This is a genomic window from Rhodovulum sp. HP10 (assembly GCF_047553435.1).
Lineage (GTDB): Bacteria > Pseudomonadota > Alphaproteobacteria > Rhodobacterales > Rhodobacteraceae > Rhodovulum.
The window spans coordinates 226,220-283,209 of sequence record NZ_CP180201.1; the positions used below are offsets into that span (position 1 = coordinate 226,220).

Here is a 56,990-nt window from a genome sequence, read left to right on the forward strand (position 1 = left end):
ATCGACAGCAGGCGCTCACGGGTGGCGTGGAACTGCCCGTTCGCCGCGCGCAGGATCCAGCCGCCTTCCGTGCAGGCGCCGGAGGCCAGGAACGCGACACCGGGCGCGACGGCCGACGGCTTCAGGTCTTCCGGTTTCCCCTCGACGCCCCACATGCGGGTCTTGGCCACCGGCGAGATCGCGTTGACGGCGATGCCATGCCCGATCCCCTCTTCGGCCAGGACGTTGACGATCCCCACAGCAGCCATCTTGGCAGCGGCATAGGAGGCAAGGCCCTTCTGGACATATTGCGGGTAAAGCGCCCGGCAGGAGGTGGTGAGAACGAGCCTGCCATATCCGGCCTTGCGCATGACGGGCCATGCAGCCTGGGCGAGCCAGAGCGATGCCTTCGCCATGATCGTCATCATGTGGTCGAAGGAGGCCTCCTCGAGGTTCTCGATCCGCTCATAGGCGACCCAGCCGGCATTGTGGATCACCGCATCCAGTCGGCCGCGCATCTCGAGACAGTCGCGGACAAGCGCATGGCAACCGACCGGCCTGTCTATCTCGGTGCCGAAGGGATGGGCGTCGATCCCCTCCGCGCGAAGTGCGGCCGCGGCGGTTTCCGCAACCGTGCCGTCCCGGCCATGGCCATCGGACGTCGCGCCCACGTCATGAAGCAGGACCGTCGCCCCGAGACGGCCGATACTGCGGGCATAGGCCAGCCCCAGGCCTCGGCCCGCGCCGGTGATGAGCACGGCCTGTCCTGTGAAATCCGGTTCGATCATCATGGCATCCTCCATTGCGGGCAAGATGGCCATGGCCATATGATACGTCCAATATGACTTATGTGGCCAATTGATATGTCGGATATATCGAAGGGGGACCCTGCCGCCGGGCGCGGAATGATCGATCTTCGCAAGATGGAGCAGTTCGTCACCCTGGCAGAGGAGCGTCATTTCCACCGGGCCGCCAACCGGCTGGGCATGTCCCAGCCCCCTCTGACGGTCGCGATCCGGAAGCTCGAGGAGGATCTCGGCGTCGCGCTGATCGAACGGGGGCAGAACCGTGTTTTGGGCCTGACCGCGGCCGGGCAGAGCTTTCTTCGCGACGCCCGTGAAACGCTGCGCCAGGCCAATAATGCGATCACGACGGCGCGCGAGGTGGCCGCAGGCCGCACCGGGCTCATCCGGCTTGGATATGTCGGAAGCGCGCTCTATGGGCGGCTGCCCGAAACCATCCGGGCGTTCAGACGGGCGCGGCCAGACGTTCGGCTGGAATTGCGTGAGGCCACGACGGCCACTCAGATCGCGGGGCTGCGGGATGGCTCTCTGGATGCCGGCATCGTCATCCCTCCGATCGCGCAGCTCGCAGGCATCGAGCTCCGGGATTTCGACCGTGACCGGCTCTGCATCGCCCTGCCCTCCGAACATCCTCTGGCCGGGAAGGCCGATCTTTGCCTCTCCGACATCGCAGAGGAGGATTTCGTGCTTTGGCCGATGGCCGAGGGCCGTGGGTTTCACCTCCAGGTCATTCGTCTGTGCGCCGATGCGGGATTCGTGCCTCGGGTGACGCAGGATGCGCATGGAATGCATGCCGTCCTGTCGCTCGTCGCGGTCGGCGCGGGTGTGTCGGTGGTGCCCGAAAGCATGAGGCAATTCCGGCCTGACCAGATCTCCTACCGATCCATTGCCGCAGCCGCCGCGGATTTCCCGCTATGTCTGGCCGTCATCGAGCCAAACCCTGCGGTGGCGGCATGTTTCGGCTTGCGGCGCTGAAGGATCTTCCACGGCCCGTCCCCGCCCGGTTCGCCGCGCGCTGATCTGCGCGATAGCGTCGGGGGAAAGCAGGTGCCGCTTATACCGGTTACCCAGTTTCCGGATACGCCCCTGCCTTTCCCTGCCCCCCTGCCCCCCGCCGGATGGGGTTTCGCGTGAGCCCGATCGAGGCCGGCAAGTCACGACCCGGCCTGAAGGCAGGCGCACCCGGACGGCGGCGTCGCCAATGCGCTGGCCGTGACCGGGACGATGCCGGAAATCTTATGCAAGCGTTGGGCGGCTTCGTTCGCCTTCGCGTCGGCCTGGATATCGGCGGTCAGTTGCGCGATCCTCCTGTGCGTGTCGACCGACGGATCGGCCAGCAGGTTCTGCGCCTTGCACGCCGGAGCCGGCTGGTCGGCCCGGGCGCAGGCTGCAATCGACCTGTCTGCATCATGGAGGCCTTTCGCCACAAAATGCCGATTGCCCCCGGATGCGCCCGGATCGCGCCCACGGTCCGGCTCTGCCGGCGGACAAGGACCTCCCGGGCTTTGGGGGACATCAGGGCCTGCCGCTTCCCGGTTTCCACCGGAACGAAGCCCATGGACGGCCGTGACATCGCCTTGCAGATTGCCTCCGCATCCGCCTTGCCGGTCTTTCCGCGCGTCACTTACCCCTTCACGTCGCCGGGCTGCATCAACAGCAGCTCATGCCCGCGCTTCGTCAAATCCCGCGCCCGGGAATGCGCCCTGACACACACCTCCCTGCCCCACCGGACAGGCCGGCAGGTTCTGAAAGACCTCTGGCATCTGGTCGCGCCGGAGGTGTCGACGCAGGACCGGTCGCCCCTCCGAGTCCGCAGCGCGCAGATGGAAAACGGTCTTCGCAGGATCGACCCAACGTCGTTCGTGTCATCGGGGAAGTCTCACAGCACCCAATCCGGCACATTGCGAGGCCGAGAGCGGGCCCCATCCACTTCATCAGTGGCGAGCAATGGCGCCTCATAGCACCTGGTCGTGCTGATCCCGTCGCAGCGGCAGATCTCGTCGTCCTTCGCCTTCCTTCAGCACGCCGATGCTCTCGGATCCATGCGCTTGCGCAGTCCCACCGGGGCCACGGTCCCATTCCGACTCGGTGAACCGCTTCCGTTTCACGGGCCTTCCTCCTTCATCCGGTCAAAGGTGGAAAACTCCAGCGTGCCATGGCCCGGCTTCCGGGGGGAAGGTCAGTGGAGCGCGGCATCGGTGGTTTCGACGGCAGTCACTCGCGCTCAGGTCGTCACCCTGACGAGCAGTGCCTCGACGTCGTCGAGAAAGCTCAGCCACTCCCGGTGTTCGTCGATCCCGTTCATGTGCATGAGGAAGATCCCCTCCACCGCGAGGAAGGCGACCCTCGCGGCCTGTGCATCGGCCGAGGTTCCGTCAAGCCGGGCGAAGATATCGCGATACCAATCGCGTGTTTCCTGCCGGTTGTCGGGGTTTTCCAGATAGCTGACGAGAAGCCCCGCCATCTTGGCATCCATGACCTCTCCCGACGCGCGGTTCGCCGCGATAAAACGCCGGGCGAAGGTCACCGGATCGGCATCGGGCCCGACCTCCAGCAATGCGTCGAACTGGGCCGTCCATCGCCCGACAAGCGCGCGGACGAGATCGTCCTTGCTGGCGAAGGCATATTGCACGCCGCCTTTCGACACGCCCGCCGCCTGCGCCAGCGCGCCGATGGTCAATGCGCCGGCGCCGCGCCGGCGCACGAGATCTTCGGCAACGTCGAGCAATCCCTCGCGGGTGATCGTCGGTTTTCTGCCCATGAGCCTCCTCGATGCGGCCACCGCAAGATTGCAATCCATACGAACGTATTTATATGGCGGATGCAACGCGATTTCAGGTGATGCATGTCCCTTCCCCGACCCGATCCGAAACGCTGGCTGGTCCTGCTGGCGGTGATGCTGGCCTTTCTGCCAGTGGTGCTGGACATGACGATCCTGCATGTGGCGGTGCCGACGCTCACCCAGGCCTTGGGGGCGAGCAACACCGAGGTTTTGTGGATCATCGACATCTATCCGCTGCTGATGGCGGGGCTGCTGGTGCCGATGGGTACTCTGGCCGATCGCGTGGGCACGAGGCGCATCCTGCTGACGGGGCTGGCCATCTTCGGCCTTGCTTCGGCCCTGGCGAGCGTCTCGCCAACCCCCGGACTGCTCATCGTTGCACGGATGCTGCTGGCGCTTGGTGGAGCGATGATCATGCCCTGCGTGCTCGGCGTCATCCGCCGCACCTTCGACGATCCGGCCGAGCGCGGTCTGGCCCTTGGGCTCTGGGGCACCGTAGGCGCGGCAGGGGCTGCCGTGGGGCCGCTGATCGGCGGCGCGTTGCTGGGGCATTTCTGGTGGGGCTCGGTCTTCCTGATAAACGTGCCGGTCATGCTGCTCGTCCTGCCCGTCTGCTGGCTTCTGTTGCCGCGCCATGAGGTGCTCACCCCCGGCCGTTGGGCCATCGGCCAGGCGGTGCTGCTGATCCTAGGAATGATCGCCACCGTCTATGCGATCAAGGCGGGGTTCGGCGCCAAACAGCCGGTCGCGCTCGTGCTGCCGGTTCTGATCCTCGGCGGGGCGCTTTTGTCGGTCTTTGTCCGCCTGCAGCTGCGCAGCGCGCAGCCGATGCTGGATCTGTCGCTGTTTGCGCGCCCGGCGATCCTGGCCGGGATCATCATGGCGATCGTGGCCAGCGGCTCTCTGGCAGGGGTCGAACTGACGCTGGCGCAGGAGCTGCAATATGTCCTGGACAAGACACCACTGCAGGCCGGGGTTTTCATGATCCCGATCATGGCGGCCGCGGCACTTGGCGGGCCCGTCGCGGGCTGGTTGTCGGAGCGCTTCGGTCTGCGGCCGGTGGCCTGCCTGTCGCTGGCGATCTCGGCCGGAGCGCTTGGCGGCCTTGCCGTCACCGATTTCCACGATCCCGGGCTGATCGTGCCGGTGCTTCTGGTCCTCCTCGGTCTGGCGCTGAGCATCGGGCTTACCGCGTCGTCGGTCGCGATCATGGGCGCGGCGGAGGCCCATGAGGCCGGGGCCGCGGGATCGCTCGAGGCGACGGGATATGAGCTGGGCAGCGGTCTGGGGATCACGCTGTTCGGTGTCTTCATGTCGGTGGTGTTCGGACGCCATCTCGTTCTGCCCGAGGGCGTGCCGGAGGCGCTGGCCGATCAGGCGGCCCTCTCGATCGGCGATGTCTACATCGCCGCCCGGCAGCTGGAAGCCGATCAGGGGGCGGCGGTGATCTCCGCCGGCAAGGCCGCGTTTTCCGCGACCCATTCGGTGCTTCTGACAACTGCGGCCCTGCTGATGGGGCTCTTGGCGGTCCTGGTGTATTTCCTGCTGGCTCAGGGGCGTCGGGCCGTGACCTTCCAGCACTGACCGGGGCGCGCCCGGGGGGGTCACGCGCCGCTCAGAAGCCCGGCATAGACACCGCCTTTCGCCGCCAGCGCCGCATGGGTGCCGGTCTCGACCACCCGCCCGTGCTGCAGGACGACGATCAGGTCCGCCTCGCGGACGGTCGAGAGCCGATGCGCGATGGTGATGGTCGTGCGGCCCCTGGACAGCGCATCGAGGGCCTCGGACATCGCGCGTTCGGTCCGGGTATCGAGCGCGCTTGTCGCCTCGTCCAGCAGCAGGACCGGCGGGTCGCGCAGGATGGTGCGGGCCAGCGCCAGGCGCTGTTTCTCGCCGCCCGAGAAGCGGAAACCGCCCTCGCCGACGAGCGTCGCATAGCCCTCGGGCAGGGCCGCGATATGGTCATGGATCTGGGCCACCCGCGCGGCCGCGATCATCTCGGCCTCGGTCGCCTCGGGGCGGGCGAAGCGCAGGTTCTCGGTCACCGAGGCATGAAGCAGATAGGGCTCCTGCGACACGACCCCCAGCATCTGCGACAGCGTCGCAAGGCTCAGATCGCGCAGATCCACCCCGTCGAAGCGGATCGCGCCGCTCTCGACATCGTAAAGCCGCGCCAGAAGGTAACCCAGCGTGGTCTTGCCCGAGCCGGTCGGGCCGACGATGGCGACATGGCTGCCCGCCGGGATGGTCAGGCTCACATCGTTCAGCGCCGGGCCGCGCCCCTCGGCATAGGCAAAGCGGACATGGTCGAGCTGCACCTCGCCGCGCATGGCGGACCGGGGAATGGTCACCGGATCGGCGCGTTCGCTGATCTCGACCGGCTTGTCCAGATACTCGAAGACGCGGGCAAAGAGGGCGCGGGTCTTGCGTGCGTCGCGGCCGACCTCGAGCAGTTGCTCGAAGGGCCACAGAAGCTGTTCCTGAAGCGCGATCATCGCGACCAGCGTGCCGATGCTGGCCGGATTGGCGCCCTCCATCAACAGCCCGCCCGCCAGCAGCGTCAGGGCAGGCAGGGTGGCGAGTGCAAAGCCGATCAGCGACCACTGCCATTCGCCTGCCGTATGCGAGCGGACCTCGAGCTGCGCCAGATCGCGCGAGATGCGGGCAAAGCGCTGCGTCAGCCAGGGACCGCGCCCCATGGTGCGGGCGAGGATGATGCCGGGCGCCGACAGCGTCTCCTCGACCGCGGCCGACATGTCGGCCGCGCGGGCCTGCTGCTGGAAGGTCAGGGCCTCGCGCAGCCGGGCGACCCGGGCGCTGATCAGCACGGTCAGGGGCACGATCACCAGCACGAAGAGGGCCAGCCGCCAGTCCAGAATGACGATCGCCACCGCCGCCATCGCCACCGCGCTGAGCGAGCGGCCAAGCTCGTTCGCGGTCTCGGTCATCAGCGATTGCAGCCCGGCAATGTCGCCCGCGATCCGGGACTGCACCTCGCCGGTGCGGGTGCCGGTGAAGAACCGCAAGGACAGCGTCTGCAGATGCGCGTAAAGCCGGACCCGCAGATCGTGCAGGATCGCCTGTCCGATGCGCGCACTCAGAACGATCTGAAGCGCGCCGATCCCGGCCGAGACCAGCGCCGCCGCGATCATGCCGCCCGCCAGCCAGACCAGCAGCGAAAGATCCTGTTGCGGCAGGGCGATGTCGATGATCGCGCGCAGCAGGAACGGCCCGGCCAGCCCGATGGCCGAGGCAAGGATCATCAGGGCGACCACCGCCACGATCCGTGCCCGGTAGGGGGCGAAGAGCCGCAGGATGCGCCGCATCGACACATGCCGCGCGGCCAGATCGTCATAGGTCTCGGGATCGTCAGTCATCGGTCTTTCCGGCGGGTTGGGCGCGTTTCGGCAGGCGGAGTTCCACGGTCAGCCCCGGCGGCGGATGCGGGACGATCCGCGCCTCGCCGCCATGGGCGCGGGCAATCGCGCGCAGGATGGGCAGGCCGAGGCCCGAGCCGCCCAGGCTGCGCCCGCGCGAGGCTTCCGCCCGCCAGAACCGCTCGAAGGCACGGGCCTGATCCTCGGCGGACAGGCCCGGCCCGGTATCGGAACAGCGAAAGACCACCTCATCGCCCTCGGTGCGGGTCTCGACATGGACATGGCTCTGCGGCGCATAGCGGCGGCAGTTCTCCAGCACCGTGACGCAGGCCTGGCGCAGCCGGGTCCGGTCGGCCTGGATCCGGGCCGGGGCAAGTGCGCGGGTCAGGGTGATGCCGGCCGCGGCCAGTTCCGCCTCCAGTCCGTTCAGCGCGGCCCCGACCTCCTCGGCCAGATCGAGCGGATCACAGGTCAGCTCCAGCTGTCCCGCGGTGCTGAGCGCCAGCGTGCGCAGCTCCTCGACGATGGCCGAGAGATGATCGACATGCGCGATCAGCCGCGCATAGAGCTCGGGCGTCGGATCGAAGACGCCATCCGACATCCCCTGCAGGCGGCCGCGCAGAATGGTCAGCGGCGTGCGCAGCTCATGCGCGATGGCCGAATTGGAATAGGCAAGCTCGGCCTCGGCGCGTTCCAGACGCTCGGCCATGGTGTTGAAATCCGCCAGCAGGTCCGCCGCTTCGCGGAAGCTGCCGGCCGGCAGCGCGGCCCGTGCCGAGAAATCGCCGGTCGCGATCCGCCGTGCGGCGGCCGCCACCGATTTCAGCGGCTCGACGATCCGCCAGGCCAGCCGCCAGCCGATCCCCGAGGCGGTCAGCAACCCGAAGGCCAGAAGCAGCAGGACCATGACGGTGTCGGCCGTCCGCCAACCGGCAAGCTCGTCGCTTTCGGGATAGATCCAGTCGTAGATGAACAGGAAATAGGCCATCATCCCCAGACAGACGACAAACGCCGCGACCAGCGTCAGCGCGACCATCGTCTTGGTGATCCGTGCGTTCAGATTACCGGACATGCGGCGCGTCCAGACGGTAGCCGACCCCGCGCACGCCCTCGAGCATGCCTTCCGCGCCCGCCGCCGCGAGCTTGCGGCGCAGATTGCTGACATGGCTGTCGACGGTGCGATCGAGCGCGGACCCCTCGGGCAGGCAGGCATCGACCAGATCGGCCCGGCTGAACGCCCGCCCCGGAAAGCGCGCCATATGGGCGAGGATGCGGTACTCGGTCGGGGTCAGCTCCAGCGCGGCGGGCCCCGCATCATTGTCGAGCACGGCGCGATAGGCCTGCGGATCGACCGTCAGGGGCCCCACGCGCAGCAGGTGATCGGGCCCCCGCCCCATCGTCCGGCGCAACACGGCGCGGGCGCGGGCCACCACTTCAAGCGGGTTGAAGGGCTTGACGACATAGTCGTCGGCCCCGATCCGCAGCGCCTGCAACTTGTCCAGATCCTCGGCCAGGGCCGTGACCATGATGACCGGTGTCTCGCCCCGGCGCCGGATCGCGGCCAGCACCTCGTAGCCGTCCTGCCCCGGCAGCTTGATGTCGAGAACCACCAGATCGGGGCGCAGGCGCTGGTGATGAGCGAGGCCCGTCGCGCCATCGCGCGCACAGATCACGCGAAAGCCCTCGCGCGCGAAGTAGCTCTCGAGGATCTCGGCGATCTCGGGCTCGTCCTCGACGATCAGGATCAGGGCATCGGTCATGGCGCGGCCTTTCGCATCGTGTCCTGTGGCGTCCTCCGCGTCAGGCGGCTGACCGTGACATAAAGCACCGGCACGAAGAAAACCGCCAGCACCGTCGCCGAGACCATACCGCCGAAGACGCCCGTGCCGATGGCATTCTGGATCTCCGAACCTGCCCCCTGTGCCAGCATCAGCGGCACGACGCCCAGGATGAAGGCCAGCGAGGTCATCAGGATCGGCCGCAGGCGCAGGCGCGCGGCCTGCAGGATCGCGCGATGCAGCCCCATGCCCTGCTGCTCGCGCAGATGGCGGGCATATTCGACCATCAGGATCGCGTTCTTGGCGGACAATCCGATGATGGTGACAAGGCCCACCTTGAAGAACACGTCATTATCCGCGCCCCGCAGCAGCACCGCGGTCACCGCCCCGAGAAGACCCAGCGGCACGACCAGTATCACCGCAAACGGCACCGACCAGCTTTCGTAAAGGGCTGCCAGCACCAGAAACACCACCAGCATCGAGGCCGCGAGCAATATCGAGGCCTGATCGGCCGATTGCCGTTCCTGCAGCGATTGCCCGGTCCATTCCACCGCAAAGCCCTGCGGCAGCGCCTTTGCCAGCCGCTCCATCTCGACCATGGCCGCGCCGCTCGACACACCGCTTGCCGCCTCGCCCGAGATCCGCGCCGCCGGATAGCCGTTATAGCGATCCAGTTGCAGCGGAGTGTTTTCCCAGACCGGGGTGACCACCTCGGAGAGCGGCACCATGCCGCCGTCGAGATTGCGCATCTCCAGCCGCAACACGTCCTCGACATGCATCCGGGCCGTGGCATCCGCCTGCACGATCACCTGCTGCATGCGCCCCTGGTTGGGGAAGTCGTTCACATAGGTCGACCCGATGGCGGTCGAGATCGTCTCGCTGATCGTGTCGAACCGCAACCCGAATGCCTGGGCCTTCTCCCGGTCGATCTTCAGCACGATGCTCATGCCGTCGGGCAGGCCCTCGCTCATCACCCCCGTCAGCAGAGGGCTGGCCTCGGCCAGGGCGATCAGTTGATCTTCTGCCGCTTTCAACGCGGCCGGGCCCGCATTGGCGCGATCCTCGAGCCGCAACGAAAAGCCCGAGGTGGTGCCGAGGGATTCGATCGCCGGGGGCTTCATGATCATGGCCATCCCTTCGGGGATATCGGCCATGGCGGCCTCGGCGGCGGCGATCTCCTCATCCACGCTGGTCTTGCGCAGGCTCCAGTCCTTCATACTGGTGAAGGCCTGCGCGGCATTCGGGCCCGAGCCCGAGAAGCCGAAGCCGAGGATCACGGTATTCTCGGTGATGTCGGGGCGGGTCGCGGTATGGGCCTCATAGGCGGCGATCACGGCACGGGTGCGCTCGGCCGTGGCGCCTGCGGGAAGCTCGAACATGGCCATGAAGCTGCCCTGATCCTCGTCGGGAACGAACGAGGTAGGAAGTCTCGTGAAGCCCGCCCACATCACTCCGATGAGCACCGCATAGATCACCAGCATCCGCCCGCCGCGCCGCAGGGTCCACCCGACCCAGCCGGTATAGCGCCGGGTCAGCGCGTCGAAGCGGCGGTTGAACCATCCGAAGAAGCCGCGCCCGTTGCCATGCCCTTCCACCGGGCGCAGCAGCGTGGCGCAAAGCGCCGGCGTCAGAGTCAGCGCGAGAAAGGCCGAGAACAGGATCGACACCGCCATCGACAGCGTGAACTGGCGGTAGATCGCGCCGACCGAGCCCCCGGCCAGCCCCATAGGGATGAAGACGGCCGACAGGACCAGCGTGATGCCGACGATCGCGCCCGAGATCTCGCGCATCGCCTGTTGTGTCGCGGCCCGGGGCGAGAGGCCCTGCCGCGCCATGATGCGTTCGACATTCTCGACCACCACGATGGCATCGTCGACGATGATGCCGATGGCGAGAACCATGCCGAACATCGTCAGCACGTTGATCGAATAGCCCGCCAGCCACATCACCGCAAAGGTACCCAGAAGCGCCACAGGCGCGACGATGGTCGGGATCAGCGTATAGCGGACCTTCTGCAGGAACAGCAGGATCACCAGGAAGACCAGAACCATTGCCTCGATCAACGTGTGGATCACCTTGGTGATCGAGACCTTCACGAATGGCGCGGTGTTGTAGGAGATCGAAACCTCGATATCCTCGGGCATGGCGAGGCGCAGCTCGGCCAGCCGCTTTTCGATCGCGGCCGAGGTGCGGACGGCATTGGCGCCGGGGGACATCTGGATGGCGGCAGCGGCGGCCCCCTTGCCATTGCTGCTGACGCTGAAGGCCATGGTCTGCGCGCCCAGCTCCAGCCGCGCGACATCGCCCAGAACGAGGCGCGCGCCGTCGGCATTGGCGCGCAGCGTGATCCCGGCAAAGGCCTCGGGCGTGCTCATCTGGCCCTGGATGGTGAGCGGGGTCGAAACCCGGGTGCCCGGCACCGTCGGTTCATCGCCCACCCGGCCGGGCGTGGCCTGCGCGTTTTCGCGCGCGATCGCCTCGGTCACATCGGCCATGCTCAGGCCATGGGCCGAGAGCTTCGCCGGATCGACCCAGACCCGCATCGCGCGTTCCGAGCCGAATTGCTGCACGCGCCCGACACCGGGGACACGTTTCAGCTCTTCGGCCAGGTTGCGGGACAGGTAATCGCCCAGGCTCAGCTCGTCGGTGGCCCCAGTCCGCGACCTCAGCGTGACGACCATCAGAAAGCCCGACTCCGCCGCCTCGACCCCGAGACCGGCGCGGCGCACGGGGTCGGGCAGCAGCGCCTCGGCATTCTTCAGCCGGTTCTGCACCTCCACCTGGGCCATCTCCGGGTTCGTGCCCGGCTTGAAGGTGACCGAGATGCTCGCGCCGCCGGTCGAATCCACGCTCGATTCGTAATACAGCACGTTCTTGACGCTGGAGAGTTCCTTCTCGATCGGGCTGACCACGCTGTTGCTGACGGTCTGGGCGTCGGCCCCGGCATAGGTGGTGAAGATGCTGACGCTGGGCGGCGCGATATCGGGAAACCGCGCGACCGGCAGTTGCGGGATCGCGACGATCCCGGCCAGCGCGATGAAGATCGCGATGACCCAGGCGAAGACCGGGCGGAGGATGAAGAATTGCGGCATTGCGCCCGTCTCTCAGAATTGGGGATGTGAAGATGGAGCCTCGGCGGGGCTGGCGTCGACCGATACCGCGCGGCCCTCGGGCACGCGGTCCTGCCCGCGGATCGCCACGACCTCGCCGGGCATCAGTCCCGATGTGACGATGAAGCGGGTGCCGACCCGGTCCCCAAGCCCCACGTCGCGGCGCATCGCCTCCCCCTCGGGCGAGACGACGACAAGCTGCGTCCTGCCGCCGCCGGTACGCAGAACGGCCTCCTCGGGCACCAGCAGCGCGTCAGGCAGCCTTCCGCGCGGCAGGCGTGCGCGCACGAACATCCCGGGCAGCAGGGCGAGGTCGGGATTTGCGGCCTCGATGCGGATGGTGACATAGCCGGTCCCCGGATCTACGATCAGATCCGTGAATTTGACCACCCCCGTCACGGGCTCTGCGCCCTCGCGATCCGCCAGGATCCGGACCGGTCCCAGCCCCTCCCTTGCAGCCCTCAGGATGGCATCCAGTTCCCCGGCCGGCAGGCGCATGTCGACAAAGACCTTCCCGAGATCCTGCACCACCGCCAGCGGCTTGTCGGCCCCGGCCGATGCCAGCGCGCCGGCATCGGCCAGATCCGCCGTCACATGGCCGTCGATGGGCGCCCGCAGCGTCGCGAAATCCAGATCCAGCCTCTTGCGCTCGACCAGGGCGCGCGCCTCGGCGACGCCTGCCACAGCAAGCCGCAGATCGTTATGGGCGGTATCGTTCCTTTCCCGGCTGACGGCCTTCCTGGCAAGCAATGCATCCGAGCGCTCGGCCGCGCGGCGGGCATGGGCCTCGGCCGCTTCGGCGCGCGCGAGGGCGGCCTCCGCCATGACGAGATCGGCCTTCAGCGGCGCCGGATCGATGCGGAACAGGATCTGCCCGGCCGAAACCCGGGCGCCTTCTTCCACCAGCCGTTCCAGGATCAGGCCGCCGACCTGCGGCCTGATCTCGACCCGCCGAAACGCCGCGACCCGGCCGGAATGCTCGGCCTCGAGGACGATCGGCTCGGGCCGGATCGTCCGGGTGGTCAACCGGACCGCGGCCCCCACCGCATTTTCCTCAGGAGCCGCATCGGTGCGGTCTCCGAACTGGAACAGGGTCAGCGTCCCGGCCATCAGCCCGAGAAAGCAGAGGATCAGTAGATTTCGGCGCGTCATGTATCGTCCAGTCGATGTCACACTGCGGGCAAATCGCATCGGACGGTGGACGAACCGCCGAGATTTCGTGGAGATATCGTGAAGATCGCATCGCGTAAGGCTGACCGATCCGGACGGAAGCGTTTGCCTGCCCTTTGGAAATTGACGGACCGGTGGGGCGTTGTTGCGCAGGTCGCGCCTCAGACATGACTGCCCTTCACCCGGCTGACCTCATGTCACGCGAAGGATCTCGGCGGCGTCGAAAGCGTTGACGCGGTTCATGAGTGAGATGCTGATCTGGATTTCGGAGATCTGGCGCTCTGGATCTCTGGCCATGATGCGTTTGCCGAAGGATTTCAGGCCGCGCCTTCTCGTCTCGATCCGGCTGCGGGCGTGGGCTCCGGTCTTGCGCGTCCAGAACGCCCGGCCGTAATTTCGGGTGGCACTTCGTGTCTCGTTGTGGGCGCGTGCCGCTGGGCTATCGTCTTTCCAAAGGCGGCCGATTTTGCGGATCGGAATGATCGGCGTGGCCTCAGGCGCGGGGATGGCGGTATGGCAGCGGCGCGTGTCATGGCCACCGCCGGCGGTGCCCAACTTGAAACCGACCACCATCACCCCCAGGGACTATCGTTAGGAACGAGGGACCACCGGGGCGCAGGTCACGGTTTCTGGCAGCCCATGGCATGGCTGCGGCGCTGCTCGATCTCGATCCGACTGTCGGTGTCCGCGCGCCGAAGAGGCGCAAGACCGCCGGACGCCCGCCATGGACGCCCGATGAGATCGACGCCTATCGTGCGCGCTGGCCGGTCGGCACGGTGCCGCGTCCCGCACGCCCGAACAGGCAAGGATCGACATGGCCACCTTGATGGCCGCATAGTGAAACTCAACCCAGTCCGGGATCCGGGGGCCAGCTCACAACTCCCGGGCCGCAGTCGCGCCGCTCTTCGAGACCGAGTAAGTCAGCTGCACCTCCTCGATCCGGAAGGCCGCGAACAGATCGCGGATCTCGGGTCGGTCGTTGATCGACAGCACGAAGGCGCCCTTGATCCGGTCGAGGCGCTCGGCCAGCTCGGCAAACTGGTCGCGGTCGAAGAGGCCCTTGCCGTAATCGTCCTCGCCGCCTCAATAGGGCGGATCGAGATAGAACAGCGCCTGCGGCCCGTCATAGCGGGACAGCTCGTCCTGCCAGGGCAGGTTCTCGAAGACCACGCCGTCGAGCCGGTCATGGGCGGCGGCATTGAGCAGCAGGCAGATCCCAACCGAGCTGAAGCGCGGGTCACAACCGAGCGAACACCGCGGACATTGGCCGCCCGGCCGGTAACGCAATTTCACGCGGAACAGCTCGCAGTCATAGGCAACGGGATCTTTGGCGCTATCTAATGGCTCGAACTCACGCATGGAGCTCGAATGAAACTTTACGCCATCACCGCCGTTCTTTTCCTTTTCATCGATGCCGTCATGTTGACCCTCATGATGAAGCCGCTCTTTACCCGCCATATCGGGGATGCGATGCGCGACAGCCCGATGATGGCCCCGGCAGGCCTGTTCTATCTGGCCTACGTGGCGGGGCTCGTGTTCCTCGTCGCGGCACCTGCATTGCGCGATGCAGTGCCGAAGCGGGCGGCACTGCACGGGGCCGTGCTCGGGGCGATGGCCTATGGCACCTATGAATTCACCTCGATGTCGATCATGAAAGACTGGTCCTGGACGATGGTCGCCACGGACACGATCTGGGGCGCGGTTCTTACGGGCTTTTCCGCTTGGGCTGGCGTGATGATCATGTTGCGCTTGCAGGACTGAGAAACAGGTGGACCGTCGGACAAGCCGTTGCGGCCCTTGAAATGCAAGGAGTTAAGTATGTTGTCCCGCGCCACAAAAGCGATCACCGCCTTTGCCGGCCTCCTGAGCGTCACCGCCTGCTCCATTCTCGGAAGTGCGGCAGCGCCGGAACCCGACTACAGCCTGGCCCTTGCCGAACCACCGTTCGAACTGCGCGATTACGGCGAACTCGTGGTCGTCAGGTCAACAGTCAACGACGGCTCCCGCGCCGCCTTCGGTCGTCTATTCGATTACATCTCGGGCGCCAACAGCGGCGCACGTGAAATCGCCATGACCGCACCCGTCCTGAATACCGACACCGCCAATAGGGCCAAGATTGCCATGACCGTGCCGGTCCTGCAGACTCAGGAAGCTTCGCGCGAGATGGTCTTTATCTTGCCCGACTCGCTGACGCTGGACACCGCGCCCGCGCCGACCGACCCGCGTGTCTCTCTGGCCACGATCCCGCCGCGCAGGGTTGCGGTAGTGCGCTACTCTGGTTCGATGAGCAAAAGAGCTTCTGCCGAAGAAACCCGCCTGCGCAACTGGATTGCGAGCAAGGACCTGACTCCGGCGGGGCCGGCCGAGGTTGCAGGATATAACCCGCCCTGGACGTTGCCCTCCCATCGCCGCAACGAGGTTCTGATCCCTGTAAAAAGGGACTGAGCAAAGGTTGGACGAGATCCTAACCTTCAAGGTCACATTCTGTTTTTCAACCATTCCCTTTCGCCCAGGAACCGGAAAAGCGGCAGGGCATCATGGTCTGCCCACGGAGACCTGGTTCTCTCTGAAGTGGGCTTGCGAGCCGGATGGAGGAATGGAACAGAAGAGTCACAAGCGGGAGGAGATCGTCGCGAAGCCCCGGCGGGTCGACGTGCCGCTATCGCAGGCTCGCCCGGTGGCGGAGGCCCTGCGGTCGACCGGGGTGACGCGGGTCACCTGCTCCCTGTGGCGCAAGGCGTTCGGCGGGTTGAAGACCGGCCAGGTGAAGCCTCTGGACGAGCTCGAGAAGGAGGACGAGCGGCTTCGCAAGGCAGTTTCTGATCTCACGTCCGGAAAACTGATCCTGAGAGAGGCCGCCCCGGGAAACGTCTGAGCCCCGCCAGCCGCCTGGCCTGCGTCGCGCATGTCCGGCAGAATTTCAGCCTGTCGGGTGCCCGGCCGGCATCGGCCCAACCAGGGCAAAGTGGCGCAAGGCCGGGCTGACGACGACGCACTGACTGCAGATATCATCGCGATGGGCGCTACGGCGATCTCCGGATCGCGGCCATGCTGCTGGATGCCGGGAGGCCCGTGAACGTGAAGCGCGTCGAGCGGATCTGGCGGTTTGAGGTGCCGCACAAGCAGCCGAAGACGGGGCGGCTCTGGCCGAGTGACGGATCCTGCATCCGTCTGCGGCCCGAGACCGGGCGCGGAATGACGCGGGTCCAGCAGCGCTTCCGAGCGGTCTGCAACGGGCCGATTGGCGGGTTGGCAGACCGGGGCATGACAGGTATCGCCACCGGGAGATCCTGAAAGACATGGAAGATATAGACCTTCATTCCCGGGAGGATGGAGCACCGGAAGGACATGAGAGACGACAAGCGGCGGGACAAATGCCGGGATCTCATCCCGATCATGTCGGGCCGATGGAAGGATTGGCGCCCTGTTGCCAGCAGATACGATTTGTCAGCCCGAGACGATCGCTGCCCGGAAACCTTTTCTGCGCAATCCTCCTCGCAGCGGCGCTCATCTTCTGGCAATGATGGGGAACGACTCCGGAGCTTAGGTATCTCCCGGTCCTGCCACAGGATTTTCGAATGATCCGCTATGCGCTTACCTGTGCCGAAGGGCACCGCTTCGACAGCTGGTTCCAGTCGGCCTCTGCCTTCGACACGCTCCTGAAGGGTGGCCATGTCGCCTGCAGCCATTGCGGCAGCCGCAACGTCTCGAAGGCGCTGATGGCCCCGAGCGTCGCGACCGACCGGCCCGCAGGCTCCGGCGCGCCGACGCCGGAGGACGGCCCCGGACAGAACACTCCCCCGGCCGAGCGCCCGCTTTCAGCCCCCGCGAGCCCGGCCGAACAGGCGCTGACGGCACTGCGCAAACGGATCGAGGAGACCTCCGAACATGTCGGCCTGCGATTCGCCCAGGAGGCACGCGACATTCATGCCGGGCTCCGCCCCGACCGTCCGATACATGGCGAAGCCCGCCCCGACGAGGCGATCCGGCTGATCGAGGACGGCATCCCCGTCGCCCCCCTGCCCTTCCTGCCCGGTCGCAAGAGAAACTGACGCAAGAGGACCTGAAGACGCGCCGCCCCTGCGGCCCGGATCGCCGACACCAGAGGGAAACCTGGCCTTCATGGCCGAGGCTTCAGGACGGTCGCGGCCCCGGATCGACATCCCCGCATCGCGGAAGGGTCCTGAGCCTCGCAGCGGGCGGCTTCCCCATGGGGCCGCGCGTCGAAGGCGACAGCGATCCCGACGCGACCGGGGCCGCCGAGAGGCAAGCGCCTCCCTATTGAACTTGCCCTCTGCCGCGCCATCCCATAAGGCATCCCCGAAACGAAAGCGCGGGGACGAGACGGGCAAAGATGCCGGTTCTGGTAATGAAATTCGGGGGCACCTCGGTGGCCGATCTGGCGCGCATCTCGAATGCCGCCGAGAAGGTCAGGCGCGAGGTCGAGCGGGGCTATGACGTCATCGTCGTGGTCTCGGCGATGTCCGGCAAGACGAACGAGCTGGTGGGCTGGGTCGAACAGACCTCGCCGCTGTTCGATGCACGCGAATATGACGCCGTGGTCAGCTCGGGCGAGAATGTGACCGCCGGGCTTATGGCGCTGACGCTGCAGGAAATGGGCGTGCCCGCGCGCAGCTGGCAAGGCTGGCAGGTGCCGCTGAAAACCAGCTCGGCGCATTCCGCGGCGCGAATCGTCGATATCCCGCGCGCCAATATCGACCAGAAATTCGGCGAAGGCATGCGCGTCGCCGTGGTCGCGGGTTTCCAGGGCATCAGCCCCGAGGGCCGGATCACCACGCTGGGCCGGGGCGGCTCGGACACCACCGCCGTCGCCTTCGCCGCCGCCTTCGGGGCCGAGCGCTGCGACATCTATACCGATGTGGACGGGGTCTATACCACCGACCCGCGGATCGAGGACAAGGCGCGCAAGCTCGACCGCATCGCCTTCGAGGAGATGCTGGAACTTGCCAGTCTCGGCGCCAAGGTGCTGCAGACCCGTTCGGTCGAGCTGGCGATGCGCTACAAGGTGAAATTGCGGGTCCTGTCGAGTTTCGAAGACACTGACGAGACCTCGGGCACGCTCGTCTGCGACGAGGAGGATATTGTGGAACAGAACGTCGTCTCCGGCGTCGCCTATTCGCGCGACGAAGCCAAGGTCACGCTGATTTCGGTGGCCGACCGACCCGGCATCGCCGCCGCCATCTTCGGGCCGCTGGCCAAGGCCGGGGTCAATGTCGACATGATCGTGCAGAACATCTCGGAAGAGGGTCGCACCGACATGACCTTCTCCTGTCCGGTCAACCAGGTTCCGCGCGCCCGCGAGGCGATGGAAAAGGCCATGGAGGCGGGCGAGGTCAATTTTCGCCAGGTCGTGGCCGATACCGATGTGTCCAAGGTCTCGGTCGTGGGGATCGGCATGCGCAGCCATGCCGGCGTCGCCTCGACCATGTTCGAGGCACTCGCCGCTGAAGGGATCAACATACGCGTCATTACAACTTCCGAGATCAAAATTTCCGTTCTGATCGACCGGAAATATATGGAACTTGCCGTGCAAGCCCTCCATGATGCGTTCGGATTGGAAAACGCAGCCTGATACGGGGGCAAATGCCCGACCCGACTGAGAGTGCAAGCCGCAAGCTGCTTGTCAGCTTGCGCGAGACCCTCGCCGAGCCGGCGGCGGGTCAGGAGCGGCTGGATCGTATCACGACCCTGATCGCCGAGCAGATGGGCACCCATGTCTGCTCGGTCTATCTGTTTCGCGATGCCGATACGCTGGAGCTTTGTGCAACCGAGGGTCTGAACCCGGAATCGGTTCACAAGACCCGGCTGCGGGTCGGCGAGGGGCTGGTCGGTCGCGTCGCCAAGACCGCGCATCCGATCAATTCCGGCAACGCTCCGCAGGAACGCGGCTTCCGCTACATGCCCGAGACCGGCGAAGAGATCTTCTCGGCCTTCCTCGGCGTGCCGATCCAGCGCCTGGGCGAACGGCTGGGCGTGCTGGTCGTGCAGTCCCGGGACGCGCGGCAGTATTCCGATGACGAGCTATACGCGCTCGAGGTCGTGGCCATGGTGCTGGCCGAGATGACCGAGCTTGGCGCCTTTGTCGGCGAAGGCGAGGCGCTGGCCGCGCTGCACCAGCGGCCGGTGATGTTTCAGGGCACTGTCGGCCAGGAAGGGGTGGCGGTCGGCCATGTCTGGCTGCACGAACCGCGCGTGGTCGTGACAAACCCCATCGCCGACGATTACGAGACCGAGATGCAGCGGCTGGGCGAGGCCGTCGACCGGTTGCGCGTCACCGTCGACGAGATGCTGAGCGCAGCGCCGGGCGGCGACAAGGATCAGCTTCAGGTGCTGGAAGCCTACCGGATGTTCGCCAATTCGCGCGGCTGGAAGCGCCGGATGGAAGAGGACATCGCCCGTGGTCTCTCGGCCGAGGCGGCGGTGGAGAAGGAACAATCCGCAGCACGCGCGCGCATGCAGACCGTACCCGACCCCTATCTGCGCGAGCGTCTGCACGATCTCGACGACCTGTCGAACCGGCTGCTGCGCATCCTGACCGGCCAGGGCGAGCATACCGGCGCCGAGCGCCCCTCGGACCCGATCCTGATCGCGCGCAATATCGGCCCCGGAGAGCTTCTGGATTACGGCCGGAGCCTGCGCGGCATCGTGCTCGAGGAAGGCTCGGTCGGCAGCCATGCCGCGGTGGTCGCGCGGGCGCTGGCAATCCCGCTGATCGTCAATGCCCGGCGGATCACGACCGAGGCGCTGAACGGGGACCCGATCCTTGTAGATGCCGAGCAGGGCATCGTGCATCTGCGCCCCGAAGAGACCGTCGCGACCGCCTTCAACGACAAGATCGCGATGCAGGCCAAGGCGCAGCAGCGCTATGCCACGATCCGCAAGGAACCGGCGCTGACGCTTTGCGGCCAGCGGATCGCGCTGCACATGAATGCGGGCCTGATGGCCGACCTGCCCTCGCTGGAAAGCTCGGGCGCCGAGGGCGTGGGCCTGTTTCGCACCGAACTGCAGTTCCTCGTACGCTCCAAGGTGCCGAAACGCAGCGAGGTCGCCGCGCTCTATGCCCGGGTGATGGACGCAGCCGAAGGCCGCCGCGTCGTCTTCCGCACGCTCGATATCGGCTCGGACAAGGTCTTGTCCTACATGAAGCCGCAGGACGAGCCGAACCCCGCCCTCGGCTGGCGCGCGATCCGGGTCGGGCTCGACCGGCCCGGCGTGCTCCGGATGCAGCTTCAGGCGCTGATCCGGGCCGCCAATGGCCGGCCGCTTTCGGTGATGTTCCCATTCGTGGCGCAGCTCGACGAATTCCGCGCCGCGCGCGACCACCTGCTGCGCGAGATCGACCGCGAGGGACGGCTGGGCCGGCCCCTGCCCGAACGGGTCGAGATCGGCGCGATGCTGGAAACCCCCTCGATGGCGTTCTCGCCCCGGCAATTCTACGAGGAAGCCGATTTCATCTCGATCGGCGGCAATGACCTGAAACAGTTCTTCTTCGCCGCGGATCGCGAAAACGAACGCGTCCGGCGGCGCTATGACACGCTGAATGTCAGCTTTCTGAGCTTCCTCGAGCAGATCGTGAAACGCTGCGAGGATACCGGCACGCCGCTGTCCTTTTGCGGCGAGGATGCGGGCCGCCCGGTCGAGGCGCTGTGTTTCGCGGCCATCGGTCTGCGTTGCCTGTCGATGCGCCCGGCCTCGATCGGCCCGGTCAAGCACATGCTCCGCCGCAGCAATCTCGCCGAGGCCCGCGCCGTGATCGACACCGCCCGGGCCAGCGGCGCCCAGTCGGTGCGCCCGGCCATCATCGACTGGCTGCGGCGGCGCGACTGACCCTCCGGCAGCGCCCGGCGCGGCAAGCGATCCGCGGATCCGGCAGCCAGGCAGAAAAACGGGCAGCCCTCCGGACTGCCCGCCTTGGATGTCCGGCCCGGCCTCAGTTCGACAGGGTCCCGTTTTCGTTGCTGATTCCGTCGATCGAAATCGACGCATCCTCGAAGGAGCCGTCGACCTTGCGGCAAGACGCGGTCAGCTCCACCCCATCGATGGACGGGTGAAGCATGATGCTGCCGCAGCTTTTCTGAAAGCTCGCGCTGCCGCCCTCCATGACCAGCGATCCGTCCTTGTTCCCGATACCCGGCATGGCGATCGAGGTCTCTTTCGGCATGCCATCGGCGGTCAGGCAGGTCGCGACGATTTCAGCACCGCCGTCATCGGTATAGTGGAACCAGATATTGGAGCAGGTGTTCTGGAAGCTGCTCGGATCGGCAGCAGATGCGGCCGTCGCGGAAAGAACCAGCGCAGAGGCAACGAGAAAAACCTTCATCAAAACATCCTCCCTGAATTGTGTGAACTAAATCACCCACAACCCATGGTTAACACAGAACATGGACTTTTACCCGGAAAATCTGAATTCGGGCCGTTCTTCAAAGACATAGAAATTCCGGGGGCTGCCCCGGAAAGGCGCCGCCCGCCCGCGATCCGTCCTCTCTCGCCGAATCGCAGGGCTACGATCCCGCCCGGCCTCGCCCAATGCCGCGAGAAAGGACGCTGCGGCGCGCCGGGTGCCAGCATGCCGGAAGAGATGGCCCACTCAGCCGGACGGCGGTTCGTCCCCCTGCCCGCCGGTCTGCCCGCCCGTCTGCGCGTCCGTCTGAGCACGGGTCACCGCACCGCAGATGCCCGCCCAGGCGCCGGGTCGCAGCTCTATCCCCAGCACGCGGTCGGGGTTGGTCGGCGGTGGCATCTCGACGCCGGTCAGCCGCGAGAAACCGAAGCGCGCATAATAGGGCGCATCGCCCACCAGCATCACCCGTTCCACGCCCAGCTCCTCGGCCCGGGCCAGCGAATTTCGGATCAGAAGCCCGCCCAGCCCCTCACCCTGCCGCGTGGGGTGGACGGCGACCGGCCCAAGCAGCAGCGCTTCGGCCTCTCCGACCCGGATCGGCCAGTACCGGATTGCGGCAGCCAGAATGCCCTCGGCATCGCGCGCGGTCAGACAGAGCCCGGCAACCGGCGCCACCCCGTCCCTGAGACGGTAGGAAGACAGCGCAGTGCGGCCCGGCGCAAAGCAGAGATCGTAAAGCGCCTCGACTTCCCACCAATCCCCGGCCGTTTCTTCCGCCACCCGGATCACGCCGCTCTCCCTTCCTGCTGGAACCGCCCCTAGCACGAGGTTATGTCGGGGGAAATGGCAGAAAGGAATGTCATGTTCTATCGTCCCGAAGAGGGCCACGGCCTGCCGCATGACCCGTTCGGCGCCATCGTCGCGCCGCGGCCGATCGGCTGGATCTCGACCCGCGACGGCGAGGGCCGGGACAACCTTGCCCCCTATTCCTTCTTCAATGCCGTGGCCTACGAGCCGCCGCAGGTGATGTTCGCCTCGACCTCGGTCAAGCCCGACCGCGACGGCACCAAGGACAGCGTCGCCAATATCCGTGAAACCGGCGTCTTCTGCGTCAACATCGTCGAGGAGGCCGCGACCGATGCCATGAACGCGACCTCGGTCCCCGCCCCGCGCGGCGAGGACGAATTTACCCTGGCCGGGATCGGCCGCACCCGCTGCGAGACCATCGCCTGTTCGCGGGTCGCCGATGCCCCGGCCGCGCTCGAATGCCGGCTAAGCCAGATCGTCGTGCTGCCGGGTGCGGCCAATCTCGTGGTCTTCGGCGAGGTCACCGGCATCCATCTGCGCGAGGACTGTCTGGTCGACGGGCGCTTCGACGTGACCCGCTTCCGGCCGCTCGCCCGGCTGGGCTATCGCGATTACGCCGCGATCCGCGACATCTTCGCGCTGCAGCGGCCGTAAAACCGGGCCCGGCAGCGGCATTTTTTGCCCCCCTGCGCGCCCAGGCGCCGTTTCCATTCCCCGACGAGGCGCCTAAAAGGAGCGCCGGCATGCCAGAACCAACAAGAGGGACGGATGACATGGAACGAATGATCGCGGTGATCGGCGGCTCGGGCGTCTACGACATTGACGGGCTGGAAGACGCGCGCTGGCAGGCAGTGGAAACGCCCTGGGGCAAGCCCTCGGACGAGATCCTGACCGGCACGCTCGACGGGATGAAGATGGCCTTCCTGCCGCGCCATGGCCGCGGACATGTGCATTCGCCGACCACCGTGCCCTACCGCGCCAATATCGACGCGCTGAAGCGGATCGGCGCCACCGATGTCGTCTCGGTCTCGGCCTGCGGCTCGTTCCGCGAGGATTTCGCGCCCGGTGAATTCGTGGTGGTCGACCAGTTCATCGACCGCACCTTCGCCCGCGAGAAGAGCTTCTTCGGCGAGGGCTGCGTGGCGCATGTGAGCATGGCGCATCCGACCTGCGCCCAGCTGTCGGCCGCCTGCCTGCAGGCCGCGCGCGACGAGGGCATCACCGTGCATGACGGCGGCACCTATCTGGCGATGGAGGGGCCGCAATTCTCGACGCTCGCCGAGTCGAAGCTCTATCGCGAGAACTGGGGCTGCGACGTGATCGGGATGACCAACATGCCCGAGGCCAAGCTCGCCCGCGAGGCCGAGCTCTGCTATGCCTCGATCGCCATGGTCACCGATTACGACTGCTGGCATCCCGACCACGATGCGGTCGAGGTGGCCGATATCGTCCGGACCCTGATCGGCAATGCCGAAAAGGCGCGCGGCATGGTCAGCCGCCTGCCCCGGCTTCTGGGCGCCCACAAACCCTGCGACAAGGGCTGCGACACCGCGCTGGATCACGCGCTGATCACCGCCCCCGAAAAACGCGACCCGGCCCTGATCGCCCGGCTCGACGCGGTTGCGGGTCGCGTGCTCGACCGCTGAGCGGACACTGAAAGCACGGATCCGGCCCGGACGGCCGGGTCCGCCGGTCCGCCCTTGCGGTCGGCTCCGGCGGTCGCGATCCGCCCGACCGGTTTCCGGAGCGTCCGCCCGGCCCGGCAACGGCAGCGCGCAGAGGCCCGGTCGCGCTCTGGGACAGTTCGGGACATCCCCGCCACCCTCTGCCCATAGAATCCGGGCTGGATGACGCCCCGGCGCCAGGTTCGCGTGACCTCGGCGTCTTCCTATTTCTTCTTTCCGCTCCCGGCCTCGCCGCCATGCTGCTTGACGAAGCTGCGGATGAAGGCCCGGATCTCGCGCGCGGCACTGGTATCGAGCGTCTTGCAGAGCGCCACGAACTCGTCGCGCTGCTCCTTGTCGAGCCGAAGCACCAGCTGGCTGTCCTTCTTTCCGCCCTTCTTGCCCATGCCCTGCGCGTCCCACCGTTGCCTTTTGCCTATGCGATGTATATACATATGCATTAACCTCAACCCGGGACGGGTCCACAAGAAAAAAAAGAAAGGGAGTTCGAAAATGAATCTTCACGTCGCACAATGCCTGCTGAGACGGGACCGGATGGACTGGCGCAAGCCGCATCTCTCCTGGATTTCCGAACGGTTCTACCGCGCCTTCATGACCTCGCGCGGCTGAACGCCCCCCCCTTGCGTCAAACCACGCCCTTGCGGGGGGCAAAGCCTTGCGCCAGAAGCGGGCCCCGAAGGATCTGAAGCAGAGGGCCCCCGGGATGATCGCCAGCAGCAGCGTCAAGGACTACATCCGCACTATCGTCGACTTCCCCCATGAGGGGATCATGTTCCGCGACGTGACCACGCTTTTCGCCGATCCGCGCGGTTTCCGGATGGCGATCGACCAGCTGCTGAACCCCTATGCCGGGGCGCAGATCGACAAGGTCGTGGGCCTCGAGGCCCGCGGCTTCATCCTGGGCGGCGCCATCGCCCACCAGCTCTCGAAGGGCTTCGTTCCGATCCGCAAGAAGGGCAAGCTGCCCGCCGCGACCATCGCCGAGGAATACAAGCTCGAATATGGCGAGGCCGTGGTCGAGATCCATGACGATGCGCTCGCCCCGGGCGAGAAGGTGCTGATCGTCGACGACCTTCTGGCCACCGGCGGCACATGCGAGGCGGGCATCAGGCTGTGCGAACGGCTCGGCGCAGAGGTGATCGGCTGCGCCTTCATCGTCGATCTGCCCGAACTCGGCGGCCGCAAGCGGCTGGAAGAGATGGGCATGGACGTGCACACGCTCTGCGAATACGCGGGCGCCTGAAGACAGCGCCGGGGGCTCTGCCCCCGGACCCCCGGGGTATTTCTGCCAAGAAGAAGGGAACAGCGGCGTCTTCCTGGCGGAAATATCCACGACACAACCGCGCCATCCGTGCCCTCGGTCAGGATCAGGCCCGCAGCACCGCGCCGGGATTCATGATGCCGACAGGATCGAGCGCGGCCTTGATCGCCCGCATCGCCGCCAGCCGCGCCGGGTCGCCATAATGCGCGAGCTCTGCCACCTTGAGCCGTCCGATCCCGTGCTCGGCACTGATCGAGCCTTCGAACCGGGCCACCAGATCGTGAACGCATCTGGTGATGGCCTCCCGCCGCGCCTCGTGATCGGCACGGGTTTCTCCGGGCAACGGGAAGACGTTGTAATGCAGGTTGCCATCGCCGAGATGGCCGAAGCAGTTGATCCGGAAGCGCCCGATCCGGGCCAGCGCCGGCCCGGCCGTGGCGATGAAATCGGGGATCGCCGAGAGCGGCAGCGCGATATCATGCGAGGCGATGGCCCCGATCCGCCGATTGGCCAGCGGGATCGCCTCGCGCATTGCCCAGAAATCCTGGCGCTGCGCCTCGGATCGGGCGACCAGCCCGTCCGGGACCAGCCCGGCCTCGAAGGCCGCGGCAAAGAGATCTTCCAGCGCCGCGCCCGGGTCCTGCCCCGCGCCGAGCCCGAGCTCGATCAGCACCATCCACTCGGGCGGATCGGCGAAGGGGCGGCGCAGATCGGGCAGGGTCTCGGCGAGAAAGTCCAGACCCGCTCGGTGGATCAGTTCGAAGGCCGAGACCCCCTCGGCGACCCGGTCCCGCGCCATGGCCAGAAGCGTCAGCGCCGCCGCCGGATCGCGCACCGCCAGCAACGCGGCCCCCGTGGCTGCGGGCCGCGGCACGAGCTTCAGGGCCGCCGCGGTGATCAGCCCCAGCGTGCCCTCGGCCCCGATCAGCAGATGCCGCAGGTCATAGCCGGTATTGTCCTTCCGAAGCCGCTTGAGCCCCTTCAGGATCGAGCCATCGGGCAGCACCGCCTCGATGCCGAGGCACAGATCGCGCGCATTGCCATGGCGCAACACGTTGAGCCCGCCCGCATTGGTCGACAGCAGCCCGCCGATCCGGGCCGAGCCCTCGGAGGCCAGAGACAGCGGAAACAGCCGCCCCGCCGCCTCGGCTGCCGCCTGCACCTCGGCGAGGATGCAGCCCGCTTCGGCCACCAGCACATTCTCGTCGGCATGGACCGCGCGAATGGCCCGCATCCGTTCCAGCGTCACAATGACCGGGGCAGGCCCCGTTTCCATGATCTGCCCGCCGACGAGCCCGGTGCCGCCGCCATAGGGCACGATCCCGACCCGTGCGGCGGCACAGGCGCGCAGGATCTCGGCCGCCTCCTCGACCCGGCCGGGCGCCAGCAGAAGCCGCCCCTGCCCCCGGAACCGGCCGCGCGGCTCTTCCAGATAGGCGGGCGTCAGTTCGCGAAAGACGGCTGCGGGCAGCCGCGCGCGCAGATCGGCGGCAAAGGCATCGGTGACGGGGTTCAGCATGGGCGCTCCTTTCCTCACCGGTGAAGCATGGCCGGGCGCCCGCTGGCAAGCCAGTCGGACATGTCGCCGGACGGCTCAGTCAGAGAGCGGCTCCAGCACCACGACGGTCGGGCGGGAGGGCAGCGTCCGGAGCGAGACCTCGAGAGAGGATGAGCCCGGCCGGCGCATCTCGAAATCATCCGACATGCCGGCGAGAAAGCGCTCGAGCGTCCGGGGGCCGAACCAGTGCATCGGGATCACGACCGCGCTTTTCAGCCGGGTCAGCACAGCGATCATCGAGGGCAGATCCAGCGTCAGCCGCCCGTCGACCGGAGCCATCACCACGTCGAGCCGCCCGAGGGCTGCGAATTGCGCCTCGTCCGGGATATGGTGCAGATGGCCCAGATGCCCGATGCAGAGCCCCGCCACCTCGAAGACGAAAATCGAATTGCCGTCGGGCCGCACGGCCGCGCTGTCATGACCGCGAATGTCCGTGGGCACATTGCGCACCAGCATCTCGCCCAGATCGAGATGATGATCGGCGGCCTCTCCGCCCCTGGCCCAGCCCTCGAGAACATGTGGGATGGCGGGATCGGGAAAGGCGGTGAAATGGGTCTCGTGGGCATTGTTCATTGTCACCAGATCGGGCGTGACCGGGGTCGGGCCGAGATAGCCGGTATAGTCGGTGGCCGCCACCAGACCGCCCGGGGTCTCGAGCAGAAAGGTCGCGTGAGAAACGAAGGTCAGCCGCACCGTGTTCTCGCCGAGCGGCGTGCCGAAACCGGCAGGGTGCAGGAACCGCAGGCCGGGCGCGGCATCGGCGATGGCGATGCAATGGCTGAGCCGCCGCCCTTCGGCGAGGGCTGGCAAGACGGTCAGGACCGCAAGCAGGATCAGACAGGATCGCAACATGGCTTTGACCTCCCTGTCAGGAGTCAGCGTTTCCCGGGTCTTCGTCAGGGCCGGGGGACAAGCTTTCCCGGCGCGCATAAAAGCTGACGATCCGCAGCAGAGGGGCCGATCCGAGGGCCGGGCGGAGGCAGAGGCAGAGGCAGAGGCAGAGGCCCTTCATGCCCTGCCGCAGCTTCCGCAATCTGCCGATCCGCAGGCGTTCTTCGTTCCGGTGCTCCGGACCGCGCCCGATGCCGAGGATAACACGGGCGGCGGGCATTTCGCAGGCCGTTTCCTCGGCTTGGGGCGGCACAAATCGATGTTCGGCGAGCAGCCCTTCTTGGTCGTCCGGCCGAGCGATCACGCGATAGACCGGGACGCGGTTTGGCGGTGCTATATCCTGCCTTTGCGGACGCTCGCGCGGTCCCCCGCGATATCGTTTCCACCCAATGCGGCCACGACCCTGCCACTGCGGCCAGGATCGTGGCCAACCATCTGGCGACCGGGTTTTCCCGCGCCTGATCCGGCCCTGCGGTCCTTCCTGCATGCGGATGCCGCGCCCCGTCTCATGCCCTGTGCAGAAATGCCCTGCCCCTGATGCCCGCGTCGCGACGCGGTTCTCGGGCTTTTGAAGGCTGCGGACGCTCTCCGCGGCGCCGCAAAAGGTCCCGCGCGCCGATCTGCCCCCGATCGGCTGGGCGCTGGCCGCGCCTGACCTGTGGTTCGGGCGGTTGCTGCGGCGGAAACGTCACCCGTCTCAAAGATCATCACGGGTCGATAGGCGAGCAGGCCCTGCCCGCGACCAACCCGTCAGGTTCCGGGACCGACGCGCCCCCCCCGGTGGGGGCGGACCCGGCTCAGGCCAGCCCGGTCTCCGTCCGGCCGCGCCGGTCGCGGCGCAGATTCGCGTAAAGCACGTGATTGCGCCAGCGCCCGTTGATCTGCAGGTAGCTCTGCGCCACGCCCTCGTATTTGAAGCCGCATTTCTCCAGCACCCCGCGCGAGGCGGCATTCTCGGGCAGGCAGGCGGCCTCGATCCGGCTCAGATCCTTCTGGGCAAAGGCGTAATGCACGACGGCCTCGATCGCCTCGCGCATATAGCCACGGCGGGCATGGCATTCGCCGATCCAGTAGCCGAGCGTGCCCGATTGCGACGGGCCGCGGCGGATATTGTCGAGCGTGATCGCGCCCAGCAGCGCGTCATCCGAGCGGCGGAACAGGAACAGCGGCACCGCCGAGCCCGAGCCCAGCGCCCGCTGCGCCCAGTAGACCCGGTTGGTGAAAGCCTTGCGCGCCAGATGGTCGGGCGACCAGGTCGGTTCCCAGGGCGTGAGAAAGGCGATGCTTTCGGCCCGGAGCATCGTCCAGGCCTGGAAATCGGCATGTGCCGGCGGGCGCAGGGTCATGCGCTCGGTCTCGATCCGGACCTTGCGCCTGAGGCCCAGCATCAGGCAGCCAGCCTGCCTTGCAGCGCGTCAAGCGCCGGTGCCCCCGAGACGGGGCCGTAAAGCGCCAGCGCCGGACGGCCGTCAAGGGTCAGCCGGGCGGCGAAGTCGCGCACGGCCTCGGTCGTGACCGCGTCGATATTGGCCACCGTCTCCTCGACCCCGGGCACGCGATCCCAGATCGAGACCAGCCGCGCCAGCCGCTCGGCCCTGTTCGAGGGGCTTTCCAGCCCCATCAGCAGGCCCGCCTTCATCTGCACCCGGGCGCGCGCCACCTCTGCGGGCGTCATGTCCTGGGCGGCACGGGCGAGTTCCGCCATGGTCAGCTCGGCCATCGGTCCGAGTTGCTCGGCACTGGTGCCCGCGTAAAGCGTCATCATCCCGGTATCGGCATAGGCGCCGGTCTGGGCGAAGACGGTATAGCACAGGCCACGCTTCTCGCGCAGTTCCTGGAACAGACGCGAGGACATGCCACCGCCCAGCGCGGTCGAGAAGACCTGCGCGGTATAAATCTCGGGGGTGCGATAGCCCGGGCATTCGAAGGCCAGCGCCATATGCGCCTGCTCGAGCGGCTTGACCTCGCGCCGCTCGCCGCTGGCGAAACGCGCCGGTTCGAGCGGGCCGCGCGGGGTTGCCTCGCGCCCCGAGAACAGCCCCTCGGCCAGGCGCACGATCTCGGCATGATCGACGGCGCCCGCAGCCGACAGGATCATCCGGTCGGGCGAGTAATGCGTGCCGATGAAGCGGAACAGGTCCTCGCGGGTAAAGCCGCGCACGCGCTCGGCAGGCCCCAGGATCGAGCGGCCCAGCGCCTGCCCCGGATAGGCGACCTCCTGCAGCCAGTCGAAGATCACGTCATCGGGGGTGTCGAGCACCTGCCCGATTTCCTGCAGGATCACCCCGCGCTCGACCTCGATCTCATCCTCGGCAAAGACCGGATTGATCAGGATGTCGGCCAGCACGTCCAGCGCCAGCGGCACATCGGCCTCGAGCACGCGGGCGTAATAGGCCGTCATCTCGCGCGAGGTATAGGCATTGATATAGCCGCCCACATCCTCGATCGCCTCGGCGATCTCGAGCGTGGTGCGCTTCTCGGTGCCCTTGAAGGCCATATGTTCGAGGAAATGGGCGATGCCGTTTTCCTCGGGCCGCTCGTCGCGCCCGCCGGCCATGATCCAGATCCCGATGGCGGCCGATTTCAGACCGGGCATCCGCTCGGTGACGATACGAAATCCGTTCGGCAGCCTGTGCAGCTCGACGCTCAACGCTTGCGCCTTTCATTGATGAGGGCTTCGAGGGCGGCAAGGTCGTTCTCGACCGGGCTCACCCGTTCCGGCCGGTCATACAGATCGGCCATCGATTTTGGAAGGGGGGGCCGTGAGCCGGTGGCGGCCTCGACCGCATCGGGGAATTTCGCCGGATGCGCGGTCGCGAGCGTCACCATCGGCACGGCCGAGGCGGGCTGCTCGGCCGCGACCTTCACGCCGACCGCCGTATGCGGGCAGATCGTCAGACCGGTCGCGGCGAAGGTCGCACGGATCGTCCCGGAGGTCTCGGCCTCGGAGGCACGGCCCGAGGCGAAGCTTTCGCGCAGGAATTCCAGAGCGCCCTGACTGATGGAAAAACCGCCCCGGGCCTTCAGATCTTCCATCTGGCCCGCCACGGCGGCACCGTCGCGGCCATAGGCCTCGAACAGGGCGCGTTCGAAGTTGGACGAGACCTGGATATCCATCGACGGGCTGATCGAGGGTGCAACGCCCTTCGTCTCATAGGCGCCGCCGGTCAGCGCGCGGTGCAGGATGTCGTTCTGGTTGGTGGCAATCACCAGCTTTCCGATCGGCAGGCCCATGCGGCGCGCGATGTAGCCCGCGAAGATGTCGCCGAAATTGCCGGTCGGCACGGTGAAGCTGACCGGCCGGTGCGGCGCGCCCAGCGAGACCGCCGAGGTGAAGTAATAGACGACCTGGGCCAGCACCCGCGCCCAGTTGATCGAATTCACGCCGGCAAGCCCGACCGCATCGCGGAACTCGAAATGGTTGAACATGTCCTTCAGCCGCGCCTGGCAATCGTCGAAATCGCCCTTCAGGGCAAGCGCGTGGACATTGTCCTCGGCGGGCGTCGTCATCTGGCGCCGCTGCACCTCGGAAACCCGGCCCTCGGGGAAGAGGATGAAGACATCGACATTGGGCAGCCCGCGGAAGGCCTCGATCGCGGCCGAGCCGGTATCGCCAGAGGTGGCCCCGACAATCGTCACCCGCTGGCCCGAGCGTTCGAGCGCGGCCTGGAACAGCTGGCCGATCAGCTGCATCGCGAAATCCTTGAACGCGAGCGTGGGCCCGTGGAAGAGTTCAAGCAGGAAGTGGTTCGGGCCGATCTGGACCAGGGGCGCCCGGGCGGCATGGTTGAAGCCCCGATAGGCGCGGGCGATGATCGCCTCGAATTCGGCATCCGTGAAGGTGTCGCCCACGAAGGGCCGCATCACCCGGAACGCGGCCTGCTCATAGGACAGACCGGCCAGTGCCGCGATCTCGTCGGCGGACATCGCCGGAATGGTCTCGGGCACGTAAAGCCCGCCATCGCGGGCCAGCCCGGTCAGCATTGCCTCTTCGAAATTCAGAACCGGGGCCTGCCCCCGGGTCGATACATAGCGCATTGCCTGCTCTTTCCCTCAGCCTGCCGCCTGATACGCCACAGATCGGGCCATGTCACCCCGGGGCGAACGGCCGATATGCCATGAAACCGGGTCGATGCCCCACGAGGCTGCCGCCGGCGGCGCGTCGCGGGGGCGTCATGGGACGCGGGACGGCCTGTCCGGGCGATGATCGTGAAACCGGGCGATGTCAAACGGGGCGATGGTCGCGAACCGGAAGAGCTATTCCTGGAAACAAGATATCCGGCACCGCGGGAGCGCGCGGCGCCGGACTCTTGCTGGCTTGGACCCGGCATCCGCCGGAACCCTGTGGCCCATGTGGAGCGACATGAGCCGATCTCCCGGTTCCCTGCTATGGCGCCTTGCGGCATCCTTGCGGTGGATCGCGCCCGGTTCGGGCCCGGTTCGCGTCGCACCGTTGCATCTTGACCCAAGACAAACATATTGAGCGGGGCGGCACAAGCGAAACCTGCGACATTCCGCCGCTTTTCCCCAAGCCCGTCCGCACCATGTCAGGAGGCCCCATGCAACACCCCCCGTTCCGCCCATTCGAGACCGCACTCGACCGCGACCGGGCGCTGCTGCTGTTGCAGGCCGCCACGCTGGGCGCCGAGGATGGCGAGTTGTTTCTCGAGCGGCGCCGCTCGGAAATGCTGAGCTTCGATGACGGCCGGCTCAGGACGGCAAGCTACGATGCCACTGAAGGATTCGGCCTGCGCGCAGTACGCGGCGAGGCCTCGGGCTATGCCCATTCAAGCGACATCTCGGAAGCGGCGCTGAAACGCGCGGTCGAGACCGCCCGGCTTGCCGTGGCCGAGGGCGGTGGCACGCTTGCGCTGGGACCGCAGCCCACCAACCGGCGGCTCTATAGCGATGCCGACCCGCTGGCCGAGGCGCCCTTCGCGCTCAAGATCGACACGCTACGCGAAATCGACGATTTCGCCCGGGCGCTCGACCCCCGCGTGGTGCAGGTGACCGCCACGCTCGCAGCCTCGCTGCAGGAGGTGGTCATCCTGCGCCCTGACGGCACGCTTCTTTCCGACATCCGGCCGATGACCCGGCTCAATGTCTCGGTGATCGTCGAGGAGAACGGGCATCGCGAATCGGGCAGCCATGGCGGCGGCGGCCGCACCGGGCTGGCCGGGCGGATCGACCGGGCCGGCTGGGAGGCCTCGGCGCGCGAGGCGCTGCGCATCGCGCTGGTCAATCTCGAGGCCGAGCCCGCGCCTGCCGGAATGATGGATGTGGTGCTGGGGCCGGGCTGGCCCGGCATCCTGCTGCATGAGGCGGTGGGCCACGGGCTCGAGGGCGATTTCAACCGCAAGGGCAGCTCGGCCTTTGCCGGGCTGATGGGGCAGCAGGTGGCGGCCAGGGGCGTGACCGTGATCGACGACGGCACCATTCCCGACCGGCGCGGCTCGATCAGTTTCGATGACGAGGGCACGCCCTCGAACCGCACCGTGCTGATCGAGGATGGCGTGCTTGTCGGCTACATGCAGGACCGCCAGAACGCACGGCTGATGGGGCTCGCGCCCACCGGCAACGGCCGGCGCGAAAGCCATGCCCATCCGCCGATGCCGCGGATGACCAATACCTGCATGCTGGGCGGCGACACCGACCCTGCCGACATCCTGGCCGGGCTGAAGGACGGGATCTATGCGGTAGGCTTCGGCGGCGGGCAGGTCGACATCACCAATGGCAAGTTCGTCTTCAGCTGCACCGAGGCCTACCGGGTGAGGAACGGCAAGGTCGGGGCCCCGGTCAAGGGCGCCACGCTGATCGGCGACGGCCCGGCCGCGATGAAGCAGATACGCGCCATCGGCAATGACATGGCGCTGGATCCCGGGATCGGCAATTGCGGCAAGGCGGGGCAATGGGTTCCGGTGGGCGTGGGCCAGCCGACGCTGCTGATCGGCGGGCTGACGGTGGGGGGCGCCGGGGCCTGAGGCCCGGCCGTTCTCCGACAGTCCGGTGGCTTGCCGGGGCCGGTTGCGGCAAGAAACTCCGGCAGCGACCGAGAGGTCTTCCGGGTTTGGAATGGCGGTCCTCACAGGGGCAAAGAGGGTCCGCCTGCGAGGTGGGGGCGCGAAAACCGGATCCATTTCCCGGGGCTTGGGCCATACCGTCCCGCAAGCGCGGTTCCAACAGTATCGCCAATCCCGAAATTTCGCGCATAAGGAGAATTTTTGGAATTCGTTCACCTTCCATTAACCCATTTCACCGCAGATTGGGATCACGGATGAGCGGAGCTGCGAAACGTGGAGATTGCTTCTTCCTACCACCCCCTCGCACCACCCACCCGGGAAGACACCCTGGTTACGTGGCTTCGTCTCATCCGGTCACGCCGTGTCGGCGCAACCACCTTCTTCAGGCTGATCGAAGATCATGGCACCGCCGCAGCGGCGCTGGAGGCCCTGCCCGACATCGCCAGCGCGGCGGGCGTCAAGGATTACACTCCCTTTCCCGAGGATCTGGCCAAGGCCGAGATCGCCCGGGCCCGCAAGCTGGGCGCGGTCGCGCTTTTGCATGACGACCCGTCCTATCCCCCTGCCCTGCGCGACCTTGCAGACGCCCCGCCCGTGCTCTGGGCCCTTGGCCGTACCGATCTCGTACAGCGCCCGATGGTGGCGCTGGTCGGCGCGCGCAACGCCTCTTCGCTGGGGCTGCGCATGGCGCGGCGGCTGGCCGAGGGGCTGGCCGCGTCCGGCTATGTGATCGTCTCGGGGCTCGCCCGCGGCATCGACCGCGCCGCCCATATCGCCGCGATGGAGACCGGGACCGTCGCGGTGCAGGCAGGCGGGATCGACATGCCCTACCCGGTCGAGAATACCGGGCTCGCCGAGGAGATCGGGCAAAAGGGGCTGCGGCTTTCCGAACAGCCGCCCGGGCTTGCCCCGCAGGCCCGCCATTTCCCGCAACGCAACCGCATCGTCTCGGGGCTCGCCCGCGCCGTCATCGTGGTCGAGGCCGCCTCGCGCTCGGGCAGCCTGATCACCGCCCGTGCCGCCCTCGATCAGGGCCGCGAGGTGCTGGCCGTCCCGGGCCATCCATTCGACGCCCGGGCCTCGGGCTGCAACATGCTGATCCGCGACGGCGCGGTGCTGGTGCGCCATCCCGAGGATGTGCTCGAGGCGCTTGGCCCCGTGCCCCGGCCGGATGCCGACAGCCCGGCCGAGGCGCCGCCGTCGCGGATGACCGCCATCCCCGAGACCCCGCCCGCGGCCCGCCGCGCCGCGCCGCCCGACACGGCCGCGCTTCATGCCCGCATCCTCGACCGTCTCGGCCCCTCGCCCCTGGCCGAGGACCAGCTGATCCGCGACCTCGGCCTGCCCACAGGCACCGTCACCTCCGAACTGCTGACACTGGAACTCGACGGCCGGATCGCACGCGCGCCGGGCGGGCTTCTGTCGCGCCCGGACTGACCGGCCCTGACCGGGACCGGGAGGATTGCGGGCATGAAAGGGGCACACCGCAACCCTGAGGCGAAACACCCCATGCACCCTTCCGTGCATTGACATTCGCACTCTCCCCCCCACATCTTGCGCCGCCAAGCCACCCGCCCTCAGAGTCGAGAGAAATCCATGCCCGTCGTCGTTGTCGAGTCCCCGGCCAAAGCCAAGACAATCAACAAGTATCTGGGCTCCGACTACACGGTTCTCGCCTCTTATGGCCATGTGCGCGACCTGCCCCCGAAAGACGGATCGGTCGATCCCGAGCAGGGATTCGAGATGACCTGGGAGGTCGGCTCGGACAGCAAGAAGCATGTGAAGGCCATCGCCGACGCGCTGAAAGAGGACAATGCGCTGATCCTCGCCACCGACCCCGATCGCGAGGGCGAGGCGATTTCCTGGCATCTGGAAGAGACATTGCGCGCCCGCCGCGCGATCAAGAAGGACACCGCCGTCAGCCGGGTCGTCTTCAACGCCATCACCAAATCGGCGGTGACCGAGGCGATGAAGAACCCGCGCACCGTCGACGAGCCCCTCGTCCATGCCTATCTGGCGCGCCGGGCGCTCGACTATCTGGTGGGCTTCAACCTGTCGCCGGTCCTGTGGCGCAAGCTGCCGGGCGCGAAATCGGCGGGCCGGGTGCAGTCGGTCTGCCTGCGGCTTATCGTCGAGCGCGAGATGGAGATCGAGGCCTTCCGCGCCCGCGAATACTGGACGGTCTCGGCCCAGTTCGCGACGCCGCGCGGCCAGATCTACGAGGCGCGGCTGATCACGCTGGGCGGCCAGAAGCTCGACAAGTTCGACCTGGGCACCGCGACCGATGCCGAGCTGGCGGTCAGGGCCGTCGAAAGCCGCGAGTTCACCGTCGCCGCGGTCGAGGCCAAGCCCGGTACCCGCAACCCCGCGCCGCCCTTCATGACCTCGACCCTGCAGCAGGAAGCCAGCCGCAAGTTCGGCTTCGGCGCGCGCCAGACCATGCAGGCGGCACAACGCCTCTATGAGGCGGGCATCATCACCTACATGCGGACCGACGGCATCGACATGGCCCCCGAGGCGGTGATGGCCGCGCGCGACGCGATCAAGGACCGCTACGGCGCGGATTACGTTCCGAAATCGCCGCGGATGTACAAGAACAAGGCCAAGAACGCGCAGGAAGCGCATGAATGTATCCGGCCGACCGAGATGACCCGCGATCCGTCCAAGCTGCGGGTGACCGACGAGGATCAGCGCAAGCTCTATGACCTGATCTGGAAGCGCACCATCGCCAGCCAGATGGAGGCCGCGCGGCTGGAACGCACCACCGTCGATGTCGAAAGCGCGGATCGCGAGGTGGTGCTGCGCGCCACCGGCCAGGTCGTGCTCTTCGATGGGTTTCTCAAGGTCTACGAAGAGGGCCGAGACGATACCGAGGATGGCGACGACAGGCGCCTGCCGCAGATAGCGCAGGGCGAACCCGCCCGGCCCGCATCGGCCGACCGCTTCGCCGCCGATTACGCGACGCTTGCCGGGACCGGCAGCGCCGCCCGCGACCCCGAGCTGATCGAGGCCCCCGCAGAGGACCGGGTGCTGCGCTGCGATCGGGCAATCCTCGATGCCGGCAAGGCGATCCTCGCCCAGCAGCATTTCACCCAGCCGCCGCCGCGCTATACCGAGGCCACGCTGGTCAAGCGGATGGAAGAGCTCGGCATCGGCCGGCCCTCAACCTATGCCTCGATCGTCACCACGATCCAGGATCGCGGCTATGTGCTGAAGGACAAGAACCGGCTGATCCCCGAGGACAAGGGGCGGCTGGTGACGGCCTTCCTGTCGAATTATTTCAGCCGCTATGTGGGCTACGAGTTCACCGCCAATCTGGAGGACGAGCTTGACGACGTCTCGGCGGGCGAGCGCGCCTATCTCGACGTGCTCAGCCGGTTCTGGAAGGATTTCTCGGCCGCCATCGCCGAAACCGCCGATCTGCGGATTTCCGAGGTCCTCGACAAGATCGACGACGTGCTGGCGCCGCATCTCTACCCGCCGCGCGAGGACGGCTCCGACCCGCGCATCTGCCCCAAATGCGGGGCGGGCCGGCTGAACCTCAAGACCGCGCGCTCGGGCGGGGCCTTCATCGGCTGCTCGAACTACCCCGAATGCCGCTATACCCGCTCGCTCTCGGCGGTGAATGGCGATGACGGCTCCGAGCTCGACGGCAAGGTGCTGGGCCATGACGGCGAGGACGAGATCAGCCTGCGCATCGGCCGTTTCGGCCCCTATGTGCAGCGCGGCGAGGCCACCGAAGAGGTGCCGAAACCGCCGCGGGCCAGCCTGCCCAAGGGCTGGAAGCCCGAGGAGATCGACCTCGAGAAGGCGCTGATGCTCCTGAGCCTGCCGCGCGAGATCGGGCCGCATCCCGAGGATGGCGAGACCGTCGAGGCCGGGATCGGGCGCTATGGGCCCTTCGTCAAGCATGGCCGGAAATACGCCAACCTGCCCGATGTCGAGGAGGTCTTCACCATCGGCATGAACCGCGCGGTCGAGGTGCTGGCCCAGAAGAAGACCCGCGGCGGCGCCACGGCCGCGAAACCGCTGCGCCAGCTTGGCGAGCATCCCGAGAAGGGCGGCGCCATCGACGTCATGGCCGGACGCTACGGACCCTATGTGAAATGGGAGAAGGTCAACGCGACCCTGCCCAAGGATGTGGAGCCCGAGGGCGTGACGCTGGAACAGGCGGTCGAGCTGATCGACGCCAAGGCGGCCAAGGGTGGCAAGACCAAGGCCAAGGCAAAGGCGAAACCCGCTGCCGCCAAGACCGCGAAGACGACCGGAAAAACCGCCGCGAAATCGACGGCAAAGACGGCCGGGACCAAGGCAAAGACCACGAAAGCGGCGAAGACGACAAAGGCGAAGACGCCGGACCAGTCAGAATAGAAGCCCTGCCTGCAAGGGCTCGCAGGAATGCGCGTTGGGGTGAGCAGATGTGATTGGTCTGCGCGTCTTCGCTGCCCCAGATTGCGCCCCCGAGGCAAGGGCGCGGGCAATCCCGTGCCGAAGAAGAAGAGGGGGCGGTTTCCATGACGGACCGGAACATGTCGCGCCGCAAGGCACTTTTGGCATTTGGCGCAACCTTTGGAACGGGCCTTGCCGCGCCAGCGCTTCTGCGCGCCGAGCCCGCGCAGATGACCCGCCGCAACATCTCGAGCTTTTCCCAGCAGCACTGGCGCGATCATTTCGATACGCTGGGCACGGCTGCGATCGTGGCCGACACCTCGTCGCGCGCCCTGCATTTCTGGAGCGGCGATGGCGAGGACTACCGGATCTATCCGACCTCGGTGCCGATCAGCGAGGACCTGACCAAGCGCGGCTATACCAAGGTGGTGCGCAAGCGGATCGGGCCCGACTGGACCCCCACCCCCTCGATGGTCGAGCGCAACCCCGATCTGCACTACATGCCGCCAGGCCCCGACAATCCGTTGGGGACCCATGCCATGTACCTGTCCTGGCCCGCCTATCTCATTCACGGCACCCATGACACGCGCAAGATCGGCCGACCGTCCTCGGATGGCTGCATCGGGCTTTACAATGAAATGATCGCCGAACTTTACGCCATCACCCCCGTGGGCACCCAGGTCCGGATCATCTGATCGGGGCCGGGCCGCAGAGCCCCCGCCCCGGGTCACATCGGCGCGCTGGTCGGGAAGCACGTCTTCCGAAAGCGGGCGCACCGGTGCAGGGCGCGCGCCCGACATGTCCCGCGAAAGCCGGTCAGGCATCCGTCCCGGCAAGAGGGCTCAGTATGCCGGTGGCCATGTCGAGCGTCCCGACGGTCCGCGCCCTGCCCGTCTCGTCGCTTTCGCAGATCTCGACCGTCATTCCGATGTCGCCGCGCCGATAGTCCAGCGTTGCGCAAGCAGATCGGCGCGCAGGCGTTCCAGGGTTTCCTCCGTCAGCTCGGGCAGATCTGTCGGAGCGATCCCCCCGGTCAGGTCGCCGAGGTTTTCGGACGCTGCCATTTAGCAGGGTGTGCGGATGGCGGTCATCGGCCTGTCGACCAACGCGCCGATGGTTTCGGCGACAAGTTCCTCTACGGTCATGGCCAGCCGGTCCCCGTCGACGAGGAGACGCCTTGACGGCAGATCACTTGCCGACGGACTTGCCAGCGCCGTGTCGATCCCGAACAGGGTGCGGGTGGCCATGGCATCCCTGGTGTCGTGCGAGACACTGGCCTGTTCGGCGCCGGTCAGATCGCTGTCATGGACGATCCCGGCCGGATCCCGACCGGGATCGGTCCCGATCTCTCGGCCCTGGTCGTTTGCATGGCCGCCAGTTCATTGGAGATCAGCGACCGGATGGCCTCCAGCACGTTCCGCGTCTGTTGCGACAGGCCGCCATCCGGCGCAACGCTGCGACGCGGATCGCCATAGAACCCGCCCATGTCCGCGCCCGGCGAGCGACCGAAGATTTCGGCGCCGCCCGGACCGTCGCCTGAAAGCCCGCCTGGCCGGTTGGCCACGGCGAGGGCGGTTGAAACAGCGACAATGTCATCTGCGTCAGAGACCGGTTCACGATCATCCTTGCCTCCTCGACCGTCGCCTCCGGTTCAGATGCCCGGAAATTAAGAAGGCCTGAAGGAGGGTCCGTCCCGGCCGGGGCAAGGGCTACGTCCGGCGACCGCTCACGTCCCGGGGCCCAGTCGATTGACTCCCCCGTGACCGTTCGTCACAACTTTGTCCAGAGGATCAGAGGGAGAGTTTCATGAAGAAAATCTATGGCACTGCCGCCGAGGCCCTGGACGGGCTGCTGGCAGACGGCATGCTCATCGCCGCGGGCGGGTTCGGACTTTGCGGCATACCGGAGCTTCTGATCCAGGCAATCCGCGAAGCCGGCACCAAGGACCTGACCTTCGCCTCGAACAATGCCGGCGTCGACGATTTCGGCATCGGGCTCCTGCTGCAGACCCGCCAGGTCAGGAAGATGATCTCGTCCTATGTCGGCGAGAATGCCGAATTCATGCGGCAATACCTGTCGGGCGAGCTCGAGCTGGAATTCAACCCCCAGGGCACGCTGGCCGAGCGGATGCGGGCGGGCGGCGCGGGCATTCCGGGCTTCTACACCAAGACCGGCGTCGGCACCGTCATCGCCGAGGGCAAGGAACACAAGGAGTTCGACGGCGAGACCTATATTCTCGAACGCGGGATCGTTGCCGATCTGTCCATCGTCAAGGCCTGGAAGGCCGACGAGACGGGCAACCTCGTCTTCCGCAAGACCGCCCGCAACTTCAACCCGCCCGCCGCGATGTGCGGCAAGGTCTGCGTCTGCGAGGTCGAGGAGATCGTGCCGGTGGGCGCTCTCGAGCCCGACCAGATCCACCTGCCGGGGATCTACGTGCATCGCCTGATCCAGGGCGAACACGAGAAGCGGATCGAACAGCGCACCACGCGCGCGGCTTGAGGGAGGGAAAAAGCATGGCCTGGGACCGTAACCGGATGGCGGCGCGCGCCGCAGAGGAACTCAAGGACGGGATGTATGTCAATCTGGGCATCGGCATTCCGACCCTGGTGGCGAATTACATCCCCGAGGGCGTGAACGTCACGCTGCAATCGGAGAACGGGATGCTGGGCATCGGCCCCTTCCCGATCGAGGGCGAGGAAGATCCCGACCTCATCAATGCTGGCAAGCAGACCATCACCGAGCTGCCGCATTCGGCCTATTTCGACAGTGCCACCAGCTTTGGCATGATCCGGGGCGGCAAGATCGCGATGGCGATCCTCGGCGCGATGGAAGTGGCCGAGAACGGAGACCTCGCGAACTGGATGATCCCCGGCAAGCTGGTCAAGGGAATGGGCGGCGCGATGGATCTGGTCGCGGGTGTCGGCCGGGTGGTGGTGGTGATGGACCACACCAACAAGCATGGCGACTCGAAGCTGCTGAAGGAATGCACCCTGCCGCTGACCGGCACCGGGGTCGTCGACCGCATCATCACCAATCTTGGCGTGCTCGACGTGGTCGAGGGCGGGCTGAAGATCGTCGAATGCGCCGAGGGCGTCACCGAGGACGAGATCCGGGCCGCGACCGAGGCCCGCATCGTCGACTGAGCACCGCTGCCTCGGCACAGGACGACAGAAGAAAGGCCGCGCCGGTTTCCCGGCGCGGCCTTTTCATCCAGCCCTTCCGGCGCGGGGCCGGAAGACCGGATCAATCGGCATTCGCCGCATTATAGGCCGCGATGGCGGCAACCCGGGGGTTGCTGATGGTCTGCGGTGCCAGCCCGTTATCGCGGTGGCCATGCGCGGCCACGTAGCCGTTATCGCTTTCCGCAGCGAGCGAGGCCACGACCTTGGCCACGCGGGCATCGGCATAGCCCGACGACGACATCGTGGTCGAGTCGGCCGGGCTGAACCAGACCTGCGCCAGCGGGCCGTCTTTCTCGGCGGCAGCCTTGATCTGGATCAGTTGGCTGGCGCTGTAGACACCAGCTTCGACGCCGAGATCCTGTTCCAGCTGGGACTGGGCGAAGACGGGAGTGGACAGAGCGACAAAAGCGGCCGCGGTCAAGGCAAGGGTTTTCATGGTTTTGTTCCTTTTATGTGCATTTCGGCGGCTCGATGCCGTCGGATGAGGCATAGATGGCACCAGCTTTATCCGAATTCAACGCACAGAAGGGTGATCTTGATGTATTTTAGGTTCTTATATGCACATATAGACGTCAGAAATTCGCCACATCCAACCACCAACGGAACAATCGCCGGATTTTGGCGGAAACGGTTCGCATTCCGCAGCACTTCCCGTGCTATCTGGCCGGAGACCGCAAACGGGTGACGCCTCTATGACCGGAACATCGCTCTCCTCCGCCCCGCCCGCCTCGCGCCGACTGCGCGACGCCCTGGTGATGGCGGGCCTTCTGGCGCTGGTGCTGATCGGCCTGGCAGGGCTCGCCACGGCCACCGGATGGGATCACACCATGGCCCAGCTGTCCCGGCTGGGCCCGATCCAGGGCGCCGCACTTCTGGGTCTGTCGCTGATCAACTACCTTTTGCGCGCGCTGCGCTGGCATGCCTTCGGGCGACAGCTCGGCCTGCCGCCGGGGCTCTGGCGCGACATCCGCCATTATCTCGGCGGCTTCCTGATGATCGCGACGCCCGGACGGCTTGGAGAACTGGTGCGGGTGCGCTGGATAAGGCGCGAGACCGGGCTGCCGCTGGAACGCTCGGCGCCGCTCTTCGTGATGGACCGCGCCGCCGATCTGGTGGCGATGGCGCTGATCCTCTGCCTGGCTCTGGCGCTGTCCGCAGGTCACATCGCGGGCGCGATCCCGGTTGCGGTCCTTGCGCTTGCCGCCGCCGCCGTCGCGACCAATGGCCGGTTGATGGCAGCGCTGGTGACGCGCGGCTACCGGATCTTCGGTCGCTGGCCGCGGCTGTTCGGGCGGCTTCGCAGAATGGCGCGGACATTGGGCAGCTTCGCCGATGCCCGGCTGCTGGCCGTCTCGATCCTGCTGGGCTCTCTGGGCTGGATGGCCGAGGGCTATGCCTTTCATCAACTGCTGATCTGGCTCGGCGCCGATATCGGGCTCTGGAAGGCCGTCGGCATCTTCGTCTTCGCCACGCTGGCGGGCGGGCTGACCGGTGCGCCGGGGGGGCTGGGCGGCGCCGAGGCTGCGATGATTGCGCTTCTTGCACTCGAGGGCCTGCCGCTGGAAACTTCGGTCGCGGCCACGGCGGTGATCCGGATCACCACCTTGTGGTTCGCGATCGGGATCGGCGCCCTGGTCTTTCCCGTGGCGGAACGAATGTCGAAAAGGACAGTGGATGCAGTGGAAAACCGCTGATTATGCCGGATGGGGCCGGGCGCTTCGGGCCCATGGCCGGATCGCCCGGCCGGAACGGGTTTCGGCCCTGACCGAGGCGCTGGCCGAAGGCGGGCCCGCCATCGGCAATTGCCGCTCTTATGGCGACAGCGCGCTGAATGACGGCGGCGCCGCGATCCGGATGACGCGGATGGACCGGCTTCTGGCCTTCGATCCCGAGACCGGCGTGATCGAGGTCGAGGCCGGCGCCAGCATCGGCGCGCTGCTGAAACTTCTGGCGCCGCGCGGCTGGATGCCCGCGGTGATGCCCGGCACCGGCCTTGCGACGGTCGGCGGCTGCATCGCCAATGACGTGCATGGCAAGAACCATCATGGTGCGGGCAGTTTCGGCCAGCATGTGCTGGCGGTCACGCTGATGACCGCCGCAGGCCCGCGCGAGGTGAGCCCGGCCTCCGATCCCGCCCTGTTCCGCGCCACGATGGGAGGTCTCGGCCAGACCGGCGCCATCCTCTCGGCCCGGCTGCAGCTGAGGAAGATCCCCGGTCAGCGGATGAAGGTCGTGGAAACCGCGATGCCGGATTTCGACAGCTTCATCGCCGCGCTCGACGCCTCGAAGGCCGAATTCGCGGTGGGCTGGATCGACGCCACGGCAAAACGCAAGCGGCTCGGGCGCGGCATTCTCGAGGAGGGCACATTGGTCGAGGGCACCCGCCCCGGCCCCGAGCGCAAACCGAAGCCCGTGCCCTTCGACGCACCCAACGCGCTGTTGTCCCGGCCGGTGGTGAAGATCTTCAACCGCTGGTACGGATCGGGCGTGCCCGATGGCGGCCGCAAGCGGACCCGCGCGCTGGACGATTTCTTCTTCCCGCTCGATGCGCTGAGCGACTGGAACCGGCTGTATGGCAAGCGTGGCTTCCACCAGTTCCAATGCGTGCTGCCCGCAGACCGGGCGGCCGCGCTGAAGGAGATCCTGAACACCATCGCGCGGGGCGGCATCGCCTCGCCGCTCGCAGTCCTGAAACGGATGGGGCCGGGCCGGGCCGGGCATCTGTCCTTCCCGATGGAGGGCTACACGCTGGCGGTCGACCTGCCCGCCCGCGCCAGGGTCCCCGCGCTTCACGCCCGGCTCGAGGATCAGGTGCTGGCCGCAGGCGGGCGGATCTATCTGGCCAAGGACGCGCTGGCCCGCCCCGAAAGCATGGCCGCGATGTATCCCGAACTGCAGGCCTGGCGCGCCGAGGCGGCCAAGGCCGATCCCGAGGCGCGTCTGGCCACCGATCTGGTGCGGCGCCTGCAGCTGAGGAGCCTGTGATGGCAGAGACCTGGATCATTCTCGGGGCCTCGTCCTCGATGGCGCGGGCGCTGGTGCGCCGGCTGGCAGCCCGTGGTGACGGGGTGATCCTCGCCGGGCGCGACCTTGCCGATCTCGAACGCGACGCGGCCGATGCGCGCGTCCGCGGCGCGGCCGTCGCCGAAACCATCCGCTTCGATGCACGCGACCCGGCCTGCCTGGCGCCCATCCTCGCCCGGGCCGAGGCCTGCGAGGGCACGGTCTCGGCGGCGGTCTTCGTGGGCTCGATGCCGCCCCAGGCCGAGATCGACGCCGATCCCGGCCTGATCGGGGGCGTCGTCACCGACAGCTTCACCGGCCCGGCCCGTGTCTTGCAGGGACTCGCCCCGATCATCGAGGCCCGCGGCGTGGGCACCGTCATCGGCGTAGGCTCGGTCGCGGGCGATCGCGGGCGGATCGGCAACTATGTCTATGGCGCGGCCAAGGCGGCCTTTGCCACCTATCTGTCGGGGCTACGCAACCGGCTGGGCCGCGCGGGCGGGCATGTGCTGACGGTCAAGCCCGGCTTTACCGACACCGCGATGACCTGGGGCATCGAGGGCATGTTCCTCGTGGCCTCGCCCGACAAGGTCGCCGATGACATCCTGAGCGCGCTCGAAAAACAGCGCAACGTGATCTACACGCCAGTCTTCTGGATGGGGATCATGGGCATCATCCGGCTGATCCCGGAACGGGTGTTCAAGAAACTCTCGGTCTGAGAGCTGTCGCGTCGTCCGGCCCCGGGGCCGGGCGCCGAACCCGCGCGGCTGGCACGCCGGATCCGTCCCTGTTGGCGTCGGCGGGCTTTGCGTTTTCCGGACCGGCCGGTTTCGATCCTGCCCGTCTTCACCCCTGCCCCTCCAGACGCATATCTGTCGGGATGAAATCCTGTGTTCGCAACCGTTTCGCAGGAATTGTTAATTCATTCCCGTACGTTTTCCCAAGGCTTCGACAGTGTTCCCGACCTGGTGGAAATTGCCAAAGCCGAGCCCAACTCTCGCCTGATTTTACGGGCCTGATGGACGGGCCGAAGCGGTTGAGAGGACGTCCCCCGGGAGGCCCGGCGCTTCATCCATTGTCACCCGAGCCGAACGACCACCTTCTGGAGGGGCAGCAAACATGAAACTCTTCGACATCCTCAGGACCTTCGCCAAAGCCGAGTCAGGCACCGCAACCGTCGACTGGGTGGTCCTGACCGCAGCCATCATCGGTCTTGGCATCGCCGTTCTGGCCACCTTCGGCCCCGGCGTGAACGATCTGGGCGACAGCTTCTCGGAGTCCCGGTCGGGGGCCTCGGTTGCCGAACGGGGCACGCTCGGCTGGAGCGAATGACCGGCCCGGGCCTGTGCCCGGACATTGCCAGGGCCGCACCCTGCGTGCGGCCTTTCCTGTCTGTCGGGCGCCGTCCGGCAGGCACGGAATTTTGAAAATAGTATCGAAGCGCAGGTCCCGGGATCGCACGAATTCCGCCGCCCGGGACCAACCCGGCCGACAAGGCAAGGGACGTTTCGCGGCCTGAAGGGCGGCCCGGGAACGACGGCGACGGGACATCTCATGCGCCGGACCTTTGGACCGGTCCTGTCGATCGGGATCGGCCTGGCGGGCGTTGTCGTCTATATCGTGCAAGGGCAATTTCACCTTCACCAGGCGTGCCCCTGCAGCCGCCCAAGCCCGGCAGGTCGCCCTGGAAACCGCGGCGCTACGGTCAGCAGATCGCCCTCCCGGAATTGCGGCCGGGCTCTGGCCGAAAAAGGCGATGTTGAAGGGCTGTTCCAAAGCGGGGACGCGCTTTTTCACGAGGGTCGGCCGCAATTTCGTACCGTCCAGCGCGCGATGGAGCCGGCGAACCGCCGCCGCGCGTCAAGGCGACCGGGCCAGGCGCCAATGCCGACATCACCTCGCGCCTGACAAGGGGCATGCCCGCCGTCGCGATCCGCGTCGATGTCAGCCCGGGCCTGCCGGGCATCTGGCCGGGCACGGCGGCAGGCGATCCTTATGCCATGGCGCAACCCGGCCGCCGATAGAGAGCGCGGGCCCCGACCGAGAGAACCGGCGCGCGGCAACCGAACTGTCCGGGACCCTCAGGCCGCGTCCGATGGCGATCGAGGGCACATGCATGGGCGCAACTCCTGGCCTGTCCGGACAGCGCCCAGCCAAGACCGTTGCAGGCCCGGAATAGCCCGGCCCGAGGCCGCCCCGGCGAGTCCCCCCTGCGATCCCGGCGATGATCTGGCCGCATCTTGCAGGACAATCCTGCCGCCCCGGGCCCATTCCGAAGGTTTTTCCGAACAATTCCGCAGCTCGGGCCGCAATGTTGTCCAAGTTGTTCTTCATCCTGCCCCGATGATGGATATCCGCGTGCGAGATGAGTCGCACGCAAACGCTGCGGGAAAGCGGCTCTGCGGCCGCCCTGCCCGGTCTGCGTGGAAGGACGTGGAAACGATGACGAGCATGCCAGCGCCGATCCCGGATCACGCTCCGATCCGCGCCTGCACGGTATCGCGGGACATCCAGAATTTCGACCTTCTGATCAAGGACATGGAGGCCGAGCTGGGCGACGGATGGGGCGATATCGCCTTCGCCGACGCGCCCGATTTTCTGGACCGGCCCGAGGCACGCGACCTCGAATTCATCGCGGTCGCGGTCGGCGATGCCGACGAGGCCAATATCGCCGAGATCGGCGAAATCGTGGGCGCCGCGACCCGGCACGATCTCAGGGTCCTGGTCATTGCCGAACGGCTTAGCCCGATCGCACTGCATCAGCTGATGCGGAAGGGGGCCGACGATTTCGTGCCCTATCCTCTGCCCGAGGGCGCCCTGCATGAGGCGATCGAGCGCTTTGGCCGGCCCCGCACCGCGCCCCCGCTGCCCCCGGCACGACCAGCCCCGGCCGACCCGACCCTCCCAGGGCTTCCGCGATCGGGTCGCGACGGGCTGGTGCTGCCGGTGCAGGGACTGGCAGGCGGCGTCGGCGCCTCGACCTTCGCGGTGAACCTCTCCATGGAACTGTCGATCGAGGCGCGTAAATCCGCAGGACGGGTTTGTCTTCTCGATCTCGACCTGCAATTCGGCTCGGCCGCGACCTATCTCGACCTGCCGCGCAAGGACGCGGTCTTCGACCTGCTCTCCGGCATAGCCGCGATGGATGGTGACGGCTTTCTGCAAGCGCTGCAGCGGTACCGAAACGCGTTCCACGTCCTGACCGCTCCCGCCGACATCCTGCCGCTCGACATCGTCGGCCCCGACGAGATCAATGCACTTATCGACATGGCCCGGTCGCAATTCGAATTCGTCGTGATCGACATGCCCAAGACCCTCGTCAACTGGACCGAGGCGGTGCTCAACAAGTCGCATCTCTATTTCGCGCTGCTCGAGCTCGACATGCGCTCGGCAGAGAATGCGCGCCGGGTGATCCGGGTGCTGAAATCCGAAGGGCTGCCGCGCGAAAGGCTGCGCTTTGCGCTGAACCGGGCGCCCGGATTCACCGACCTGTCGGGCCGCGGCCGGATGCGGCGGCTGGCCGACAGTCTCGATATCGACATCGGGCTTCGGTTGCCCGATTGCGGCAAGGCGGTGACAAAGGCCGGCGATCATGGCCAGACCCTGGCCGAAACCGCCGCCCGGGCGCCTCTGCGCAAGGAGATCCGGATGCTGGCCAGGTCGCTGCAGGATTTCGGAACGGCTTCGGCCGCCGCGCCGCAATAAGGCGTTGCGCATGTTTTCACGCGACAGACCCGGCGCCCGGCCGAGCCCGACGACGCATACCGGATGAAACATGCCGACGCGCTGATCCGGATCTGCGACCGGGACAAGGCCGAGCCCGGCAGCCCCCCGACCGCCTTCGAGACCTGTCAGCCTCACCGGCTGGAGACGATCTTGGACGATGGCAAGCGCGAATGGGCGATGGCCGACAGCTCCTGCAAAGCCGCGGCCGGGCTGACCACCACCCCCGCAGCTGTCTTCAACACTTGGGAATATTCCAGGCTGACGCGCGGCGATTTCAACGGCGCCGGGCGGCTGTTCGTGAACGCGCCGACCTGCGCCCCCCGGCTTTCCACCGCCAGGAACACTCCGGTCCGGGTCCGCGACGTGCAGCGGAAATACGAGCTTCCGGTAATCCGGATGACCCTGACCGGGCACGCCCGGCCTTACCACATGCCGGTACTGACCGCGCAGGCGCAAGGCTAGGCCCTTGGCGACGGTGGCAGCACTCTGGTTCCTGCCCTTCGCGGCTCCGATCGCCCTTTGGGCCGCGATCAGCGACCTCCGGACCATGACCATTCCGAACCGGGCGGGACTGGCCCTGATCGCCATCTATGCGCTGGTCGGGCTCGCGGCACTGCCGCTTTCCGCCTGGGCCTGGCGCTGGGTGCATCTGGCGGTGGTGCTGGTGCTGGGGTTCGTGCTGAACATGACCGGCGCGGTCGGCGCGGGAGATGCCAAATTCTCGGCGGCGATGGCCCCCCTGATCGCCCCGCCCGATATCGGCGCCTTCCTGTTCCTGCTGGCCGCGACGATCCCGGCAAGCTTCGCCGCGCATCGCCTGATGCGCCGGATTCCCGCGCTGCGCCGGGCGCTGCCCGACTGGGCCTCCTGGGACACACGCGACTTTCCGATGGGGCTTGCGCTTGGCCCGGCCCTGATCCTCTATCTCGGGCTGGCCGCCATCGGGACGATGCCAAGCGGGATCTAGTCGCGACCGGGTCACCTGCTGGCCATGAAAGCCACGCGACCGCCGGGGCGGAACACAGGGCGATATCCGCTGCCGCGATCCGCACTGACGGCCGAAGAAATCGGCACCGCCCCGACACCACCCGGCCGAAGGAGATCTCGGGATAAAAGTCATACATCCAAATATTATTTATAAACAATAACTTGCTTCGTGAAATTCGCACGAATTCGAGGCGGTCTATCCCCCTCCGTCGCAACCTTGTCCGGCCCCGCCATGACCCTTGCACGCGCGCCATTCGCTGGCCCAGATGCGGCTGCCGATCCTGATGACACGCGACATCCTGCCGAAGACGATGATCCGCAAGGCGACCGGGACGCCGCCTGCCAATTCGGGCCGTGAAACAGGTTGCAGGCTGATCGGGGCGGGCAAGGCCTGCGCACTCGATGCACTGACCGGTCGGACGATTACGGCGCATCGACCAGAGGACCGCGATCTGCGAATTGGGGACCATTCCCTGTCAGATGAGCCCCGAGCTGATCGATCCCGCCCAGGTCAACATGGTCGTCCGCGAAGAAGGCCGCCTTTGCCGTGACAGCCCGCGAGACAGGCAAGCTGACCATCGTTTTTTGACCGAAAGGTCCGAATTCGGGCTTTCGGTCGTCCGAATTTTAGCTAACTTGCCGAGGTAAGTCAGATCTTCTGACCCGCCAATACCGGAGATCTTCGTGGACCCCGAGACCCTTCCGGCCGTGTTCGACGGCCATAATGACGTGCTTCTGAGGCTTTATCGCGCCGGTGGGCCCAAGGCCGCCGAAACCTTCCTGACCGGCGGCGCGGGCCATATCGATCTGCCCAAGGCGCGCGCGGGCGGGCTCGGCGGCGGGTTCTTCGCGGTCTATGTCCCCTCCGGGGAAGGCGATACCGATCACGACGAGATGAGCCGCGACAGTTATGACCTGCCCCTGCCCGAGCCCGTGGCCCAGGACCAGGCGCTGCAGGTCGCGATGGCACAGGTCGCGACGCTCGAGCGGCTGGAAGAGCTGGGCGCGCTGAAGATCTGCCGCAGCGCCGCCGAGATCCATATCACCATGGTCGAACGCAAGCTGGCCGCCGTCCTGCACATGGAGGGCGCCGAGGCCATCGACCCCGAGCTGATCACTCTCGACGTGCTGCATGGCGCCGGGCTGCGCTCGCTCGGTCCGGTCTGGAGCCGGCCGACGATCTTCGGCGAGGGCGTGCCCTTCCGTTATCCGTCCGATGGCGATACCGGCGGCGGTCTGACCGATCTGGGCGTGGCGCTGGTCCGGCGCTGCAATGACCTGAAGATCATGCTCGATCTGTCGCATATGACGATGGCGGGGTTCTGGGATGTCGCGAAGCACTCGGACGCGCCGCTGGTCGCCACCCATTCCAACGCCCATGCGATCTGTCCGCATGCCCGCAACCTGACCGATGCCCAGCTCGACGCCATCGCCGCCAGCGACGGCATGGTCGGGCTGAATTACGCCACGGCCTTTCTCAGACCGGATGGCCGCATGATCGATACCGGCCTTGACGACATGCTGCGCCATCTCGACCATCTTCTGGACCGGCTGGGCGAGTCCCGGGTCGGGCTCGGCTCGGATTTCGACGGGGCATTGATCCCATCCGCGATCGGCACGGCGGCAGGCCTTCCGGCGCTGCGACGGGCGATGAAGGCGCATGGCTACGGGCCCGAGCTGATCGCGCGGATCTGTCAGGGCAACTGGCTGCGGGTGCTTGAAAAGACCTGGGGCCACTGACCCGGGGCCTCTGACCCAGAGCCAACGACCGGCGGCCCCGTGCCACGCCATGAGACGCGCAACGACATAAGAACAGACCAACAGAGAGGACGACCAAGATGACCACTTTCGCCAGGCTGCTCTCGGGCGCCGCGCTGAGCGCGACATTCATCGCCACCGCCCCCGCGCTCTGGGCCGAGACCCCCGCCAACATGCTGGTCGTGGCCAACCGGATCGACGACATCACCACGCTCGACCCGGCCGAGAATTTCGAATTCGCCGGCGGCGACGTGCTGCGCAATGTCTATGGCCGGCTGGTGAATTTCGATCCGCTCGATTACGAGGCCGGCTACCAGCCCGATCTGGCCGAAAGCTGGGAGGTCAGCGAGGACGGCCGGTCGATCACCTTCACCATGCGCGAGGGCGTCACCTTCACATCCGGCAACCCGGTGACCGCCGAGGATGCCGAATTCTCGCTGCGCCGGGCGGTTCTGCTGAACCTCACGCCCTCTTTCCTTCTGACCCAGTTCGGTTTCACGCCCGAGAATATCAAAGAGACGATCCGGGCCGAGGGCAACAGGCTGACCGTCACCACCGACAAGGCCTATGCCACCTCCTTCGTGCTGAACTGCCTGACCGCCACCATCGGCTCGATCCTCGACAAGAAGACGGTGATGGCGCATGAGGTCGATGGCGACATGGGGCATGACTGGCTCAAGACCCATGCGGCGGGCTCGGCAGCCTACAGCCTGGTGGCCTGGAAACCGAACGAATCCGTCACCCTGCAGGCCAATCCCGATTTCTATCAGGGCGCGCCCGCGATGAAGCGGGTGATCGTGCGCCATATCACCGAAAGCGCGACCCAGCGGCTGCTGCTGGAACGTGGCGATATCGACGTCGCGCGCAACCTCAACCCGCAGGATGTGCAGGGGCTTGACGGCGCCGAGGGCGTCCGGATCCATGAAGAGCTGAAGGGCTACCTGATGTATGCCTCCTTCAACCAGAAGATCCCCGAGCTGCAGGATCCGAAGGTGCTGGAAGCCCTCAAATATCTCGTCGATTACGAGGGCATGGCCAACAGCTTCCTCAAGGGGCAGTGGACGATCCAGCAGAACTTCCTGCCGCAGACCTATCTGGGCGCGGTCAGGGACAACCCGTTCTCGCTCGATGTCGGGAAGGCCAAGGAGCTGCTGGCCGAGGCGGGCGTTGACGGGCTCGATCTGACCATCGGGGTGCGCGACGTTCAGGAGCGGATGGAAATCGCCCAGTCGATGCAGAACACCTTCGCCCAGGCCGGGATCAAGCTGAATATCGAGGTCGGCACCGGCAAGCAGATCCTGGCCAAGTACCGTGCCCGCGATCTCGATGTCTATCTGGGCACCTGGGGCCCCGATTATCCCGATCCGCAGACCAATGCCTCGACCTTCGCCTACAACCCCGACAATTCGGAAGAGGCGCAGAATGCGGGCATCCTGGCCTGGCGGAACTCCTGGGATGCGGACGGTCTGACCGAGATGACCGATGCCGCCGTGACCGAGCGCGACACCGCCAAACGGGTCGAGATGTATCACGAGATCCAGGCCAGGTTCCGCGAGACCTCGCCCTTCGCCATCATGTTCCAGAACATCGAGCAGGACGGCATCCGCGACACTGTCCAGGGCTTCACCACCGGGCAGGCGATCGCCGATGCCAGCTACTGGAAAGTGACGAAGTAGCATGTCGGTCTCCGGCAATGCACAGGACGGGCGCGGCCGCGCGCCCTTCCCTCCCCGCTGGGTGAAACGGACGGGCATGACGCTGGGATCGGTCGCGATCACCATGCTGGGCCTTCTGTTCGTCACCTTCCTGATCGGCCGGGTGATGCCCCTCGACCCGGTCCTGGCCATCGTCGGCGAACGCGCCAGCCCCGAGGTCTATCAACGGGTCTATCAGGAGCTCGGCCTCGACCGGCCGCTGCTGGTGCAGTTCTGGTTTTATCTACAGGATGTTCTGAGGGGAGATTTCGGCACCTCGCTGCTGACCGCGCGCCCCGTCTCGGAAGACATCGCCCGGGTCTTTCCGGCAACGCTGGAACTGGCGACGCTGGGCACGCTGATGGGCGTGCTGCTGGGCGTGCCCTTGGGCGTTCTGGCTGCCGTCCGGCGCGGGTCCTGGATCGACCAGATCGCGCGCGTCGTCGCGCTGGTGGGCTATTCGATGCCGATCTTCTGGCTCGGGCTCATGGGGCTTCTGGTCTTCTACGGTATTCTGGGCTGGGTCGGAGGCCCGGGGCGGCTGTCGATCTTCTATGACGGCATGATCGAGCCCGTGACCGGCATGATCCTGATCGACAGTGCGCTGGCGGGCGACTGGACGGTCTTTCGCGACGCGCTCAGCCATATCGTGCTGCCGGCCTCGCTGCTGGGCTATTACAGCCTCGCCTATATCAGCCGCATGACCCGCTCCTTCATGCTCGAGCAGATGTCGGCCGAATATGTCACCACCGCCCGCGTCAAGGGCCTGAGCGAGCGCGCGGTGATCTGGAACCATGCCTTCCGCAACATCCGGGTGCAGCTGATCACGGTGATCGCGCTCAGCTATGCCGGGCTTCTGGAAGGCTCGGTGCTGACCGAGATCATCTTCGCCTGGCCGGGGATCGGCTCCTACATCACCAACGCCCTGCTTTCGGCCGACATGAGCGCGGTTCTGGGCGGCACCGTTGTGGTGGGTCTGGCCTTCGTGCTGCTCAATGTCTTTTCCGACCTGCTCTACAAGGTCTTCGATCCGAGGGCGAAATGACCGAAACGACCGGACTACGCGCCTGGCTTCTGACCGATGCGCCGCAATCGCGGGGACAGGCGCGGCTGGCGCGCCTCTATCAGGGCTGGCTGGCCTTCCGCCGCAATCCGATGGCGATGTTCGGGCTCGCGATCCTGGTCGCGCTGCTGGCCATCGCCGCGCTTGCGCCCTGGATCGCGCCGCATGATCCCTTCCATCAGGATCTTTCTGCGCGGCTTCTGCCCCTGGGAACGCCCGGCCATCCGCTGGGCACCGACTCGCTGGGGCGCGACATCCTCTCGCGGCTGATCTACGGCTCGCGGATCACGCTTTACATCGTCACCCTGGTCGCCCTCATCGCGCCGCTCGCCGGGCTGATCATGGGCACCCTCTCGGGCTATCTCGGCGGCTGGGTCGACATGGTCCTGATGCGGATCACCGACATCTTCCTGGCCTTCCCGCGGCTGGTGCTGGCGCTGGCCTTCGTGGCAGCGCTCGGGGCAGGCATCGAGAATGCGGTGCTGGCGATCGCGCTGACCGCCTGGCCGCCCTATGCAAGGATCGCCCGGGCCGAGACGCTGACGCTTCGGAACGCCGATTTCATCAGCGCGGTGCGGTTGCAGGGCGCGGGGCCGGTGCGGATCATCACGCGCCATATCTGGCCGCTCTGCATCTCGTCGCTGATCGTGCGGGTGACGCTCGACATGGCGGGGATCATCCTCGCTGCGGCGGGTCTTGGCTTTCTCGGCCTCGGCGCGCAGCCGCCCAGCCCCGAATGGGGCGCGATGATTTCCGAGGGCCGCCGCTTCATCCTCGATCACTGGTGGGTCGCCACCATGCCGGGGCTTGCCATCTTCACCGTGTCGCTGGCCTTCAACCTGCTGGGCGACGGGCTGCGCGACGTGCTGGACCCGAAGGGAGAGAAATGACCCATCTTCTGGATGTCGAGGACCTTCGGGTCCGCTTCCCCACCCGCACCGGCATGTTCGAGGCGGTGCGCGGCGTCTCCTTCAAGCTCGGCCGGGAACGGCTTGGTATCGTTGGAGAAAGCGGTTCCGGAAAGTCGATGACCGGGCGCTCGATCCTCCGGCTGATCCGGCCCCCGGGCAGGTCACCGCCGGGCATATCCGGCTCGATGGCGAGGATCTGATGCAGAAATCCGAGGCCCAGATGCGCAAGGTGCGCGGCGAGCGTATCTCGATGGTGATGCAGGATCCGAAATTCTCGCTGAACCCGGTGATGAGCGTGGGCGAGCAGCTGATCGAGGCCTGGCGCGTGCACAAGAAGGGCAGCCGGGCCGAAGCCAGGCGCCGGGCGCTCGAGATGCTGGACGCGGTCTCGATCCGCGATCCCGAGCGGGTGATGCGCGCCCATCCGCACGAGCTTTCGGGCGGCATGGGCCAGCGGATCATGATCGCGATGATGCTGATCCCCGATCCCGAGCTGCTGATCGCCGACGAGCCGACCTCGGCGCTCGATGTCTCGGTCCAGGCCCAGGTGCTGCAGATCATGGACAAGCTGGTGCAGGAGCGCGGGATGGGACTGATCTTCATCAGCCATGACCTGAATCTCGTCGCCGATTTCTGCGACCGGGTGCTGATCATGTATGCGGGCCGCGTGGTCGAGACCTGCGCGGCCGACAGGCTGCACGAAGCCAGGCACCCCTATACGCGGGGCCTTCTGAACTCGCTGCCCCGGCTCGATGCGCCGCAGAAACGGCTGGAGGTGCTGCGCCGCGATCCGGCCTGGGCCGAGGCTCCTTCGGTGAGGCCGGCATGAGCGCGCTGTTCTTCGACGATTTGAGCGTCTGGTTCGGCGAGGGCCGCGACCGGGTCGATGCCGTCCGGGGCGCAAGCTTCCGTGTCGGCCATGGCGAAAGCTTCGGGCTGGTCGGCGAAAGCGGTTCGGGCAAGTCGACGATCATGCGCGCGCTGAGCGGGCTTGCGCCCGACTGGTCGGGGCGGATGGCGGTGAACGGCAATCCGGTCCGGTCCGGCCACCGCCGCGACCGCAACTTCTACAAGAGCGTGCAGATGGTCTTTCAGGACCCCTATGCCTCGCTCCATCCGCGCCAGTCGGTCGATCAGGTGCTGTCCGAAACCCTGCATCTGCATGGGTTTCGCGATGTCGAGCCCCGGATCGTGCGGCTGCTCGACGATGTCGGCCTCGGCCCCGCCTTCCGCTTCCGCTATCCGCACCAGCTGTCGGGTGGCCAGCGTCAGCGCGTGGCCATCGCCCGGGCGCTCGCGCCCGAGCCCTCGATCCTGCTGCTCGACGAGCCGACCTCGGCGCTCGATGTCTCTGTCCAGGCCGAGATCCTGAACCTGCTGGCCGACCTCCGGGCCGAGCATGACCTGACCTTCCTGATGGTCTCGCACGATCTCGCGGTGGTGGCCCATATGTGCGACCGCATCGCGGTGATGAAGGCCGGAGAGATCGTCGAGGTGATGGGCGTCGACGAGATGCGGGCGATGACGCCCTCGCATCCCTATACCCGCGCGCTTCTGCAGGCCTCGACCGGCTAAAGCCGGGACGGATAAGGCAGCCCCCTGCCCGCGGCCCGACCCGGCCCGGAAATCGCCTGAAGTTCTCTCGAACTTTAAGGGAAACGACGGCGATTTCCGGGGTGCCTGCTCACCTCATCTTAACGCAGGGACAGCTAGAGCTTCGAACCGGACCCGTCCGGTACCGGAGCACGTCATGCGCCTTGTCTTTGTCATCGCAGTCCTGGCCAGCCTTTTCGGCCCGCCGATCGCGGCCATCGCCGCCTCCGGAACCGACCGGCCGGCTTTCCGATTTGCCCAGATCGCCGCCCTGGAAGGACCCGCCGCCGCGCTCGGTCAGGGCATGCGTCTGGGCCTGCTGGCCGCCTTCGAAGAGGCCAACCGTGCCGGCGGCATACATGGCCGCAAGGTCGTGCTCGACAGCGTCGATGACGGTTACGAACCCGCCCGCTCGGCCGCCGCCGTCGACAGGATCCTCTCCGAGGATCGGCATCTCGCACTGATCGGCCAGGTCGGAACCCCCACGGCCAAGGCGACCCAGCCGCTTTCGGCGAAGGCGGGCATGCCGGTGATCGGCCCGCTGACCGGGGCCGGCTTCCTGCGCACGCCCTGGATCGACAACGTGACCAATATCCGCGCCAGCTACGATGCCGAAACCGAAGCCTGGATCGCCTATCTGGTGGACAGGCTCGGCATGGACCGGATCGCGATCCTCTACCAGGATGACGGTTTCGGCCAGGCCGGGCTCGAAGGAGTGCGCAGCGCGATGAAGAAACGCGGCCTCACGCTTGTGGCCGAGGGCAATTACACGCGCAACACGCTGGCGGTGAAGGTGGCCCTTCTGAACATCCGGAAGGCGCGTCCCGATGCGGTGGTGATGGTCGCGGCCTACAAGCCGGTCGCCGAATTCGTCCGCGTCGGCCGCAAGCTCGATTTCAGGCCGACCGTGGTGAATATCTCCTTTGTAGGGTCGCGGGCGCTCAGCGAGGAGCTCGGCCCCGATGGCGAGGGCATCATCGTCAGCCAGGTCGTGCCGTTTCCCGGCGATGCCGCATTGCCGGTCGTGGCCGAATATCAGGCCGCTCTGAAAGAGATCGATGCCGCGGCCCGACCGGATTTCGTTTCGCTCGAAGGCTA

General features: G+C 66.8%; 49 protein-coding genes and 3 pseudogenes (2 of these 52 running past the window's edge). 31 read left to right on the plus strand and 21 right to left on the minus strand.

All coding sequences use genetic code 11. From position 1 onward, the window contains the following. Positions 1-938: the 5' portion of an SDR family NAD(P)-dependent oxidoreductase gene (locus ACK8CO_RS01030; protein ID WP_414898982.1), read on the minus strand. The gene continues 649 nt to the left of window position 1, outside the view; 938 of the gene's 1,587 nt are visible here — the first part of the coding sequence; its start codon is at positions 936-938; its stop codon lies off the left edge, out of view. On the opposite strand from ACK8CO_RS01030, the gene ACK8CO_RS01035 reads away from it, so the two are divergent. Further along, a complete protein-coding gene (locus ACK8CO_RS01035; protein WP_414897842.1) occupies positions 885-1,757 on the plus strand; it encodes a LysR substrate-binding domain-containing protein in 873 nt (290 codons plus the stop codon). The two genes, ACK8CO_RS01030 and ACK8CO_RS01035, sit on opposite strands and share 54 nt — an antisense overlap. 179 nt (positions 1,758-1,936) lie before the next feature. Here the strand turns inward: ACK8CO_RS01035 and ACK8CO_RS01040 are convergent, their stop codons facing one another. Next, a complete protein-coding gene (locus tag ACK8CO_RS01040) occupies positions 1,937-2,209 on the minus strand; it encodes a hypothetical protein (protein ID WP_414897843.1) in 273 nt (90 codons plus the stop codon). A gap of 797 nt (positions 2,210-3,006) precedes the next feature. Further along, a complete protein-coding gene (locus tag ACK8CO_RS01045; RefSeq protein WP_414897844.1) occupies positions 3,007-3,543 on the minus strand; it encodes a TetR/AcrR family transcriptional regulator in 537 nt (178 codons plus the stop codon). Between the two features lie 84 nt (positions 3,544-3,627). On the opposite strand from ACK8CO_RS01045, the gene ACK8CO_RS01050 reads away from it, so the two are divergent. Then, the gene (locus ACK8CO_RS01050; protein WP_414897845.1) at positions 3,628-5,148 is read left to right on the plus strand and encodes an MFS transporter; all 1,521 of its coding nucleotides are present in this window, start codon (positions 3,628-3,630) and stop codon (positions 5,146-5,148) included. Between the two features lie 20 nt (positions 5,149-5,168). Here ACK8CO_RS01050 and ACK8CO_RS01055 read toward each other — a convergent pair whose 3' ends face one another. The 7 genes and pseudogenes from ACK8CO_RS01055 to ACK8CO_RS01085 all read right to left on the minus strand — a co-directional run bounded on the left by ACK8CO_RS01055 (position 5,169) and on the right by ACK8CO_RS01085 (position 14,358). Beyond that, the gene (locus tag ACK8CO_RS01055; RefSeq protein ID WP_414897846.1) at positions 5,169-6,941 is read right to left on the minus strand and encodes an ABC transporter ATP-binding protein; all 1,773 of its coding nucleotides are present in this window, start codon (positions 6,939-6,941) and stop codon (positions 5,169-5,171) included. Next, on the minus strand, positions 6,934-8,013 hold the full coding sequence (locus ACK8CO_RS01060; protein WP_414897847.1) for an ATP-binding protein: 1,080 nt from the start codon (positions 8,011-8,013) through the stop codon (positions 6,934-6,936). Before ACK8CO_RS01060 ends, ACK8CO_RS01055 begins: the two co-directional genes overlap by 8 nt. Then, a complete protein-coding gene (locus tag ACK8CO_RS01065; RefSeq protein ID WP_414897848.1) occupies positions 8,003-8,701 on the minus strand; it encodes a response regulator in 699 nt (232 codons plus the stop codon). The genes ACK8CO_RS01060 and ACK8CO_RS01065 overlap by 11 nt, the downstream gene beginning before the upstream one ends. Next, positions 8,698-11,811 carry a multidrug efflux RND transporter permease subunit gene (locus ACK8CO_RS01070; RefSeq protein ID WP_414897849.1) on the minus strand — a complete coding sequence of 1,038 codons (3,114 nt, stop codon included), beginning with the start codon at positions 11,809-11,811 and terminating at the stop codon, positions 8,698-8,700. The genes ACK8CO_RS01065 and ACK8CO_RS01070 overlap by 4 nt, the downstream gene beginning before the upstream one ends. 12 nt (positions 11,812-11,823) lie before the next feature. Beyond that, the gene (locus ACK8CO_RS01075; protein ID WP_414897850.1) at positions 11,824-12,981 is read right to left on the minus strand and encodes an efflux RND transporter periplasmic adaptor subunit; all 1,158 of its coding nucleotides are present in this window, start codon (positions 12,979-12,981) and stop codon (positions 11,824-11,826) included. A 210-nt stretch (positions 12,982-13,191) separates the two neighbouring features. Then, positions 13,192-13,548, minus strand: a pseudogene (locus ACK8CO_RS01080) (IS5/IS1182 family transposase); the annotation flags it as partial. 534 nt (positions 13,549-14,082) lie between these two features. Next, a complete protein-coding gene (locus ACK8CO_RS01085) occupies positions 14,083-14,358 on the minus strand; it encodes a hypothetical protein (protein ID WP_414897851.1) in 276 nt (91 codons plus the stop codon). A gap of 9 nt (positions 14,359-14,367) precedes the next feature. Here ACK8CO_RS01085 and ACK8CO_RS01090 point away from each other — a divergent pair, with 9 nt between their 5' ends. The 6 genes and pseudogenes from ACK8CO_RS01090 to ptsP all read left to right on the plus strand — a co-directional run bounded on the left by ACK8CO_RS01090 (position 14,368) and on the right by ptsP (position 20,847). Then, on the plus strand, positions 14,368-14,760 hold the full coding sequence (locus ACK8CO_RS01090) for a DUF2177 family protein (protein ID WP_080616210.1): 393 nt from the start codon (positions 14,368-14,370) through the stop codon (positions 14,758-14,760). A 57-nt stretch (positions 14,761-14,817) separates the two neighbouring features. Continuing rightward, positions 14,818-15,444, plus strand: coding sequence for an SOUL family heme-binding protein (locus tag ACK8CO_RS01095; RefSeq protein ID WP_414897852.1), 627 nt, complete (start codon positions 14,818-14,820; stop codon positions 15,442-15,444). A 151-nt stretch (positions 15,445-15,595) separates the two neighbouring features. Next, a pseudogene (locus ACK8CO_RS01100) lies at positions 15,596-16,182 on the plus strand (IS3 family transposase); the annotation flags it as partial. A 395-nt stretch (positions 16,183-16,577) separates the two neighbouring features. After that, positions 16,578-17,051 carry a DUF1178 family protein gene (locus tag ACK8CO_RS01105; protein WP_414897853.1) on the plus strand — a complete coding sequence of 158 codons (474 nt, stop codon included), beginning with the start codon at positions 16,578-16,580 and terminating at the stop codon, positions 17,049-17,051. Between the two features lie 302 nt (positions 17,052-17,353). Next, positions 17,354-18,592 carry an aspartate kinase gene (locus ACK8CO_RS01110; protein ID WP_414897854.1) on the plus strand — a complete coding sequence of 413 codons (1,239 nt, stop codon included), beginning with the start codon at positions 17,354-17,356 and terminating at the stop codon, positions 18,590-18,592. Between the two features lie 11 nt (positions 18,593-18,603). Then, positions 18,604-20,847: a phosphoenolpyruvate--protein phosphotransferase gene (ptsP, locus tag ACK8CO_RS01115; RefSeq protein WP_414897855.1), complete on the plus strand. Its 2,244-nt coding sequence runs from the start codon at positions 18,604-18,606 to the stop codon at positions 20,845-20,847. Between the two features lie 103 nt (positions 20,848-20,950). Here ptsP and ACK8CO_RS01120 read toward each other — a convergent pair whose 3' ends face one another. Next, positions 20,951-21,340, minus strand: a complete 390-nt coding sequence (locus ACK8CO_RS01120; protein ID WP_414897856.1) for a CVNH domain-containing protein — start codon at positions 21,338-21,340, stop codon at positions 20,951-20,953. Positions 21,341-21,607: 267 nt separating this feature from the next. Continuing rightward, positions 21,608-22,150 (minus strand): GNAT family N-acetyltransferase, encoded by a 543-nt coding sequence (locus ACK8CO_RS01125; protein WP_414897857.1) that lies wholly within the window; start codon positions 22,148-22,150, stop codon positions 21,608-21,610. A gap of 72 nt (positions 22,151-22,222) precedes the next feature. Between ACK8CO_RS01125 and ACK8CO_RS01130 the strand changes: the two genes are divergently transcribed. Further along, a complete protein-coding gene (locus tag ACK8CO_RS01130) occupies positions 22,223-22,822 on the plus strand; it encodes a flavin reductase family protein (RefSeq protein ID WP_080616203.1) in 600 nt (199 codons plus the stop codon). A gap of 119 nt (positions 22,823-22,941) precedes the next feature. Continuing rightward, positions 22,942-23,814, plus strand: a complete 873-nt coding sequence (locus tag ACK8CO_RS01135; RefSeq protein WP_414897858.1) for an S-methyl-5'-thioadenosine phosphorylase — start codon at positions 22,942-22,944, stop codon at positions 23,812-23,814. Between the two features lie 242 nt (positions 23,815-24,056). On the opposite strand, the gene ACK8CO_RS01140 is transcribed toward ACK8CO_RS01135, so the two are convergent. After that, positions 24,057-24,239 (minus strand): hypothetical protein, encoded by a 183-nt coding sequence (locus tag ACK8CO_RS01140; RefSeq protein ID WP_080616201.1) that lies wholly within the window; start codon positions 24,237-24,239, stop codon positions 24,057-24,059. A gap of 317 nt (positions 24,240-24,556) precedes the next feature. On the opposite strand from ACK8CO_RS01140, the gene ACK8CO_RS01145 reads away from it, so the two are divergent. Beyond that, on the plus strand, positions 24,557-25,096 hold the full coding sequence (locus tag ACK8CO_RS01145; RefSeq protein ID WP_080616200.1) for an adenine phosphoribosyltransferase: 540 nt from the start codon (positions 24,557-24,559) through the stop codon (positions 25,094-25,096). 124 nt (positions 25,097-25,220) lie between these two features. On the opposite strand, the gene ACK8CO_RS01150 is transcribed toward ACK8CO_RS01145, so the two are convergent. From ACK8CO_RS01150 to thrC, 5 genes are all read right to left on the minus strand, one after another. Then, positions 25,221-26,633 (minus strand): FAD-binding oxidoreductase, encoded by a 1,413-nt coding sequence (locus tag ACK8CO_RS01150; RefSeq protein ID WP_414897859.1) that lies wholly within the window; start codon positions 26,631-26,633, stop codon positions 25,221-25,223. A 75-nt stretch (positions 26,634-26,708) separates the two neighbouring features. Then, on the minus strand, positions 26,709-27,524 hold the full coding sequence (locus ACK8CO_RS01155) for an MBL fold metallo-hydrolase (RefSeq protein ID WP_414897860.1): 816 nt from the start codon (positions 27,522-27,524) through the stop codon (positions 26,709-26,711). A gap of 836 nt (positions 27,525-28,360) precedes the next feature. After that, entirely contained in the window at positions 28,361-28,951 is a 591-nt protein-coding gene (locus ACK8CO_RS01160; protein ID WP_414897861.1) for a GNAT family N-acetyltransferase, read from the minus strand. Beyond that, positions 28,951-30,213: a M16 family metallopeptidase gene (locus tag ACK8CO_RS01165; protein ID WP_080616195.1), complete on the minus strand. Its 1,263-nt coding sequence runs from the start codon at positions 30,211-30,213 to the stop codon at positions 28,951-28,953. The genes ACK8CO_RS01160 and ACK8CO_RS01165 overlap by 1 nt, the downstream gene beginning before the upstream one ends. Next, positions 30,210-31,601, minus strand: a complete 1,392-nt coding sequence (gene thrC, locus ACK8CO_RS01170) for a threonine synthase (protein ID WP_414897862.1) — start codon at positions 31,599-31,601, stop codon at positions 30,210-30,212. The genes ACK8CO_RS01165 and thrC overlap by 4 nt, the downstream gene beginning before the upstream one ends. 521 nt (positions 31,602-32,122) lie before the next feature. Between thrC and tldD the strand changes: the two genes are divergently transcribed. From tldD to ACK8CO_RS01190, 4 genes are all read left to right on the plus strand, one after another. Continuing rightward, on the plus strand, positions 32,123-33,544 hold the full coding sequence (gene tldD / locus ACK8CO_RS01175; protein WP_414897863.1) for a metalloprotease TldD: 1,422 nt from the start codon (positions 32,123-32,125) through the stop codon (positions 33,542-33,544). 312 nt (positions 33,545-33,856) lie between these two features. Further along, positions 33,857-35,020: a DNA-processing protein DprA gene (gene dprA / locus ACK8CO_RS01180; RefSeq protein WP_414897864.1), complete on the plus strand. Its 1,164-nt coding sequence runs from the start codon at positions 33,857-33,859 to the stop codon at positions 35,018-35,020. Between the two features lie 159 nt (positions 35,021-35,179). Further along, complete coding sequence (gene topA / locus ACK8CO_RS01185; protein ID WP_080616192.1) at positions 35,180-37,954, plus strand: type I DNA topoisomerase; 2,775 nt, start codon at positions 35,180-35,182, stop codon at positions 37,952-37,954. Positions 37,955-38,097: 143 nt separating this feature from the next. Then, on the plus strand, positions 38,098-38,667 hold the full coding sequence (locus tag ACK8CO_RS01190; protein WP_414897865.1) for a L,D-transpeptidase: 570 nt from the start codon (positions 38,098-38,100) through the stop codon (positions 38,665-38,667). A gap of 225 nt (positions 38,668-38,892) precedes the next feature. On the opposite strand, the gene ACK8CO_RS01195 is transcribed toward ACK8CO_RS01190, so the two are convergent. After that, positions 38,893-39,036 (minus strand): hypothetical protein, encoded by a 144-nt coding sequence (locus tag ACK8CO_RS01195; protein ID WP_155773988.1) that lies wholly within the window; start codon positions 39,034-39,036, stop codon positions 38,893-38,895. Next, positions 39,037-39,219 (minus strand): hypothetical protein, encoded by a 183-nt coding sequence (locus ACK8CO_RS01200; protein WP_414897866.1) that lies wholly within the window; start codon positions 39,217-39,219, stop codon positions 39,037-39,039. A 559-nt stretch (positions 39,220-39,778) separates the two neighbouring features. On the opposite strand from ACK8CO_RS01200, the gene ACK8CO_RS01205 reads away from it, so the two are divergent. Together ACK8CO_RS01205 and ACK8CO_RS01210 are read left to right on the plus strand one after the other, a co-directional pair. Then, positions 39,779-40,474, plus strand: a complete 696-nt coding sequence (locus tag ACK8CO_RS01205) for a CoA transferase subunit A (RefSeq protein ID WP_414897867.1) — start codon at positions 39,779-39,781, stop codon at positions 40,472-40,474. 14 nt (positions 40,475-40,488) lie between these two features. Next, positions 40,489-41,118 carry a 3-oxoacid CoA-transferase subunit B gene (locus ACK8CO_RS01210; RefSeq protein WP_414897868.1) on the plus strand — a complete coding sequence of 210 codons (630 nt, stop codon included), beginning with the start codon at positions 40,489-40,491 and terminating at the stop codon, positions 41,116-41,118. A gap of 100 nt (positions 41,119-41,218) precedes the next feature. On the opposite strand, the gene ACK8CO_RS01215 is transcribed toward ACK8CO_RS01210, so the two are convergent. Beyond that, a complete protein-coding gene (locus ACK8CO_RS01215) occupies positions 41,219-41,593 on the minus strand; it encodes a hypothetical protein (RefSeq protein ID WP_414897869.1) in 375 nt (124 codons plus the stop codon). A 256-nt stretch (positions 41,594-41,849) separates the two neighbouring features. On the opposite strand from ACK8CO_RS01215, the gene ACK8CO_RS01220 reads away from it, so the two are divergent. From ACK8CO_RS01220 to ACK8CO_RS01285, 14 genes and pseudogenes are all read left to right on the plus strand, one after another. Continuing rightward, the gene (locus tag ACK8CO_RS01220; protein ID WP_414897870.1) at positions 41,850-42,851 is read left to right on the plus strand and encodes a lysylphosphatidylglycerol synthase transmembrane domain-containing protein; all 1,002 of its coding nucleotides are present in this window, start codon (positions 41,850-41,852) and stop codon (positions 42,849-42,851) included. Next, complete coding sequence (locus ACK8CO_RS01225) at positions 42,832-44,142, plus strand: FAD-binding protein (protein ID WP_414897871.1); 1,311 nt, start codon at positions 42,832-42,834, stop codon at positions 44,140-44,142. Before ACK8CO_RS01220 ends, ACK8CO_RS01225 begins: the two co-directional genes overlap by 20 nt. Next, complete coding sequence (locus ACK8CO_RS01230; protein ID WP_414897872.1) at positions 44,142-44,879, plus strand: SDR family NAD(P)-dependent oxidoreductase; 738 nt, start codon at positions 44,142-44,144, stop codon at positions 44,877-44,879. The genes ACK8CO_RS01225 and ACK8CO_RS01230 overlap by 1 nt, the downstream gene beginning before the upstream one ends. A gap of 400 nt (positions 44,880-45,279) precedes the next feature. Next, complete coding sequence (locus tag ACK8CO_RS01235) at positions 45,280-45,492, plus strand: hypothetical protein (protein ID WP_080616183.1); 213 nt, start codon at positions 45,280-45,282, stop codon at positions 45,490-45,492. 1,110 nt (positions 45,493-46,602) lie between these two features. Then, complete coding sequence (locus ACK8CO_RS01240) at positions 46,603-47,865, plus strand: AAA family ATPase (RefSeq protein WP_414897873.1); 1,263 nt, start codon at positions 46,603-46,605, stop codon at positions 47,863-47,865. 63 nt (positions 47,866-47,928) lie between these two features. Then, positions 47,929-48,348: a hypothetical protein gene (locus tag ACK8CO_RS01245; protein ID WP_414897874.1), complete on the plus strand. Its 420-nt coding sequence runs from the start codon at positions 47,929-47,931 to the stop codon at positions 48,346-48,348. A gap of 13 nt (positions 48,349-48,361) precedes the next feature. Beyond that, a complete protein-coding gene (locus ACK8CO_RS01250) occupies positions 48,362-48,853 on the plus strand; it encodes a prepilin peptidase (protein WP_369822838.1) in 492 nt (163 codons plus the stop codon). Between the two features lie 704 nt (positions 48,854-49,557). After that, a complete protein-coding gene (locus tag ACK8CO_RS01255; RefSeq protein WP_080616179.1) occupies positions 49,558-50,613 on the plus strand; it encodes a dipeptidase in 1,056 nt (351 codons plus the stop codon). A gap of 98 nt (positions 50,614-50,711) precedes the next feature. Continuing rightward, the gene (locus ACK8CO_RS01260; RefSeq protein ID WP_414897875.1) at positions 50,712-52,307 is read left to right on the plus strand and encodes an ABC transporter substrate-binding protein; all 1,596 of its coding nucleotides are present in this window, start codon (positions 50,712-50,714) and stop codon (positions 52,305-52,307) included. 76 nt (positions 52,308-52,383) lie between these two features. Further along, the gene (locus ACK8CO_RS01265; RefSeq protein WP_414897876.1) at positions 52,384-53,370 is read left to right on the plus strand and encodes an ABC transporter permease; all 987 of its coding nucleotides are present in this window, start codon (positions 52,384-52,386) and stop codon (positions 53,368-53,370) included. Continuing rightward, a complete protein-coding gene (locus ACK8CO_RS01270) occupies positions 53,367-54,278 on the plus strand; it encodes an ABC transporter permease (protein WP_414897877.1) in 912 nt (303 codons plus the stop codon). Before ACK8CO_RS01265 ends, ACK8CO_RS01270 begins: the two co-directional genes overlap by 4 nt. Further along, positions 54,275-55,128 (plus strand): annotated as a pseudogene (locus ACK8CO_RS01275) (ABC transporter ATP-binding protein). The gene ACK8CO_RS01270 and the pseudogene ACK8CO_RS01275 overlap by 4 nt, the downstream one beginning before the upstream one ends. Then, positions 55,125-55,874: an ABC transporter ATP-binding protein gene (locus ACK8CO_RS01280; RefSeq protein WP_414897878.1), complete on the plus strand. Its 750-nt coding sequence runs from the start codon at positions 55,125-55,127 to the stop codon at positions 55,872-55,874. The pseudogene ACK8CO_RS01275 and the gene ACK8CO_RS01280 overlap by 4 nt, the downstream one beginning before the upstream one ends. Before the next feature lie 175 nt (positions 55,875-56,049). After that, on the plus strand, positions 56,050-56,990 hold the 5' portion of the coding sequence (locus ACK8CO_RS01285; RefSeq protein WP_414897879.1) for an ABC transporter substrate-binding protein. The gene runs 223 nt beyond the window's last position; 941 of the gene's 1,164 nt are visible here — the first part of the coding sequence; the start codon lies at positions 56,050-56,052; the stop codon falls past the right edge of the window.

Excerpts from the sequence above, each read along its gene's own strand:
- ACK8CO_RS01280 (WP_414897878.1), top strand. The coding sequence starts at position 55,125 with ATGAGCGCGCTGTTCTTCGACGATTTGAGCGTCTGGTTCGGCGAGGGC.
- ACK8CO_RS01140 (WP_080616201.1), bottom strand. The coding sequence starts at position 24,239 with ATGGGCAAGAAGGGCGGAAAGAAGGACAGCCAGCTGGTGCTTCGGCTC.
- ACK8CO_RS01065 (WP_414897848.1), bottom strand. The coding sequence starts at position 8,701 with ATGACCGATGCCCTGATCCTGATCGTCGAGGACGAGCCCGAGATCGCC.
- ptsP (WP_414897855.1), top strand. The coding sequence starts at position 18,604 with ATGCCCGACCCGACTGAGAGTGCAAGCCGCAAGCTGCTTGTCAGCTTG.
- ACK8CO_RS01195 (WP_155773988.1), bottom strand. The coding sequence starts at position 39,036 with ATGGCAGCGTCCGAAAACCTCGGCGACCTGACCGGGGGGATCGCTCCG.
- ACK8CO_RS01095 (WP_414897852.1), top strand. The coding sequence starts at position 14,818 with ATGTTGTCCCGCGCCACAAAAGCGATCACCGCCTTTGCCGGCCTCCTG.
- ACK8CO_RS01050 (WP_414897845.1), top strand. The coding sequence starts at position 3,628 with ATGTCCCTTCCCCGACCCGATCCGAAACGCTGGCTGGTCCTGCTGGCG.
- ACK8CO_RS01035 (WP_414897842.1), top strand. The coding sequence starts at position 885 with ATGATCGATCTTCGCAAGATGGAGCAGTTCGTCACCCTGGCAGAGGAG.
- ACK8CO_RS01075 (WP_414897850.1), bottom strand. The coding sequence starts at position 12,981 with ATGACGCGCCGAAATCTACTGATCCTCTGCTTTCTCGGGCTGATGGCC.
- ACK8CO_RS01260 (WP_414897875.1), top strand. The coding sequence starts at position 50,712 with ATGACCACTTTCGCCAGGCTGCTCTCGGGCGCCGCGCTGAGCGCGACA.
- ACK8CO_RS01245 (WP_414897874.1), top strand. The coding sequence starts at position 47,929 with ATGAAACATGCCGACGCGCTGATCCGGATCTGCGACCGGGACAAGGCC.
- ACK8CO_RS01220 (WP_414897870.1), top strand. The coding sequence starts at position 41,850 with ATGACCGGAACATCGCTCTCCTCCGCCCCGCCCGCCTCGCGCCGACTG.
- ACK8CO_RS01070 (WP_414897849.1), bottom strand. The coding sequence starts at position 11,811 with ATGCCGCAATTCTTCATCCTCCGCCCGGTCTTCGCCTGGGTCATCGCG.
- ACK8CO_RS01145 (WP_080616200.1), top strand. The coding sequence starts at position 24,557 with ATGATCGCCAGCAGCAGCGTCAAGGACTACATCCGCACTATCGTCGAC.
- ACK8CO_RS01150 (WP_414897859.1), bottom strand. The coding sequence starts at position 26,633 with ATGCTGAACCCCGTCACCGATGCCTTTGCCGCCGATCTGCGCGCGCGG.
- ACK8CO_RS01270 (WP_414897877.1), top strand. The coding sequence starts at position 53,367 with ATGACCGAAACGACCGGACTACGCGCCTGGCTTCTGACCGATGCGCCG.
- ACK8CO_RS01155 (WP_414897860.1), bottom strand. The coding sequence starts at position 27,524 with ATGTTGCGATCCTGTCTGATCCTGCTTGCGGTCCTGACCGTCTTGCCA.
- ACK8CO_RS01110 (WP_414897854.1), top strand. The coding sequence starts at position 17,354 with ATGCCGGTTCTGGTAATGAAATTCGGGGGCACCTCGGTGGCCGATCTG.
- ACK8CO_RS01045 (WP_414897844.1), bottom strand. The coding sequence starts at position 3,543 with ATGGGCAGAAAACCGACGATCACCCGCGAGGGATTGCTCGACGTTGCC.
- ACK8CO_RS01190 (WP_414897865.1), top strand. The coding sequence starts at position 38,098 with ATGACGGACCGGAACATGTCGCGCCGCAAGGCACTTTTGGCATTTGGC.
- ACK8CO_RS01160 (WP_414897861.1), bottom strand. The coding sequence starts at position 28,951 with ATGCTGGGCCTCAGGCGCAAGGTCCGGATCGAGACCGAGCGCATGACC.
- ACK8CO_RS01105 (WP_414897853.1), top strand. The coding sequence starts at position 16,578 with ATGATCCGCTATGCGCTTACCTGTGCCGAAGGGCACCGCTTCGACAGC.
- ACK8CO_RS01055 (WP_414897846.1), bottom strand. The coding sequence starts at position 6,941 with ATGACTGACGATCCCGAGACCTATGACGATCTGGCCGCGCGGCATGTG.
- ACK8CO_RS01135 (WP_414897858.1), top strand. The coding sequence starts at position 22,942 with ATGGAACGAATGATCGCGGTGATCGGCGGCTCGGGCGTCTACGACATT.
- ACK8CO_RS01085 (WP_414897851.1), bottom strand. The coding sequence starts at position 14,358 with ATGCGTGAGTTCGAGCCATTAGATAGCGCCAAAGATCCCGTTGCCTAT.
- topA (WP_080616192.1), top strand. The coding sequence starts at position 35,180 with ATGCCCGTCGTCGTTGTCGAGTCCCCGGCCAAAGCCAAGACAATCAAC.
- ACK8CO_RS01230 (WP_414897872.1), top strand. The coding sequence starts at position 44,142 with ATGGCAGAGACCTGGATCATTCTCGGGGCCTCGTCCTCGATGGCGCGG.
- ACK8CO_RS01240 (WP_414897873.1), top strand. The coding sequence starts at position 46,603 with ATGACGAGCATGCCAGCGCCGATCCCGGATCACGCTCCGATCCGCGCC.
- ACK8CO_RS01205 (WP_414897867.1), top strand. The coding sequence starts at position 39,779 with ATGAAGAAAATCTATGGCACTGCCGCCGAGGCCCTGGACGGGCTGCTG.
- ACK8CO_RS01215 (WP_414897869.1), bottom strand. The coding sequence starts at position 41,593 with ATGAAAACCCTTGCCTTGACCGCGGCCGCTTTTGTCGCTCTGTCCACT.
- ACK8CO_RS01130 (WP_080616203.1), top strand. The coding sequence starts at position 22,223 with ATGTTCTATCGTCCCGAAGAGGGCCACGGCCTGCCGCATGACCCGTTC.
- tldD (WP_414897863.1), top strand. The coding sequence starts at position 32,123 with ATGCAACACCCCCCGTTCCGCCCATTCGAGACCGCACTCGACCGCGAC.
- ACK8CO_RS01120 (WP_414897856.1), bottom strand. The coding sequence starts at position 21,340 with ATGAAGGTTTTTCTCGTTGCCTCTGCGCTGGTTCTTTCCGCGACGGCC.
- ACK8CO_RS01090 (WP_080616210.1), top strand. The coding sequence starts at position 14,368 with ATGAAACTTTACGCCATCACCGCCGTTCTTTTCCTTTTCATCGATGCC.
- thrC (WP_414897862.1), bottom strand. The coding sequence starts at position 31,601 with ATGCGCTATGTATCGACCCGGGGGCAGGCCCCGGTTCTGAATTTCGAA.
- ACK8CO_RS01200 (WP_414897866.1), bottom strand. The coding sequence starts at position 39,219 with ATGGCCACCCGCACCCTGTTCGGGATCGACACGGCGCTGGCAAGTCCG.
- ACK8CO_RS01060 (WP_414897847.1), bottom strand. The coding sequence starts at position 8,013 with ATGTCCGGTAATCTGAACGCACGGATCACCAAGACGATGGTCGCGCTG.
- ACK8CO_RS01265 (WP_414897876.1), top strand. The coding sequence starts at position 52,384 with ATGACGCTGGGATCGGTCGCGATCACCATGCTGGGCCTTCTGTTCGTC.
- ACK8CO_RS01225 (WP_414897871.1), top strand. The coding sequence starts at position 42,832 with ATGCAGTGGAAAACCGCTGATTATGCCGGATGGGGCCGGGCGCTTCGG.
- ACK8CO_RS01235 (WP_080616183.1), top strand. The coding sequence starts at position 45,280 with ATGAAACTCTTCGACATCCTCAGGACCTTCGCCAAAGCCGAGTCAGGC.
- ACK8CO_RS01210 (WP_414897868.1), top strand. The coding sequence starts at position 40,489 with ATGGCCTGGGACCGTAACCGGATGGCGGCGCGCGCCGCAGAGGAACTC.